At 62.8% G+C, this 56,915-nt stretch carries 49 protein-coding genes, 2 tRNA genes, 1 other RNA gene and 2 pseudogenes (1 of these 54 running past the window's edge); 26 read left to right on the top strand and 28 right to left on the bottom strand.

From position 1 onward, the window contains the following. Positions 1–3,098 carry the 3' portion of a transcription-repair coupling factor gene (gene mfd, locus ACN2XU_RS15330; protein WP_419411325.1) on the top strand. The gene continues 373 nt to the left of window position 1, outside the view, so 3,098 of the gene's 3,471 nt are visible here — the last part of the coding sequence; the start codon falls outside the window, past its left edge; it ends in the stop codon at positions 3,096–3,098. 351 nt (positions 3,099–3,449) lie between these two features. Here mfd and ACN2XU_RS15325 read toward each other — a convergent pair whose 3' ends face one another. Both ACN2XU_RS15325 and edd read right to left on the bottom strand, forming a co-directional pair. Further along, positions 3,450–4,094: a bifunctional 4-hydroxy-2-oxoglutarate aldolase/2-dehydro-3-deoxy-phosphogluconate aldolase gene (locus tag ACN2XU_RS15325; protein WP_419411324.1), complete on the bottom strand. Its 645-nt coding sequence runs from the start codon at positions 4,092–4,094 to the stop codon at positions 3,450–3,452. A gap of 75 nt (positions 4,095–4,169) precedes the next feature. Next, positions 4,170–5,975 (bottom strand): phosphogluconate dehydratase, encoded by a 1,806-nt coding sequence (gene edd / locus ACN2XU_RS15320; protein WP_419411323.1) that lies wholly within the window; start codon positions 5,973–5,975, stop codon positions 4,170–4,172. A 159-nt stretch (positions 5,976–6,134) separates the two neighbouring features. On the opposite strand from edd, the gene ACN2XU_RS15315 reads away from it, so the two are divergent. The 4 genes from ACN2XU_RS15315 to ACN2XU_RS15300 all read left to right on the top strand — a co-directional run bounded on the left by ACN2XU_RS15315 (position 6,135) and on the right by ACN2XU_RS15300 (position 10,518). Continuing rightward, the gene (locus ACN2XU_RS15315) at positions 6,135–7,334 is read left to right on the top strand and encodes an RSP_2647 family RNA methyltransferase (RefSeq protein WP_419411322.1); all 1,200 of its coding nucleotides are present in this window, start codon (positions 6,135–6,137) and stop codon (positions 7,332–7,334) included. Then, positions 7,331–7,870: an RSP_2648 family PIN domain-containing protein gene (locus tag ACN2XU_RS15310; protein WP_419411321.1), complete on the top strand. Its 540-nt coding sequence runs from the start codon at positions 7,331–7,333 to the stop codon at positions 7,868–7,870. Before ACN2XU_RS15315 ends, ACN2XU_RS15310 begins: the two co-directional genes overlap by 4 nt. Before the next feature lie 130 nt (positions 7,871–8,000). After that, on the top strand, positions 8,001–9,371 hold the full coding sequence (locus ACN2XU_RS15305) for a sodium:proline symporter (protein ID WP_419411320.1): 1,371 nt from the start codon (positions 8,001–8,003) through the stop codon (positions 9,369–9,371). A 22-nt stretch (positions 9,372–9,393) separates the two neighbouring features. Continuing rightward, positions 9,394–10,518: an ABC transporter ATP-binding protein gene (locus tag ACN2XU_RS15300; protein WP_419411319.1), complete on the top strand. Its 1,125-nt coding sequence runs from the start codon at positions 9,394–9,396 to the stop codon at positions 10,516–10,518. Here ACN2XU_RS15300 and ACN2XU_RS15295 read toward each other — a convergent pair. From ACN2XU_RS15295 to ssrA, 8 genes are all read right to left on the bottom strand, one after another. Then, positions 10,513–10,755: a ribbon-helix-helix domain-containing protein gene (locus ACN2XU_RS15295; RefSeq protein ID WP_419411318.1), complete on the bottom strand. Its 243-nt coding sequence runs from the start codon at positions 10,753–10,755 to the stop codon at positions 10,513–10,515. The two genes, ACN2XU_RS15300 and ACN2XU_RS15295, sit on opposite strands and share 6 nt — an antisense overlap. Further along, positions 10,752–10,925 (bottom strand): DUF4169 family protein, encoded by a 174-nt coding sequence (locus tag ACN2XU_RS15290; protein WP_419411317.1) that lies wholly within the window; start codon positions 10,923–10,925, stop codon positions 10,752–10,754. The genes ACN2XU_RS15295 and ACN2XU_RS15290 overlap by 4 nt, the downstream gene beginning before the upstream one ends. Before the next feature lie 114 nt (positions 10,926–11,039). Next, positions 11,040–12,434 carry a class II fumarate hydratase gene (gene fumC, locus ACN2XU_RS15285; protein ID WP_419411316.1) on the bottom strand — a complete coding sequence of 465 codons (1,395 nt, stop codon included), beginning with the start codon at positions 12,432–12,434 and terminating at the stop codon, positions 11,040–11,042. A gap of 138 nt (positions 12,435–12,572) precedes the next feature. Beyond that, positions 12,573–13,043, bottom strand: a complete 471-nt coding sequence (locus ACN2XU_RS15280; protein WP_419411315.1) for an SspB family protein — start codon at positions 13,041–13,043, stop codon at positions 12,573–12,575. A gap of 62 nt (positions 13,044–13,105) precedes the next feature. Further along, positions 13,106–14,335 (bottom strand): chromate efflux transporter, encoded by a 1,230-nt coding sequence (gene chrA, locus ACN2XU_RS15275; RefSeq protein WP_419411314.1) that lies wholly within the window; start codon positions 14,333–14,335, stop codon positions 13,106–13,108. Positions 14,336–14,381: 46 nt separating this feature from the next. Next, positions 14,382–15,026 carry a DUF1194 domain-containing protein gene (locus ACN2XU_RS15270; RefSeq protein ID WP_419411313.1) on the bottom strand — a complete coding sequence of 215 codons (645 nt, stop codon included), beginning with the start codon at positions 15,024–15,026 and terminating at the stop codon, positions 14,382–14,384. Positions 15,027–15,057: 31 nt separating this feature from the next. Next, positions 15,058–15,420: a DUF4345 family protein gene (locus ACN2XU_RS15265; RefSeq protein WP_419411312.1), complete on the bottom strand. Its 363-nt coding sequence runs from the start codon at positions 15,418–15,420 to the stop codon at positions 15,058–15,060. A gap of 92 nt (positions 15,421–15,512) precedes the next feature. Further along, positions 15,513–15,860, bottom strand: a transfer-messenger RNA (tmRNA) gene (ssrA, locus tag ACN2XU_RS15260). Between the two features lie 170 nt (positions 15,861–16,030). On the opposite strand from ssrA, the gene ACN2XU_RS15255 reads away from it, so the two are divergent. Next, on the top strand, positions 16,031–17,005 hold the full coding sequence (locus ACN2XU_RS15255; RefSeq protein ID WP_419411311.1) for a VPLPA-CTERM sorting domain-containing protein: 975 nt from the start codon (positions 16,031–16,033) through the stop codon (positions 17,003–17,005). Between the two features lie 84 nt (positions 17,006–17,089). On the opposite strand, the gene xth is transcribed toward ACN2XU_RS15255, so the two are convergent. Further along, positions 17,090–17,899, bottom strand: a complete 810-nt coding sequence (gene xth, locus ACN2XU_RS15250) for an exodeoxyribonuclease III (protein WP_419411310.1) — start codon at positions 17,897–17,899, stop codon at positions 17,090–17,092. Positions 17,900–18,284: 385 nt separating this feature from the next. On the opposite strand from xth, the gene ACN2XU_RS15245 reads away from it, so the two are divergent. The 3 genes from ACN2XU_RS15245 to ACN2XU_RS15235 all read left to right on the top strand — a co-directional run bounded on the left by ACN2XU_RS15245 (position 18,285) and on the right by ACN2XU_RS15235 (position 20,943). Further along, complete coding sequence (locus tag ACN2XU_RS15245; protein ID WP_419411309.1) at positions 18,285–18,947, top strand: hypothetical protein; 663 nt, start codon at positions 18,285–18,287, stop codon at positions 18,945–18,947. Positions 18,948–19,012: 65 nt separating this feature from the next. Further along, entirely contained in the window at positions 19,013–20,074 is a 1,062-nt protein-coding gene (locus ACN2XU_RS15240; RefSeq protein WP_419411308.1) for a DUF6902 family protein, read from the top strand. Continuing rightward, positions 20,071–20,943 carry a DMT family transporter gene (locus ACN2XU_RS15235; protein ID WP_419411307.1) on the top strand — a complete coding sequence of 291 codons (873 nt, stop codon included), beginning with the start codon at positions 20,071–20,073 and terminating at the stop codon, positions 20,941–20,943. The genes ACN2XU_RS15240 and ACN2XU_RS15235 overlap by 4 nt, the downstream gene beginning before the upstream one ends. A 79-nt stretch (positions 20,944–21,022) precedes the next feature. Here the strand turns inward: ACN2XU_RS15235 and ACN2XU_RS15230 are convergent, their stop codons facing one another. Beyond that, positions 21,023–21,346 (bottom strand): HesB/IscA family protein, encoded by a 324-nt coding sequence (locus ACN2XU_RS15230; protein WP_419411306.1) that lies wholly within the window; start codon positions 21,344–21,346, stop codon positions 21,023–21,025. Positions 21,347–21,424: 78 nt separating this feature from the next. Here ACN2XU_RS15230 and ACN2XU_RS15225 point away from each other — a divergent pair, with 78 nt between their 5' ends. The 8 genes from ACN2XU_RS15225 (at position 21,425) to scpB (ending at position 30,719) form a co-directional block, all read left to right on the top strand. Next, positions 21,425–22,585, top strand: coding sequence for a deoxyguanosinetriphosphate triphosphohydrolase (locus tag ACN2XU_RS15225; RefSeq protein ID WP_419411305.1), 1,161 nt, complete (start codon positions 21,425–21,427; stop codon positions 22,583–22,585). Positions 22,586–22,708: 123 nt separating this feature from the next. Beyond that, the gene (locus ACN2XU_RS15220) at positions 22,709–23,332 is read left to right on the top strand and encodes an SDR family oxidoreductase (RefSeq protein ID WP_419411304.1); all 624 of its coding nucleotides are present in this window, start codon (positions 22,709–22,711) and stop codon (positions 23,330–23,332) included. An 87-nt stretch (positions 23,333–23,419) separates the two neighbouring features. Then, positions 23,420–25,279 (top strand): cation:proton antiporter, encoded by a 1,860-nt coding sequence (locus tag ACN2XU_RS15215; RefSeq protein ID WP_419411303.1) that lies wholly within the window; start codon positions 23,420–23,422, stop codon positions 25,277–25,279. Positions 25,280–25,429: 150 nt separating this feature from the next. Then, positions 25,430–27,172: an arginine--tRNA ligase gene (gene argS, locus ACN2XU_RS15210; protein ID WP_419411302.1), complete on the top strand. Its 1,743-nt coding sequence runs from the start codon at positions 25,430–25,432 to the stop codon at positions 27,170–27,172. 83 nt (positions 27,173–27,255) lie between these two features. Continuing rightward, positions 27,256–28,251: an SPOR domain-containing protein gene (locus tag ACN2XU_RS15205; protein ID WP_419411301.1), complete on the top strand. Its 996-nt coding sequence runs from the start codon at positions 27,256–27,258 to the stop codon at positions 28,249–28,251. Further along, positions 28,227–29,252 carry a glycoside hydrolase family 3 N-terminal domain-containing protein gene (locus ACN2XU_RS15200; protein ID WP_419411300.1) on the top strand — a complete coding sequence of 342 codons (1,026 nt, stop codon included), beginning with the start codon at positions 28,227–28,229 and terminating at the stop codon, positions 29,250–29,252. Before ACN2XU_RS15205 ends, ACN2XU_RS15200 begins: the two co-directional genes overlap by 25 nt. Then, positions 29,249–30,046, top strand: a complete 798-nt coding sequence (locus tag ACN2XU_RS15195; protein WP_419411299.1) for a segregation and condensation protein A — start codon at positions 29,249–29,251, stop codon at positions 30,044–30,046. The genes ACN2XU_RS15200 and ACN2XU_RS15195 overlap by 4 nt, the downstream gene beginning before the upstream one ends. Continuing rightward, complete coding sequence (gene scpB / locus ACN2XU_RS15190) at positions 30,039–30,719, top strand: SMC-Scp complex subunit ScpB (protein WP_419411298.1); 681 nt, start codon at positions 30,039–30,041, stop codon at positions 30,717–30,719. Before ACN2XU_RS15195 ends, scpB begins: the two co-directional genes overlap by 8 nt. Before the next feature lie 14 nt (positions 30,720–30,733). Here scpB and ACN2XU_RS15185 read toward each other — a convergent pair whose 3' ends face one another. The 9 genes from ACN2XU_RS15185 to ACN2XU_RS15145 form a co-directional block, all read right to left on the bottom strand. After that, positions 30,734–31,819: a 2'-deoxycytidine 5'-triphosphate deaminase gene (locus ACN2XU_RS15185; RefSeq protein WP_419411297.1), complete on the bottom strand. Its 1,086-nt coding sequence runs from the start codon at positions 31,817–31,819 to the stop codon at positions 30,734–30,736. Between the two features lie 122 nt (positions 31,820–31,941). After that, positions 31,942–33,585: a PA14 domain-containing protein gene (locus ACN2XU_RS15180; RefSeq protein WP_419411296.1), complete on the bottom strand. Its 1,644-nt coding sequence runs from the start codon at positions 33,583–33,585 to the stop codon at positions 31,942–31,944. A gap of 285 nt (positions 33,586–33,870) precedes the next feature. Beyond that, a tRNA-Pro gene (locus ACN2XU_RS15175) sits at positions 33,871–33,947 on the bottom strand. Between the two features lie 169 nt (positions 33,948–34,116). Continuing rightward, positions 34,117–35,877 (bottom strand): MerR family transcriptional regulator, encoded by a 1,761-nt coding sequence (locus ACN2XU_RS15170; RefSeq protein WP_419411295.1) that lies wholly within the window; start codon positions 35,875–35,877, stop codon positions 34,117–34,119. A 10-nt stretch (positions 35,878–35,887) separates the two neighbouring features. Further along, positions 35,888–36,190, bottom strand: a complete 303-nt coding sequence (gene ihfA, locus ACN2XU_RS15165) for an integration host factor subunit alpha (RefSeq protein WP_136441587.1) — start codon at positions 36,188–36,190, stop codon at positions 35,888–35,890. Positions 36,191–36,289: 99 nt separating this feature from the next. Further along, positions 36,290–37,261, bottom strand: coding sequence for a beta-ketoacyl-ACP synthase III (locus ACN2XU_RS15160; protein ID WP_419411294.1), 972 nt, complete (start codon positions 37,259–37,261; stop codon positions 36,290–36,292). After that, positions 37,258–38,370 carry a phosphate acyltransferase PlsX gene (gene plsX / locus ACN2XU_RS15155; RefSeq protein ID WP_419411293.1) on the bottom strand — a complete coding sequence of 371 codons (1,113 nt, stop codon included), beginning with the start codon at positions 38,368–38,370 and terminating at the stop codon, positions 37,258–37,260. The genes ACN2XU_RS15160 and plsX overlap by 4 nt, the downstream gene beginning before the upstream one ends. A 27-nt stretch (positions 38,371–38,397) precedes the next feature. After that, a complete protein-coding gene (gene rpmF, locus ACN2XU_RS15150; RefSeq protein ID WP_386801804.1) occupies positions 38,398–38,604 on the bottom strand; it encodes a 50S ribosomal protein L32 in 207 nt (68 codons plus the stop codon). A 170-nt stretch (positions 38,605–38,774) separates the two neighbouring features. Next, positions 38,775–39,338, bottom strand: a complete 564-nt coding sequence (locus ACN2XU_RS15145; protein WP_419411292.1) for a YceD family protein — start codon at positions 39,336–39,338, stop codon at positions 38,775–38,777. A gap of 88 nt (positions 39,339–39,426) precedes the next feature. Between ACN2XU_RS15145 and ACN2XU_RS15140 the strand changes: the two genes are divergently transcribed. The 3 genes from ACN2XU_RS15140 (at position 39,427) to ACN2XU_RS15130 (ending at position 42,707) form a co-directional block, all read left to right on the top strand. Continuing rightward, positions 39,427–39,900: an outer membrane protein assembly factor BamE gene (locus ACN2XU_RS15140; protein ID WP_419411291.1), complete on the top strand. Its 474-nt coding sequence runs from the start codon at positions 39,427–39,429 to the stop codon at positions 39,898–39,900. 78 nt (positions 39,901–39,978) lie between these two features. After that, positions 39,979–40,713: a GNAT family N-acetyltransferase gene (locus tag ACN2XU_RS15135; protein WP_419411290.1), complete on the top strand. Its 735-nt coding sequence runs from the start codon at positions 39,979–39,981 to the stop codon at positions 40,711–40,713. 164 nt (positions 40,714–40,877) lie between these two features. Continuing rightward, a complete protein-coding gene (locus ACN2XU_RS15130) occupies positions 40,878–42,707 on the top strand; it encodes an ABC-F family ATP-binding cassette domain-containing protein (protein WP_419411289.1) in 1,830 nt (609 codons plus the stop codon). 3 nt (positions 42,708–42,710) lie between these two features. Here the strand turns inward: ACN2XU_RS15130 and ACN2XU_RS15125 are convergent, their stop codons facing one another. The 3 genes from ACN2XU_RS15125 to ACN2XU_RS15115 are packed head-to-tail and all read right to left on the bottom strand — an operon-like array spanning position 42,711 to position 44,882. Then, positions 42,711–43,793: an AbrB family transcriptional regulator gene (locus ACN2XU_RS15125; RefSeq protein WP_419411288.1), complete on the bottom strand. Its 1,083-nt coding sequence runs from the start codon at positions 43,791–43,793 to the stop codon at positions 42,711–42,713. A gap of 52 nt (positions 43,794–43,845) precedes the next feature. Beyond that, positions 43,846–44,307, bottom strand: a complete 462-nt coding sequence (locus ACN2XU_RS15120; RefSeq protein WP_419411287.1) for a disulfide bond formation protein B — start codon at positions 44,305–44,307, stop codon at positions 43,846–43,848. Further along, positions 44,304–44,882: a YqaA family protein gene (locus ACN2XU_RS15115; protein WP_419411286.1), complete on the bottom strand. Its 579-nt coding sequence runs from the start codon at positions 44,880–44,882 to the stop codon at positions 44,304–44,306. Before ACN2XU_RS15115 ends, ACN2XU_RS15120 begins: the two co-directional genes overlap by 4 nt. 98 nt (positions 44,883–44,980) lie before the next feature. Between ACN2XU_RS15115 and ACN2XU_RS15110 the strand changes: the two genes are divergently transcribed. The 3 genes and pseudogenes from ACN2XU_RS15110 to ACN2XU_RS15100 all read left to right on the top strand — a co-directional run bounded on the left by ACN2XU_RS15110 (position 44,981) and on the right by ACN2XU_RS15100 (position 47,140). Continuing rightward, positions 44,981–45,066 (top strand) — tRNA-Leu (locus tag ACN2XU_RS15110). 565 nt (positions 45,067–45,631) lie between these two features. After that, a pseudogene (locus ACN2XU_RS15105) lies at positions 45,632–45,922 on the top strand (integrase core domain-containing protein); the annotation flags it as partial. A gap of 180 nt (positions 45,923–46,102) precedes the next feature. Then, positions 46,103–47,140 (top strand): annotated as a pseudogene (locus ACN2XU_RS15100) (IS5 family transposase). A 364-nt stretch (positions 47,141–47,504) separates the two neighbouring features. On the opposite strand, the gene ACN2XU_RS15095 reads toward ACN2XU_RS15100, so the two are convergent. The 4 genes from ACN2XU_RS15095 to ACN2XU_RS15080 form a co-directional block, all read right to left on the bottom strand. Then, positions 47,505–49,589: an alpha-galactosidase gene (locus ACN2XU_RS15095; protein ID WP_419411285.1), complete on the bottom strand. Its 2,085-nt coding sequence runs from the start codon at positions 49,587–49,589 to the stop codon at positions 47,505–47,507. Further along, positions 49,586–50,434 carry a carbohydrate ABC transporter permease gene (locus tag ACN2XU_RS15090; RefSeq protein ID WP_419411284.1) on the bottom strand — a complete coding sequence of 283 codons (849 nt, stop codon included), beginning with the start codon at positions 50,432–50,434 and terminating at the stop codon, positions 49,586–49,588. The genes ACN2XU_RS15095 and ACN2XU_RS15090 overlap by 4 nt, the downstream gene beginning before the upstream one ends. Before the next feature lies 1 nt (position 50,435). After that, positions 50,436–51,383 (bottom strand): carbohydrate ABC transporter permease, encoded by a 948-nt coding sequence (locus tag ACN2XU_RS15085; RefSeq protein WP_419411283.1) that lies wholly within the window; start codon positions 51,381–51,383, stop codon positions 50,436–50,438. Between the two features lie 105 nt (positions 51,384–51,488). After that, a complete protein-coding gene (locus ACN2XU_RS15080) occupies positions 51,489–52,670 on the bottom strand; it encodes an ABC transporter substrate-binding protein (RefSeq protein WP_419411413.1) in 1,182 nt (393 codons plus the stop codon). Between the two features lie 219 nt (positions 52,671–52,889). On the opposite strand from ACN2XU_RS15080, the gene ACN2XU_RS15075 reads away from it, so the two are divergent. The 3 genes from ACN2XU_RS15075 to ACN2XU_RS15065 all read left to right on the top strand — a co-directional run bounded on the left by ACN2XU_RS15075 (position 52,890) and on the right by ACN2XU_RS15065 (position 56,770). Continuing rightward, a complete protein-coding gene (locus tag ACN2XU_RS15075; protein ID WP_419411282.1) occupies positions 52,890–53,699 on the top strand; it encodes an IclR family transcriptional regulator in 810 nt (269 codons plus the stop codon). Positions 53,700–53,721: 22 nt separating this feature from the next. After that, positions 53,722–54,780: an ABC transporter ATP-binding protein gene (locus ACN2XU_RS15070; RefSeq protein WP_419411281.1), complete on the top strand. Its 1,059-nt coding sequence runs from the start codon at positions 53,722–53,724 to the stop codon at positions 54,778–54,780. Positions 54,781–54,847: 67 nt separating this feature from the next. Further along, positions 54,848–56,770 carry a beta-galactosidase gene (locus tag ACN2XU_RS15065; protein WP_419411280.1) on the top strand — a complete coding sequence of 641 codons (1,923 nt, stop codon included), beginning with the start codon at positions 54,848–54,850 and terminating at the stop codon, positions 56,768–56,770. The last annotated feature ends 145 nt before the right edge of the window (positions 56,771–56,915 follow it).

The following is a 56,915-nucleotide window of genomic DNA, read 5'->3' as shown; positions in this document are numbered from 1 at the left end:
GCGACCGGGTCAACGAAAGCGATTTGCGCAACTTCCTCGTGCGCATGGGGTTTTCACAGGCGCCCACGGTGATGGAACCGGGCGATTATGCCATCCGCGGCGGTATTATCGACATCTTCCCGCCGGGCAGTGGCGGTCCCGTCCGGCTCGACTTCTTCGGTGATATTCTGGATGGCGCGCGGCGCTTCGATCCCGCGACCCAGCGCACGACGGAAACGCTTGATTTCATTGAATTGGCTCCGGTTTCGGAGGTGATCCTCGACGAGGCCGCGATCACGCGCTTCCGGCAAAACTACCGCATCGAATTTGGCGCGGCAGGCACCGACGATCCGCTCTATGAGGCGGTCAGCGCGGGGCGCAAACATCAGGGGATCGAGCATTGGCTGCCGTTCTTCCACGCGCGGCTGGAGACGCTGTTCGACTATCTGCCCGGTACGCCGGTGGTGATGGATGATCAGCTGACCCCGGCGCGGTTGTCGCGGTGGGATAGTATTGTTGACCAATACGAGACGCGCCGTCTTGCCATGTCCCAGAAAAAGACAATGGGCAGCAGCGTTTACAAGCCGATCCCGCCGGATCAGCTGTACCTGGACGATGCGGCGTGGATGACGGCCCTGGGGGATCGGCGCTCTGTTCAGTTGCATCCGTTGCCGCAGGCCAGCGGGCCGGGTGTCGTGGACGCGGGCGGGCGCATCGGGCGGTCGTTCTCGCCAGAGCGGCAACAGGAAACAGTGAGCCTTTTCGGTGCTTTGGCGGCGCATATTAAGGCAAAGATGCAAGACGGGCCGGTGCTGATCGCATCCTATTCGGAAGGCGCGCGGGAGCGGTTGACCGGGTTGATCGAGGACGAGGGCCTGGCCGAGGCGATCCCGATCCGGGATGGCACGCGCATCGGAAAACGCGGGCTTCATCTGGCGATCTGGGCGCTGGAGGCGGGGTTCGAGGCGCCGTTTGAGAAAGGGCGCCTGACGGTCATCTCCGAGCAGGACGTGCTCGGCGACCGACTTATTCGCCAGCCTAGGAAAAAGCGGCGCGCGGAGAACTTCCTGACCGAAACCCAGAGCCTGACGCCCGGCGATCTGGTGGTGCATGTGGACCACGGGATCGGGCGTTATCAGGGGCTGGAGGTGATCACGGCAGCGGGCGCGGCACATGAGTGCATCGCGCTGGAATATGCCGAGAACGCAAAGCTTTACCTGCCGGTCGAGAACATCGAACTGCTGTCGAAATACGGCCACGAAGAGGGGCTTCTGGACCGGCTGGGGGGCGGCGCGTGGCAGGCGAAAAAGGCCAAGCTCAAGGAGCGCATCCGCGAGATGGCGGACAAGCTCATCCGGATTGCAGCCGAGCGGGCATTGCGCAAGGCGCCGATCATGGACCCGCCGCCGGGGGCCTACGAGAGCTTCTCGGCGCGGTTTCCCTATCAGGAAACCGACGATCAGTTGACGGCGATTTCGGATGTGATGACCGATATGCATTCGGGCCAGCCAATGGATCGGCTGATCTGTGGCGACGTCGGGTTCGGCAAGACCGAGGTGGCGATGCGCGCGGCCTTTGTCGCGGCAATGAGCGGCGTTCAGGTGGCGGTGATCGCGCCAACGACGCTGCTGGCGCGGCAGCACTACAAGTCATTTGCTGAACGATTCCGGGGGTTTCCACTGCAGGTTTCACCCTTGTCGCGGTTTGTCGGCAGCAAGCAGGCGGGGCTGACGCGGGAGGGGATCTCGCGCGGAACGGTGGATATTGCCGTGGGCACCCACGCGCTGTTGGCCAAGGGGATCCGGTTTCAGAATCTGGGTCTGTTGATCATCGACGAGGAGCAGCACTTTGGCGTGCAGCACAAGGAACGGCTGAAACAGCTTCGCAGCGATATTCACGTTCTGACGCTGACCGCGACGCCGATTCCACGCACGCTGCAGCTGAGCCTGACCGGGGTGCGGGACCTGTCGATCATCGGCACGCCGCCGGTGGATCGCCTGGCGATCCGGACCTATGTAAGCGAGTTTGACCCGGTCACCATACGCGAGGCTCTGTTAAGGGAACATTACCGGGGCGGGCAGTCTTTCTATGTTGTCCCGCGCATTAGCGATCTGCCTGAAATCGAAGAGTTTTTGCGCGAGCAGATGCCGGAGATCACCTATGTGATCGCGCATGGGCAGATGGCGGCGGGGGAGCTGGATGAACGGATGAATGCCTTTTACGATGGTAAATATGACGTGCTTCTGGCGACGACCATCGTGGAATCCGGGCTCGATATTCCGACCGCCAACACCATGGTGGTGCACCGTGCGGACATGTTCGGCCTGAGCCAGCTTTACCAGATCCGGGGACGGGTAGGCCGTTCGAAAACAAGGGCTTATGCCTACCTGACCACCAAGCCGCGCACCAAGCTGACGACCACGGCGGAAAAGCGGCTGCGGGTCCTGGGCAGCCTCGACACGCTGGGTGCGGGGTTTAACCTTGCCAGTCAGGATCTCGACATTCGTGGGGCGGGCAATCTGCTTGGAGAAGAGCAGTCCGGGCAGATGCGGGATGTGGGCTATGAGCTTTACCAGTCGATGCTGGAGGAGGCGATTGCCAAGATCCGCAGCGGCCAGATGGAGGGGCTTTCGGAGCCGGACGAGCAATGGGCGCCGCAGATCAATCTTGGCGTTCCTGTATTGATTCCAGAGGATTACGTGCCGGACCTCGATGTGCGTCTGGGGCTGTATCGCAGGCTGTCGGGCTTGACCACGAAGGTCGAGCTGGAAGGCTTTGCCGCCGAATTGATCGACCGGTTTGGCAAACTGCCTCGGGAGGTGAATACGCTGCTTTTGGTGGTGCGGATCAAGGCGATGTGCAAGCGCGCCAGCATTGCGAAACTCGATGGCGGACCGAAGGGAGCGACGATCCAGTTCCACAATGACAAATTCCCGAAGCCCGAAGGCCTTGTCGATTTTATCAAGAAACAGAATGGCTTGGCCAAGATCAAGGACAACAAGATCGTGGTGCGGCGGGATTGGACGAGCGAGAAAGCGAAAATCCAGGGCGCCTTTGCCATTGCCCGCGATCTCGCCGAGGCGGCGGGAACGGTTAAGCGCCGCACGGAGAAGACCTGAGCCCGGGGCGGTTAACGCAGCGTGCGCTCAGGTTAAGGCAACGACCGGTGTCGTTGCCGGGGTCTATCTTGTGTGTTGGGCGCGGCCAAGCACAGCGGGTTAAGAGAAATTAACCGCGCGAGGCATGTCGTTAACCGGCGAATGGTACGATTCGGGTCGAGTTTTGTACCAATTCCAGAAGATGAATGTTTCGTGGTCCCGGTACCATCGCCCTTTCCGGCCCGATCGACAAAAAACCTGGTTAATGCCGCAATAAAAAGCCCCGGCTTGCGAGCCGGGGCTGTGTTTCGATCCGAACGGATGGCGATGTTCTTGAAAGACACCGGTCCGGACATCTTCAAAGTGGTTCGATCAGCGCGGCAGCGCAGCGGCCTCGCGCGCGAGCTCTTCGATGGCTTTCCAGTCGCCTTTCAGAACGAGGTCCTTCGGCGCGACCCAGCTGCCGCCGCAGCACAGCACGTTGGAGAGCGACAGGTAATCGCCGACGTTTTTCATTGATACGCCGCCGGTGGGGCAGAATTTCACCTGCGGGATCGGCGCGCCGATGGCGCCGAGCGCCTTCGACCCGCCATTGGCCTCCGCCGGGAAGAACTTCTGCACGGTGTAGCCGCGTTCGAGCAGGCGCATGACCTCGGAGGAGGTGGCCGCGCCGGGCAGGAGCGGCAGGTCGGCCTCTTCGCAGGCACTCAGGATCGTGTCCGTGGCGCCGGGGGAGACGCCGAATTTCGCACCGGCCTCGACCGCCTTTCGCACGTCCGTCGGGGTCAGGAGCGTGCCCGCGCCGACAACCCCGCCTTCGACCTTGGACATTTCGGCGATGACGTCGAGCGCGGCCGGGGTGCGCAGGGTGACTTCGAGCACCGGCAAGCCGCCCGCGACCAGCGCTTCGGCGAGCGGGCGGGCGTGTGATGCGTCATCGACCACGAGGACCGGGATGACCGGGGCGAGCTTGCAGAGTTTTTCGGATTGGATGCTGGCGTCTGCGGCAGTGATCATGACGGTACCTTTGTGCTTGTCCCGGAGGACGGATGCCTCCGGCGGGAGTATTTGTCAAAGAGAAGAAACGGGGGACTAGACCACCACGGCGGCGCCATTCGAGGACAGGCCGACGTTTTCGCGGAAGGCGGCGAAAAGCTCGCGTCCGACACCGTGACCGTTGCCGGTGAGGTCCGCTGTCACGGGCGTGCGGCTGTCGAAGTCTTCGGCGAGACAGTCGATGGTGCCTTTTACAGCGTCGACGCGCAGGATGTCGCCGTCCCTGAGGCGGGCGAGCGGACCGCCCTTGGAGGCTTCGGGCGAGATGTGGATGGCGGCGGGCACCTTTCCGCTCGCGCCGGACATGCGGCCATCGGTGACGAGGGCGACCTTGAGGCCGCGATCCTGCAGCACGGCAAGGGTGGGCGTGAGGCCGTGCAATTCGGGCATGCCGTTGGAGCTTGGCCCCTGGAAGCGGACGACGACGACGGTGTCGCCGGTGAATTCGCCGTTCTTGAAGGCGGTCTTGACGCTGTCCTGATCCTGGAAAATGCGGGCCGGGGCTTCGATGACCTGGCGTTCGGGTGCGACGGCGGAGACTTTCATCATGCCGTGGCCGAGATTCCCATCGAGTTGCTTGAGGCCGCCGGTGGGCTGGAACGGATCGGACACCGGGCGCAGGATCTTGTCATTTTCCGTGACGCGCGGGCCATCGACCCATGTGGCGCGGCCCTCGGTCAGGCGCGGTTCCTGCCGGTAGTGCGTCAGGCCGTCGCCCATGACGGTGCTGACGTCCTCGTGCAGCAGGCCGTTGTCGAGCAGTTCGGAGATCATGTACTGCAGGCCGCCCGCGGCGTGGAAGTGGTTCACGTCGGCGAGGCCGTTGGGGTAGACCTTGGCCATCAGGGGCGTCGCGTTGGAGATCTCGTCGAAGTCTTCGAGTTCGAGCACGATGCCAGCGGCGCGGGCCATGGCGGGCAGGTGCAGGACGAGGTTGGTCGAGCCGCCGGTGGCCATGAGGCCGACCATGCCGTTGACGAAGGCTTTTGCGTTCAGGATTTCGCTCACCGGGCGGTAGTCGTTGCCGAGGTTGGTGATTTCCAGCGCGCGTTTTGCCCCCGCCGTCGTGAGCGCGTCGCGCAGGGGGGTATTTGGGTTGACGAAGGAGGCGCCGGGCAGATGCAGGCCCATGAATTCCATCAACATCTGGTTGGTGTTGGCGGTGCCGTAGAAGGTGCAGGTGCCGGGGCTGTGGTAGGAGGCCATTTCGGCCTTCATCAGCTCATCGCGGCCGATCTCTCCGGTTGCAAACTGTTGGCGAACCTTGGATTTTTCGTCGTTCGGGATGCCGGATGGCATGGGGCCGGCAGGCAGGAAGATACCGGGTATATAGCCGAAGGTTGCGGCGCCGATGATCAGTCCGGGAACGATCTTGTCACAAACACCGAGGTAGATGGCGGCGTCGAAGACGTTGTGCGAGAGCGCGACGCCGGTGGCAAGAGCGATCACGTCGCGGGAGAAGAGCGAGAGTTCCATGCCGACCTGGCCTTGGGTGATGCCGTCGCACATGGCGGGCACGCCGCCGGCGACCTGTGCGGTGCCGCCGTTTTCGCGGGCAGTCTGACGGATCAGCTCCGGGAAGCGCTCGAACGGCTGGTGGGCGGAGAGCATGTCATTGTAGGCTGTGACGATACCGAGGTTCGGGGCCTGGCTGGTGGCCAGGGTGTCCTGATCCTGCGTCATCGCCGCGTAGGCGTGGGCCTGATTGCCACAGGTGAGGTGCGCGCGGCGGGGGCCTTCCTCTGCGGCGCGGCGCATGCGGTCGAGATAGGTGCTGCGAAGCGGCTCGGAGCGCTCTTCGATGCGGGATGTGACGCGGGCGATGGTGTCGTTCAGCGGCATGATGGGCCTCCTTGCGGGCGTGGGCGGGCGCCGTTGCGTGGCATTTGTCTTCACTTAGCGCAGTTAGCGCTAACGGTAAAGGGTGTGTTGCGCTTTGGTGCGCAGGCTTGCGCCGCTTTGCCCCTTCTCAAGTCAGGCAAAGCAGGGTAACCCACCGCCATGAGCGATACCCCTGAACGCCCCGTCCTCCGCCTGAAACCCAAAGCCAACGCCCGCGCGATCCGCCGTGGCGCGCCATGGGTGTTTGATAACGAATTGGTCATGGACCGGCGCTCGCGCGGGATTGCCCCCGGAACGATTGCCCGGCTGGAGGACAATGAGCGCGAGCCTTTGGGCGTTGTCGCGGTCAATCCGGTGTCGAAGATCGTGGCGCGGATGCTGGATCGCGACGCGGAGGCGGTGATCGACCGTGCCTGGCTGGAGCGCAAGTTGCACAAGGCGCTGGAGATGCGCGAACGGGTCTATGCTGCGCCCTTCTACCGCCTGATCCATGCGGAGGCGGATGGGATGCCCGGCGTGATCATCGACCGTTTCGGGGATGTCGCGGTGGTGCAGCCGAACGCGGCCTGGGCCGAGGTTTTTCTCGATGATCTGACCGAAGCCCTGATGGCGGTGACCGGTGTGCGCTGTGTGATGAAGAACGCGGGCGGGCGCGGGCGTACGCTCGAAGGGCTTGATGATGTGGACGTCGTGCTGCGTGGGACCGCGCCGGATGCTGCGGTGCCTGTCGAGATGAACGGCGCGACCTATATGGCGGATCTGACCGGCGGGCAGAAAACCGGTCTGTTTTTTGACCAGCGCGAGAACCATGCCTTTGCGGCGCGGCTGGCGGCGGATTCGCGGGTGCTGGATGTGTTCAGCCATGTGGGCGGCTTTGCGCTGGCCGCGCTGGCGGGCGGGGCGGCGCAGGCTCTGGCGGTGGATGGCTCCGCGCCCGCGCTGGCGTTGGCCGAAGAGGGCGCGCGGCGCATGGGGGCGTCCGAGCGTTTCGCCACGCGGCAGGGCGATGCCTTCGATGTGCTGACGGCCATGCAGGACGAGGGCGAGACCTTCGGGCTCGTGGTCTGTGATCCGCCCGCCTTTGCACCGAACAAACCGGCGCTAGACCGGGGCTTGCGGGCCTATGAGCGGGTGGCGCGGCTGGCGGCGCCGCTGGTGGCCGAGGATGGCTACCTGGTGCTGTGTTCCTGCTCGCATGCGGCGGATTTGTCAGCCTTTACCGGGGCTTGCCTGCGCGGCATCGGGCGGGCCGGCCGGCGCGCGCAGCTGATCCATACCGGACAGGCGGGGCCGGATCATCCGCTGCTGCCGCAACTGGCCGAAAGCGGCTATCTCAAGGCGCTGTTCTTCCGGCTGTGAAGGTCCTGCTCGACACCTGCGTCCTGTTTCCCACGGTGATGCGGGAGATGTTGCTGGGCGCGGCCCGGCAGGGTCTCTACGAGCCGCTTTGGTCGGCACGCATTCTGGAGGAATGGGCGCGGGCGGCGCGCAAGCTTGGCCCCGGCGGCGAGGCGCAGGCGCGGGGCGAGATCGCGCTGGTGTCCTCGGCCTGGCCGAAGGCGGTAGTGACGTGGAAACCCTCGCTTGAGGACCGGCTCTGGCTGCCGGACCCGGCGGACACGCATGTGCTGGCGGCAGCGATCTCAGGCTCAGCTGACCTGCTTATCACGTTGAACAATAAAGATTTCCCCGGTCAGATCCTGGCCGAAGAAGGGCTGAGCCGGGCCGATCCGGATGGATTCCTGCACGGGCTTTGGCAAGGCGCGCCAGAGGCGCTGGAGCATGTGGGGGACGCGGTTCTGGCCGAGGCGCGGCGGCTGTCCGGCGAGGATTGGCACATGCGGCCCTTGCTTAAAAAGGCACGGCTGCCGCGGTTGGCCAAAGCGCTCGGGTAAGTCTGTGCCGCTGGCTCTGCGCGGCCCGTAACGACCGTTCACGCTTGTGAAATCGGGGTGTAACGCGGCTATGCCGGTGCGGCGCTGACTGCTAAGCGAGAGGATGTTCGTCCTTCCGGAGCTGCTGCAAATGCCTGTCATTCTTATTCTTTTTGGTCTGATCCTTGCCGCGAGCTTTGCCTTTGCGCCGCGCCGCGCCAGTCTTGACGGTTTTTTCGGAGGCCGGAGCGCGGATGGGGCTGCGCCGGGGCTGTGGACGCTGGCGCTGAGCCAGGTGACGACCTGGATTTTCGCGCGGTCGCTGATGAATTCGGCCATCCTTGGCTATTTCTACGGGATCGCGGGCGTGCTGGCCTATACCGCGTATTACGCGTCGTTCCTGACTGGCGCTTTCGTCGTGGCACGGCTTCGGCGCGCGGGCGCGCGGAGCGTTCAGGACTGGCTGGGCGCGCAGTTCGGGGGCGCCGGGCAGGGCGCTTACAACCTTGTGATCTCGCTTCGGCTGTTGTCGGAGGTCTTTGCAAACCTGCTGGTTGTCGGGCTGATTTTCGGCGCGCTGTATGAGGGCAGCGGCCCGGCGGCGATCGTCATCGTGGCTGTGCTGGCGCTGGCCTATTCTGCCTGGGGTGGGTTGAGCGCGGCGCTGCGCACGGATGTGCTGCAAATGGCGCTGTTCCTCGTGGTGTTTGGCGCGGCCTTTGTTGCCCTGCTGCTGAGTCCGGGTTTTTCTCTTGGCGCGGCGTTGAGCGCGCCGGGGACATCGGGGGGCTACACCGGCTGGGTGCTGCTCGCGGTGGCGGCGCTGCAGGTGTTTTCCTACCCGGTGCACGACCCGGTGATGATGGATCGCGGCTTTCTGGCGGATGAGAAAACCACGCAGGCGTCCTTCCTGCATGCATTCTGGATCTCTGTGATGTGTATTTTCGGCTTTGGGCTTTTCGGTATCGAAGCCAGCTTGCGCGGCGCGGCTTACGAAGGCGAATTGATCGGAACATGGGCACAGATGTTCCCCGGCTGGCTATTTGCGGCGTTGATGCTGTCGCTGCTGGTTTCGGCTTTGTCGACGCTTGATTCGGCGCTGGCCTCGGCGGCGCGGCTGGTGGTCGAGGAATTGCGGCTCGCACCGCGCAGCTTGATGGGCGGGCGGCTGGTGATGGTGGTTTTCGCCCTGGCAGGAACGGCGCTGACGCTTTGGGGCAATCAAAGCCTGTTTGACGCGGTGGCGGTGAGCGGCACTGCGAGCCTGTTCCTGACGCCGGTGTTGATCGTCGGGTTGGTGTTGCGGCGCAGGGTGGCGCGCTGGTCCTACATGCTGGCCTGGGGGGCGGCGATGCTCGGGGCGGCGGCCTATTTCGCGCGGTCCGCGCCCGTCGTGGCGGCGCTGCTGCCGGAGGGTCACAAATACGAACAGCTGCTGGTCATCTGCGTGGCGGTTCTGTTGGTCGGTTTTGCCGCGGTTCTCGCAGGCGCGCGCAGGGTTGCGGTGGCTTCGCGCGGCTGATAGCTGTTCTGCGCAAAACCCGATGGTTTCTCTCGGGAAGGCTGCGAGGACAGGTTTGACAGCGCCCAATATCCCCCCACGTCTGGAAATTCGCAATCTTGTCCGCAACTTCGAGGGCAGAGCGGTTGTGGATAACGTTTCTCTGGCGATCGAGCCGGGCAATGTCATGTGTTTGCTGGGGCCATCCGGCTGCGGTAAATCCACGACGCTGCGGATGATCGCCGGGGTTGATATGCAGGACAGCGGCAGCATTTATCTCGACGGCAAACTGGTGTGCGACACGGTTTTTCGGGTTCCGCCGGAGCGGCGCTCCATCGGGCTGATGTTTCAGGACTTCGCGCTCTTCCCGCATTTGACGGTCGGGCAGAACGTGGCGTTTGGCCTGAAGGGGTCCGGATCGGAAAAACGCCGCAGGGCCAAGGCCTTACTGGACAGAGTTGGTCTGGCGCATTTCATCGACGAATACCCGCATCAGCTATCTGGTGGGGAGCAGCAACGGGTTGCTCTGGCGCGGGCGCTGGCGCCGAAACCACGGGTGATGCTGATGGACGAGCCGTTCTCCGGCCTCGACAATCGCCTGCGCGATGGCATTCGGGATGAGACCCTTGACCTGCTCAAGGAGGAGGGCGCGAGCGTTCTTCTGGTCACCCATGAGCCGGAAGAGGCCATGCGTATGGCGGATGAGATCGCATTGATGCGCGATGGAAAGATCGTCCAGCAAGGGGCGCCCTACAACATCTACAACGCCCCGGCGGACCGCGAAGCGGTTGCATTTTTCAGTGATATCAATGTTCTACGCGGCAAAGTTAAAGGCGCGCTGGTGGCGACGCCCTTTGGGGCCTTTCTGGCTCCGGGCGTGGCCGATGGCACCGAGGTGGAAATCGTCTTCCGCCCGCAGCATGTGAGCATCGACTTTGACCGCAGCGGCAAAGGACCAAACCCGACGGTCCTGGCCGGAACGCCGGCGCGGGGCCTGGTCGAGCGGGCCCGTTTCATGGGCTCCGAAAGCCTTGTCGAGTTTCGCATGGATCACGATCAGGAGGTGCTGCGCGCAACCGTTCCGAACGTCTTCCTGCCCAAGCCCGGAACCCCGATGTGGCTCACGGTGCGTCGCGACAGGTGCTTTATTTATCCTTTTAAGTCATAGACTTTTGTCGGCTTCTTGAAGCTTTGCATGAAGGTTGTCGAGGATCGCAACGCGGATTGACGAGGCCAGTCCGATATCGGGATCCCGCGCTTCGTCAATGCGGGCGGCAAGCTCGTTCAGAGCGAGGCCTTCCGCCTTTGCCATAGCGCGGAACGCCTTCCAGAAGGCATCTTCCAAAGAGACAGAGGTCCGGTGTCCACGCAGCGTCAAGGACCGTTTCACCGGCCGACCGCTCATTCCTTTTCGTGCCCGTCAAGATCACGTTTTGTCTTTTTAATCAGAGCCTTGGACAGCGTTTTTTGCGCTTTGCTTAAACCGTATTTCGCGGCATTCGCATCCGCTGCGCGGCGTTTGTCGTCGCGGGATTTCTGCTTGCGGACTTGGTTCAGGTTCACGACTTTGCTCATGCCGCGATCTTACAACAAAACAGGCCCGGTGGAAGACCGGACCTGCTGTTTCTTCTCGTCAGAACGACGTCGGGGGAGCGCGGTGGGCCGGCCTACCGCGCCCGTGCCGACAATTCAGTCCTTCGGGCCGATCATATCCTCAGGGCGCACAACACGGTCAAAGGTCTCCGCATCGACAAACCCGAGGGCGATGGCTTCTTCCTTGAGGGTGGTGCCGTTCTTGTGCGCGGTCTTGGCAACCTTCGTCGCGTTGTCGTAGCCGATGGTGGGTGCGAGGGCGGTGACCAGCATGAGCGATTCCTGCATGAGCTTCTGGATGCGCGGCTTGTTGGCCTCGATCCCCATGAGCATCCGCTCGGTGAAGCTGTCCGCCACGTCGCCCAAGAGCTGGATTGACTGGAGCAGGTTGTAGCTCATCATCGGGTTGTAGACGTTCAGCTCGAAGTGGCCCTGCGATCCGGCGAATTTGATCGCGGCGTCGTTGCCCATGACGTGGGCGGCGACCTGGGTCATGGCTTCGGCCTGGGTCGGATTGACCTTGCCCGGCATGATCGAGGAGCCCGGTTCATTCTCCGGCAGGATGAGCTCGCCAAGGCCGGAGCGCGGGCCGGAGCCAAGGAAGCGGATGTCATTGGCGATCTTGTACATCGCGCCCGCGACGGTGGCCAAGGCGCCGGACATGAAGACCATGGCGTCATGCGCGGCGAGCGATTCGAACTTGTTCGGCGCGGTGATGAAGGGCAGGTCGGTGATCTCGGCCATATTGGCCGCCACGGTCTCGCCCCAGCCTTTCCTGGTGTTCAGGCCGGTGCCGACGGCGGTGCCGCCCTGGGCCAGCTCGTAGATGCCGGGCAGGGCCATCTCGACGCGCTTGATGCCGTTGCGGATCTGCGCGGCATAGCCGCCGAATTCCTGGCCGAGCGTCAGGGGCGTGGCGTCCTGCGTGTGGGTGCGGCCGATCTTGATAATGTCCTTGAACTCTTCGGACTTGGCTTCCAGCCCCTCGGCCAGTTTGGTCAGGCCGGGCATCAGGATGTCCCGCACGGTCATCGCGGTGGCGATGTGCATGGCGGTGGGGAAGGTGTCGTTGGACGACTGACCCATGTTGCAATGGTCGTTCGGGTGGACCGGGGACTTGGAGCCGATCTCGCCGCCGAGGATTTCAATCGCGCGGTTGGCGATGACCTCGTTGGCGTTCATGTTGCTCTGTGTGCCCGAGCCGGTTTGCCAGACGACCAGAGGGAAATTGTCGTCGAACTTGCCGTCGATGACTTCGCCTGCGGCCTCGACGATGGCCTCGCCGAGCTTGGCGTCGAGGGCGCCGGAGGCCATGTTGGCCTGGGCGCAGGCCTTCTTGATCACGCCGAGTGCGCGGACGATGGCGACCGGTTGCTTTTCCCAGCCGATGGGGAAATTCATGATCGAGCGCTGCGTCTGCGCGCCCCAGTATTTCTCGGAAGGCACCTCAAGGGGGCCAAAGCTGTCGGTCTCGGTACGGGTTGCGGTCACGGGGGATCCTCCTCGCCAAAGTCGCAAAAGATGGGCTTGGTTTCTCTTAGCGACTGCGGCGGGAAAAACAAGGCGGTATACCGTGGGATACCGTTAACATTGACCGTAAGACCGGGCAATTGGACGCAGCAGGCGCGATTACTTGCGGAATCGGTCGAGGCTGACCACTTCGGCGTCACGCTGCTTTGGCTCGTCCGGGGCCTCATCGCCACCGCCGTCGGGATCGTCCGGGGGCGTGTCGTCCTCGTCTTCGCTTTCCTGGCTCTCGAAGCGCAGGCCGAACTCCACGGAGGGATCGACGAATGTCTTGATGGCATCATAGGGGATGTAAAGCCGCTCGGGCGCGTCGCCGAAATTAAGCGACACGGCAAAGCCCTCGTCCGAGACGTCGAGATCGTCGAACCAGTGTTGCATCACCACGGTCATCTCTCCGGGATAGCGGTCCGACAACCAATCGGCCAGCTCCGCATCGGGGTGCGCGGTGTCGAAGGTGATGAAGAAATGATGATCTCCGGGCAGGCCTTTCTCGCGCACGCCTTCCAGAACTTCCTGGATCAGGCCGCGCATGGCGCGGTGCATGAGCCTTCCGTAATCAATTCCGCCGGACATTCTGTAGCCTCTTTCCGTTTGGCCTCAGCATATTGAATATGACGGCGAGTAAAAGAGCAAGTTTACACCAATGCGCCCAAAGTGGCTGCAGTGGCGCAGCCTGCCAATGCAAGGGGCACATTTCCGCGTTTGTGTGACAGGATCAGCCCGGCGAGGGCGATCAGCGGGAGCGGTGCGAGATGGAGTGTCTGAAGGACGGGCAGGGCGCCGAAGCCGGTTTGAATCAGGCGGCCAAAGAGCACGTTCAGCGCGAACCACAGGGACAGATTGGCAATCACGCCGACGACGGCGGCGGTGATGGCGTGCAGCGCGCCGCGCAGGCGGGGCCGGGCAAGCAGGGCTTCGAGGTGCGGCGCCCCGGCGAAGATCCACAAGAAGCATGGCAGGAAAGTCATCCATAGCGTCAGCCCTCCGGCGATCACCGCCACGGCGGGCCCACCCGCGCCATGGCCGGTGAGCATGCCAACGAATTGCGTCACGAGGGTCAGCGGGCCGGGCGTCGTTTCGGCCATGCCGAGCGCGTCGATCATCTGCGGCGCGGTGAGCCAGTGGCGGGTGAGGGTGACCTCCTGGGTCATGTAGGCCAGCACCGCGTAGGCCCCGCCAAAGGTGACAACGGCAAGCTTGGCAAAGAACAGCGACAGGCTGAGCAGCAGGTCTTGGCCAAGGGCATGGAGGATCGGCACTGGCGCGAGCCAGAGGGCGGCGATCGTGGCGAGCGTACGCCAGGGGGTCTGTTGGCTTTGGTCCGGCGGCTCCTCTGCCATGGGTTTGGCGGTGAGCGCCCCCCAAAGCGCCGCCAGCGCGATGATCAGCGGAAAGGGGAGCGCAAAACAATAGAGCGCGACAAAGGCCAGAACCGCCAGCAGCCGGTCGGCGCCGTTCGTGAGCGCCTTTTTAGACAGGCGGATGAGGGCCTGTGCGACGATCACCAGGACGCAGGCCTTGACCCCGAGCAACAGCGTTTGCGCCTGCGGGGCGCTGCCGTACTCCGCGTAGAGCAGGGCGAGCACGGCAATGACCATCGCACCGGGCAGGACAAACAGCGTGCCTGCGATGAGTCCGCCTGCCACACCGCGCAGCCGCCATCCGGCATAGGTGGCCAGTTGCATGGCCTCCGGTCCCGGCAACATCATGCAAAAGGAGAGGGCACGCAGGAATTGCGCCTCGCTGAGCCATTTCTGCTCGTCGACCAGCGTGCGATGCATGAGCGCGATTTGCGCCGCCGGTCCTCCGAAGGACAGGATGCCGATGCGGGCAAAGGTGCGGCTGAGGGTGGCGAGGCTGGTCATGTCACCGTGGTAGGCGTGGCCTGTGACGGTGGCAAGACAGTCCGGCTCAGCCGAGGATTCGGCTGATTTCGCGCAGTATCTTTTCGCGGATGGCGCGGGCGTAATCGCGGTGCCCGCGCGCGGTTTCGACAAAGCCGTCGCGGGTGATCAGCTGCCGTTCGTAAAAATTGGTGACGGCGAGGCCCATGCCTTCGATGGCGAGGCCGTTGATGGTGACCCCGGCACGCTGCGCCCGCTGTCGCATCAGGCTGACCTCGGTGCCCGCGTTCGGGGTGCCATCGCCCGAGACGTCGATGACCCGGCGTTTGCAGTCGGGGGCGGTGTCGAAATGGCGCAGCGCCTGGTTGATGGCCTCGGCCGGGGCGGTATCGGACAGGATGAAAGCGCGTTCCAAGGCGCGGACCTGTGCCGCAAAACCAGCCACGTGCAGGGTGCTGCGCATACTGGTCCAATCGATGCTGACGTGCTGACGATCGACGCCGGACCATTGCATGACGCTGAGCGCGACCTCGTCCCGGACGAGGGTCTCAACGATCTCGGGATCCTGAAGCGCCAGCGCGAGCCCGTCGATCTGCAACCGGTATTCACCGACGTCGACGGAATTCGACACATCCATGGCGAGGATCAGCGCGGTCTGGCAGGCTTGGGCCTGTGGTGTGAGAAAAAGACTGAGGAGCGCCGCGCGGATCATTCGCGCAGCGTGGGGCGTCGAGTCTGGCCGGTCAAGCCCAAGGGCCGGGATTGGCATAGAGCAGCCATGCGGCAGGCACCGCTTCGAACAAGAACCAGAGCGTTGCCTTCGGTTGCGGCGGTTTGTCGACGATCATCGAGATCAGACGACCGCAGGCCGCGCCGACGTAAGCAACGCCAAGCATGGCATAGGCACCGGGCGCCGCCGTGATCAGGCAGACGAGCCCGACCGCAACAAACAGGCCGCCCGCAGAGGCGCGCAATTCACTCAGGCCCATGGTGCTGTCTGTCGGGGTGAAATCCAGCATCCTGGCCGTGTAGCGCGGCGCAAGAAACCCGAATAGGCCAAAGGCCACCGTCACCAGCGCGATTGCGATATTGAGAATGTCGGTCATGGCCCACTCCGTTGTCCGCGACACAAGCTAGCGCACCGACGCAAAAGTCCAGAGCGGAGGATCCGCGCGCGTTTCTGGGAGGGAGGGGGTAAAGTGCAGGTTTCTGTTGCCAGGTACCTGCGAACCCCGCCTTACGCTGCTAGGCGCAAGGGCTTAATTTTCGGTCTTGCTACTGCTTACGCAGCAACTGCAACCGGAGCACGATTGTCATTTGCAATTGTACAGTTTGAACCGATAACGGTGGTATCTCACCGAAGCAAAGCTACATCTTTACGCGTTCGTCGATCCTATTTCGTCCCCATGATCCCCAAATGAAGGATTTTGGTGGAGACGCCGGGTACCGCCCCCGGGTCCGATCCGTTTATTACATGCGCGTTTATGCCCATAGTCCCCGAAGGGACAGATCACATATAGGCCGGGCCTCGCGCGGTTTCAAGCGGATCTGTTCCGTTTGGTATGACTTGCGCGTCAAGGCTGTGTTCATGCAGGAATCCTATCCGCATGATCCGGGCGCGGGGTGGTCATTCGCGTGCTGCCTGTGATCTAGATCACACCTCTGGCGACGAAACCGCCGGATAACCACGAGAGGTTTGTTTTCACGGGGAAATCGATGAAAAAGTCTTTTGTTTGCGCCGCAATCACGGCCATCGCGTTCGTTGGCTTGCCAGCCGCCAGCTTTGCTGCAACGTTTCACAGTCCGGGTTATACCAACGTGTCTGTCGGAACCGTTCCGGATACAGCCAACGGCTTTGGCAACATGGCCTTTGGCAGTGACGGTACCGGGTATATTGTGGGCGGCTACGGAACGAACCAGGGGGATATCTATAGCCTCGACAACGGGGGGTCTTTTGCCTTGCTCGCGTCGAATGGCAGTATCGGGCTTGGCATCGCTGTACACGGCGGGTTTGCCTACACAACCGACGAGAACAAGAATATCGTCAAAACCGACATCGCAACCGGGGCGCAAACCACCCTCATGAACCTCGGCGGCGACTCCCCGAACGGGCTGGAGATCATCGCCGGACTCGATGGGGCCAGCTTTACTCTGGCAGTGGCCCAGTACAACGGAACCGTCACATTTGTGAATGGCGACACGGGCGCGGTGCAGTACACCGTCGCGACGGGCGCCACCGGGCTCTCTAATATCGAACAGGGGCTGGATGGGTCGCTTTATGCCACCAACCATGGTCAGCAGTCCGTGGTCAGGCTGGATCACACAGGCGTTCTGTCCACTGTGAGCTTTGGCATTGCCTACGATGGCATCGCCGTCCACAAAGGCACGGGGGCACTGTATGGCTTTGGCCCCGGTGTCACCGGAATCGATCTTTTGGACATTTCGACTGGGGTCGCGACTGATTTTGTTTCAGGCCTCGCTGGCGATGGCGGCTACTATCCGGGCCTTCTGGAGTTCTCCAACGATGGCACACGCTTGTACTACGGTGAAAGAGATAACGGCTTGGCCATTTCCTACATCGACGGCTTTGATGCGATCACCACGGCAGCGGTGCCGCTGCCTGCGGGGGCAACCTTGATGCTGATCGCGCTCGGTGGTCTCGGCGCTGCACGCCGTCGTCGCGAGAGCTGACCCTACCGGTCATGCAAGACAACTGCGGCACGCGTCCCGTTCGGGCGCGTGCCGTTCTGCTGTCTTGGGCCGATCCGCCGGGTGTCAGAGTGCCAGATCGAGCATGACGGGAACATGGTCCGAGGGCTTCTCGCGCCCGCGCACGTCCTTTTGGATCTCACAGGAGACCATGAGGTCCGCCGCCTGCGGGGTCAGCAGGAAATGGTCGATCCGGATGCCATTGTTGCGCTGCCACGCGCCCGCCTGATAGTCCCAGAAACTGTAGTGGCCGGGCCCTTGGGTCTGGGCCCGGAAGGCTTCGGTGAAGCCGAGGTTGACGATGCGGCGGAAGGCATCGCGGCTCTCCGGGCGAAACAGTGCGTCCTCGCGCCAGGCTTCGGGTTTGGCCGCGTCTTCGGCCTGCGGAATGATGTTGTAGTCCCCGCCCATCAGGGCAGGCATCTCATCGGCCAGCAGATCGCGCGCCCGTGCCTCCAGCCGCTTCATCCAATCGAGTTTGTAGGCGTATTTCCCGCCCGCGACGGGCCGCCCTGTCTCGTCGAGTTCCACCGGGTTGCCGTTCGGCAGGTAAAGGCCGCAAAGGCGGCAGGCATGGGTATCGCCAACAACGGTCGCCTCGATCCAGCGCGCCTGTTCATCGTCATCGTCACCGGGCAGGCCAAAGCTGACGTCCTCCAGCGGCAGCTTGGACAGAATTGCAACACCGTTGAAGCTCTTTTGGCCATGCGTTTCCACATTATAGCCGCGCTCTTCGAACACCTCGCCCGGAAAGGCCTCGTCGACCGATTTTATCTCCTGACATAAAATGACGTCGGGCTGCGCCTCATCGATCCACGCGGTGAGCGCGTTCAGGCGGGCCTTGATTCCGTTGATGTTGAAGGTGGCGATTTTCACGTCGGGCGTCTCCTGCTTCGAAGCCCGAAGGTCTCGGGTTTCGGCGGGGGACACAAGCCTGAAATCGCATCAATGGGGTCGGTCAGCGGTCGGTGGTGATGAAAATCCAAGGGCTCTATGCCCCCTGATTTCACCGATTCCGGGGTCGATTCGAGCCTTTGCAACTTTGCAAACCCCCGTTGCGTTGCAAATTCTGAAACAATCCACAGAAAAAATTCTGCTGGGGATAAATCAGATCGTGCAGCCGAATAGCGTCAGTGTGACACGAATTTCATGTGAATACTTTCGGTATTAATCAACCTTAACAAGAATTAACTTTTTTGCAAACGCGTTTTCCGTGCAACTCGAAAGGGCATACCACGCAACTCCTTCGAGGAACACGAAAATGACTGCACACAAGAAGCACAGCTTTGCTGAAGAAATCCTTTCCAACCACCAGCTGCACAGCGCATTTGACGGCGATGCCGTGGAGAGCTGCATGTCCTGGTCGGGGCCTTCTGGCCACGAAATGGCGTCGGGTGACGCTGTTGAGAGTCTGATGTCCTGGTCGACCCCTCGTGACAGTCGTGCAGAAAACGGCGACGCAGTCGAGGCCTTCATGTCCTGGTCCGGTCCGAAAGCCACCCGCGCCGAAACCGGCGATGCGGTCGAGAGCTTCATGAGCTGGTCCGCACCCGAAGGCACCCGCGCCGAGACCGGCGACAACGTCGAGGCGTTCATGTCCTGGTCCGGTCCGAAGGCCACCCGCGCCGAAACCGGCGATGCGGTCGAGAGCTTCATGAGCTGGTCCGCACCCGAAGGCACCCGCGCCGAGACCGGCGACAACGTCGAGGCGTTCATGTCCTGGTCCGGCCCGAAGGCCACCCGCGCCGAAACCGGCGATGCGGTCGAGAGCTTCATGAGCTGGTCCGCACCCGAAGGCACCCGCGCCGAGACCGGCGACAACGTCGAGGCCTTCATGAGCTGGTCCGGCCCGAAGGCTTCCAAGACTGAATCCGGCGATGCTGTCGAAGCGTTCATGTCCTGGTCGCAGCCGACCAAGGCCTGAAGACGCAGATACCCGGGCGGGGCGGAAGGCCGCCTTGCTGGTCCACCAACAGGAGAGCCATACCCATGAGCAATATTATCCAACTGGCCGTCCCGTCCCGGATCCTGTCGCTCGAAGCGCGGATCACCGCGCTTCTGGGCCTCTTTGCCACGGAGCGTCGCATCGGTGACGATGTGTTCTGGCTGAAAGAAAACGGGGAAATGTTGAACATCCTGCAGAGCACGGGGCTTCCGGTCGCCCCCGAGGCGCTGGCCGTGCATGCAGGGTTTTACACGCAGGCCGCCAAACGGCTGCAGTTTTTCCCGCAGTATTACCGCTTCCTGCTCTCGCTTGCCCTTGATCTGGAGGATTTGGGCATGCCGGGGCACGAAGCCGAGAAAATGGTGCAATTTGCCGCCCGCGAAGGGCTGGCCGAGGCGGAGATGTCCGATCTGCAACGCGCGGAAGCGCGTCGGTTGATGACGCGACGCGGCGTCGATCCTGTCCGGGAACAGGGTCTCGACGATCGCCTGCGCGCCTTTGTAAGCAGGACCAAGACCTTTTCCCTGCCCAACAAGAAGGCGGCCTATGAGCTGACGCACATCGTGTTTTACCTGACCCAATACGGCCATCGCTCTGCCGATCTCGGACCCGAGGCCGTGACCAGCCTGCATTTCGCCGGGCTGACCGCGTTCCTCGACCAGAACGCCGACCTGCTCGCGGAGATCTGCATCGCGATGCGGTTCCTTGGCGAGGTGCCGCCGCCGGTCTGGACCGCGTGGCTGCGCCATCAAACGGCAGGGTTTACCGTCGAGGAGGGCGAGCACGTCTCGATCAATGACGATTACCACGATTTCCTGATCTGCAACTGGCACGAGGCCATCGAGGGAGGCGACGTCTTCCGCAAGCCGCTGGGCACCGGAAAGATGCGCTTTGACAAAGCGCCAGGCCATACCGCCGCGCTGCGCGAGATCAGCCAGGCCATGCTGGCGCTGGATGAGGCGCGGGTGGGCGACTGGTCGGTGATGCGCCGCCGGATGGCCAGCACGGTGTCCGAGGAGGCGCTCGACATGCTGGAGGTCGCCGCCAGCACCAGCGCGCATTTCGAGGCGTATTTCGAAGGCTTTGCCCGGGCGGGTGCACAATGAACCCCTCTGTCGTCGGCGCAGCCCTTGCGGTGCTGTTCACCGGAATGATCGCGGCCGCCGATGGCATCACCAAGCTGGTATCCGGCAGCTATGACGCGCCGCAGCTCTATGCGTTGGCCGCAGCGCTGGTGGCGCTGATGTCGCTGGGCGCGGCGCGGGTGAGCAAGGGCGAGAGCCTGCGCATCCGGTCGGTCAAGCCGATGATCGTGCGAACCATTCTGACCGTTGTGGCGGCGGTCGCCTTCTTTCAGGCGTTTCGCCTGCTGCCTTTTGCCGATGTTTTCCTGTTTATCGGGCTGATCCCGTTGATCGCGGCCTCGCTTTCCGGTCCGCTGCTTGGCGAGACACCGCGGCCGGTGGCATGGTTTGCACTCAGCATTGGTGCGGGCGGGGTCATCTTCCTGATGCCTGGCGGCGTCTCCGGCGCGCAGGCCGGCCATCTCTGGGCGCTGATCGCGGCGCTGAGCGGGGCGGTGTCGATGCTGCTGGCGCGGGTGATTGCCAAGGTCGAACGCGCGCCGCTGGCGCAGGTTTTCTGGCCCAATCTGGGCCTTGCCGTGGCCATGGCGTTGGCGCTGCCTTTCGTATGGAAGCCGATGGGGCTCATGGACGGGGTCTGGATTCTGGCCTACGCCGTGTTCCTGTTCGGCGCGCGCTATGTCTCGGCAGAGGCGATGCGGTTCCTGCCGGCCTATGTCGCCATGCCGGTGATGAACGTGCAATTCGTCTGGATGGTGGCGATCGGCATCTACGCCTTCGGCGAGGTCCCGAGCTTTGGCACCATCATGGGTGTGATGCTGGTGATTGCTTCCGGGCTCTATCTGGTGGCGGAAGAAAGCATGACCAAGGCGCAGTCACAAGAGGTCTGAACCGTATCAGACATCTTAAGGTGAAACATGAGCCGCCCCGCGCAAGGGGCGGTATTTATTTTCTTTTATGTAAGTCGCCTTACATCGAGAACGATGTGCCGCAGCCGCAGGAGCTGGTGGCATTCGGGTTTTCGATAACAAAGCGTGCGCCGATGAGTTCTTCGGTGAAGTCGATCACGGCACCGGACAGAAACGGCAGCGAGACCGGATCGACAACAACGCGCTGGCCGTGGCCTTCGAGCACCGTATCCTCGCCATCGGCCTCATCAAGGCGGATGTCATACTGAAAACCGGAACAGCCGCCGCCTTCGACCGCCACGCGCAGGGCCTTGCCTTCGTCGCCTGCGCCAATTTCGGCCAGGCGCTCAAAGGCACGATCCGTCACTTTCGGGGGGAGCTGCATGTCAGGCATCCTCTTGCTTTAACTTGGGTTCACCGTGGAATATATGGACGCAAAGGACAGGCGACAAGGATGGTATGAATGCGAGCGAGTTTTGCCTGTGATCCCGCGCTGGCACGTGGACGGTTGGTCGAAGAGGAAGAGAGCGCTTTTCGCTCGTGTTTTCAACGGGATCGCGATCGTATCATCCATGCGTCGAGTTTTCGTCGCCTGAAACACAAGACCCAGGTCTTCGTGGAGCATGAGGGCGATTTTTACCGCACCCGTCTGACCCACTCCATCGAGGTGGCGCAGGTCGCAAGAACCATCGCCAATGCCTTGAATTTGAACACGGATCTGACGGAGGCCGTGGCGCTGGCCCATGACCTTGGCCACACGCCCTTCGGCCATACCGGAGAGGACGCGCTGCATGCATTGATGGCGCCCTATGGCGGCTTCGATCACAATGCCCAGACGCTGCGGATCGTGACCAAGTTGGAATGCCACTACGCGGAATTCGACGGGCTGAACCTGACGTGGGACACGCTGGAGGGCATCGCCAAGCACAACGGTCCGGTGAGCGAACCGATTCCCTATGCGTTGGCTGAGTACAACGCGCTGCACGATCTGGAGCTGCACACGCATGCCAGCGCCGAGGCGCAGGTTGCCGCGCTGTCCGACGATGTCGCCTACAACAACCACGACCTGCACGACGGGCTGCGGGCCGGGCTGTTTTCCGAGCGTGAAATCAGTGAGTTGCCCATCATTGGCGCGGCCTATGCGGAGGTGGACCGGCTTTATCCGAACACCGACGCCTACAGGCGGCGCCATGAGGGGCTGCGGCGGGTGTTCGGGGTGATGGTCTCTGACATCATTGACACTTCGGCGGCTCGGCTGGCCGACAGCGGGTGCCGCTCGGCGCAGGAGATCCGCGAGCTGGGCCGTCCGGTGATCGCCTTTTCCGACGCGATGTGGGCTGACCTGAAGGACATTCGCGCCTTCCTGTTCAAGAACATGTACCGTGCACCGAGCGTCATGGAGCAGCGCGCGCGCGTCACAAAGGTCGTCGAGGCGCTGTTCCCCATCTACATGGCAGATCTGACGCTGTTGCCGCGCCGTTGGCATGGGGAGGCGCAGGCGGCCGAGGATGACACCGCGCGCGCGCGCCTCGTGGCCGATTACATCGCGGGGATGACGGACCGGTTTGCCCTGCAGCAACATGCGGAATTTACCGGGACCGATATCCTGCACGACGGGATCTGAACCGTGCGGCGGCTTTGCCGCTTTCCTTTTGCGAGCGCCTCACTATAACGGACGCGCCCGGCAGACACGCCCGAATGCGCGCCGCCGGGGTTTCAGAAGTCCGAAAAGCGAGCAGCCCCCTTCGTGTTCAGCGTGTCGAGGTTCAAGGACAGGATCGCGGTGATCGCGGGTGCGGACCATCCGCTGGGGGCGTCTCTGGTCCGGCGCCTGGCGGGATTTGGCGCGACGGTCGTGGCGCTCGGCTCTGACGAAGAGGCGATGCTGGAATTGGCGCGGGAGTTTCCCGGCGCGGTCGAACCGCTTGTCCTCCGGCGCGGATGGCGCGAGGTCGTGCGGCGTTTGCAGCAGGCCTGGGAAGACGAGCCGGTGCATCTCTACATTGATCTTTTTCCGCTGGGCGAGGCGCAGAGCCTGAGCGCGACGAGGGATCTGATGCAAAAAAGCGCGGCTCTGGCGGCGGCGTTCGCGACCGGCCTGCGAAGCGGGGAAGCGCGGGCGGTTCTGGGCTTTGCGCAGGGGCAGAGCGGCGCGCCGAACCGGGGCACGCGGGCGGCGGGTTATGCCGGGTTGGTGCGCCATCTGGACAAGGCTTGCCGCCCCGGCCGGTTTCTCGGGCTGAGCCTTGATGATCGCACCTGTTCCTGGACGCCCGATCAGTGCCTGTCAGCGGGCGATACACTGCTGATGTTGTGCCACCCGGTGTCGCGCGGCGTGATGCCCGGCACCGTGGTCGCCTGGCGCGCGTGAGGGTCTGACCCAAGGTATCTGTTTGCAATCCTGAGCAATGGGCTATCTTGATCGGAACGCTTTGAAAATCCGAACGGGGACAGTGGCATGGCAATAGAGGCAGCGGGCGGCGGGCTTGACCCGGTCCTGGCATTTTCGCTGGTCGGCGTTCTGGGCGTGGGTAGCCAGTGGCTGGCATGGAAGCTGAGGCTGCCGGCCATCGTGCTGATGCTGCTGGCCGGGCTGATCGTGGGTCCGGTGCTGGGTATTCTGAATCCGTCGGAACAATTTGGCGACATGCTCTCGCCCATGGTTGCGGTCGCGGTGGCGATCATCCTTTTCGAGGGCGGGCTGACACTCAACCTGCATTCGCTGCGCGATGCGGCGGTCGGGGTGCGCCGGCTGGTGATGATCGGTGCGCCGCTTGGCTGGCTCGCCTCGGCGGCGGCCTTGCACTACGTCGCGGGGCTGAGCTGGGAGAGCGCGGCGGTTTTTGGCGGGATCATGATCGTGACAGGCCCGACGGTGATCGCGCCCTTGCTGCGGCAGGCAAAGCTGTCCAAACGTCCCGCCGCGCTGCTACAGTGGGAGGCCATCGTCAACGATCCCGTTGGGGCGCTGGCGGCGGTTCTGGCTTTCGAAGTGGTCGTGGTGTTGCAGACGGCGACCGGCGTAGGCCACGCGGTATGGCAGTTGTCCATGGGTATCCTGGTCGCGACTGTTCTGGGGGTCGCGGCGGGCTGGGGCCTCGTGCGGGCGTTCCGGCTTGCCTATGTGCCAGAGTACATGAAGATCCCGGTGTTATTCGTTCTTTTGATTGGTGTTTTCGCTCTGGCGGATTCCGTTTTGCATGAAAGCGGCCTGCTGGCGGTGACCATCATGGGGCTGTGGATCGCCAATGCCGACCTGCCGAGTTTCGCCGAGCTGCGCCGGTTCAAGGAGCATGCGACGGTGTTGCTTGTCTCCGGGGTGTTCATCCTGCTGGCGGCGGGCATGAGTTTCGAGGTGCTGAGCACGCTGGACCTGCGGGCGCTGCTGTTTGTCGTGGTGGTGATCGTGCTGGCCCGGCCTTTGCCTGTGCTCATCGCACTGGCGTTTTCCAACGTGCCTTGGAAGGAGCGCGCGCTTGTTGCGATGACCGGGCCGCGCGGTGTCGTGCTTGTCGCAGTGGCGGGGTTGTTCGGTGAGCGGCTGGTCAGCCTCGGCGTCGAGGACGCGAGCCGGATCGGCCCTCTGGCCTTTGCTTTGGTGGCGGCGACGGTTGTGCTGCATGGCTTTACGCTGACGCCGTTGGCGCGGGCACTTGGCCTGACCGCAAGCAGCGCGCCGGGGGTGATCATCCTTGGCGGCTCGCGCTGGTCGGTGGCGCTGGCGGCGGCGCTCAAGAAGATGGACCTGCCGGTGATCATTGCCGATCCCAACCACGCCCATCTGCGCGCCGCGCGGGAGGCGGGAATCGACACGTGGTTCGGCGATATTCTGTCGGAGGCGGCCGAGCACCGGCTGGAGCTGGCGGCGTATGAAAAGCTGATCTGCGCCACCGACAACGACGCCTACAACACGCTGGCGGCCACGGACCTTGCGCCGGAGTTCGGCCGCGAGCATGTGTTTCAATTGCGCCGCGTGAAACAGTCCAGCACGCGCCACGCCTTGCCCTCGACGCTTGGCGGGCAGTTGATCGGCGCGAACGCGACGTTCTTTGAGGTCAACGCGCAGATCGCGCAGGGCTGGGAGTTCCGGGTGACGGGGCTGACCGAGGAATTCACCCTGGACGACTGGCGCGAGAAGAACCCCGAAGCGATCATTATCGCGCGGCTGGGGCCGAATGGCACGTTGCGCATGTTCGGCCCGGAGGATGAGGTCAAGCGCAAGGAAGAAGGGAAGCTGCTGGCCTTCATGCCCGCCCGCGAGGAGCGCAAGGACGATCGCCGTGACGAAAACGGCAACGACACCTTGAAGATCGACTGATCGAAAATCGCGGCGCCGGGTGTCGGGGAGACGACGCACTGCAGGAGATTGACGTCCGGCCCCGATGATTGATTGGGGCCGGCTGCGTTCACGCCATTTGACCCCGCGCGGCAAAGTGGTAGAGGAGGCCCCAAGACCTTGGAGCCTGACATGAACCTCTTTACCGATATCCGTACCCTTGTGATTGCTTCGATCGAGGCAATGCAGGCGGCGGGCGATCTGCCCGGCGATCTGAACACCGCTGCCGTAACGGTGGAGCCGCCGCGCGATCCGTTGCATGGCGATATGGCGACCAATGCCGCGATGGTTCTGGCCAAGCCTGCGGGCCGCAAGCCGCGCGACATTGCCGAAGCGCTTGTCGCGCGTCTGGCTGAGGATGATCGCGTTTCGAGCGCCGAAGTGGCCGGACCGGGGTTCATCAACCTGCGGCTTGCGCATGGCGTCTGGCAGAGCCTGCCGGCCGCGATCCTGACGGCGGGCGGCCAGTATGGCCGGTCCGACATGGGCAGCGGCAAATCGGTCAACGTCGAATACGTCAGTGCCAACCCCACCGGCCCGATGCATGTCGGTCACGCGCGGGGCGCAGTGGTGGGCGATGCGATTGCGAGCCTTCTGGATTTCGCCGGTTGGGACGTGACCCGCGAATATTACATCAACGATGGCGGGGCGCAGGTCGATGTGCTCGCGCGGTCCGTGTACCTGCGGTATCAAGAAGCGCATGATCTCAGCGTTGACTGGCCCGAGGGCAGCTATCCGGGCGATTACCTGATCCCGGTCGGCGAGGCGCTGAAGGACAAGGTGGGCGACATCTGGCTCGACGCGCCGGAGGAGGAGTGGCTTGTCGAGGTGCGCGAGTTCGCCACGGCGGCGATGATGGAGCTGATCCGGGCCGATCTCAAGGCGCTTGGCGTGGTCATGGATCACTTCTTCTCGGAGAAATCGCTTTATGGCACCGGCAAGATCGAGGCGGCCATCGACTCTCTCAAGGCCAAGGGGCTGATCTATCGCGGCGTTCTGGAGCCGCCGAAAGGCAAGAAGCCTGAGGATTGGGAGCCGCGCGAGCAAACCCTGTTCAAAAGCACCGAGCACGGCGACGATGTGGACCGGCCGATCATGAAATCGGACGGATCATGGACCTACTTCGCCCCGGATATTGCCTATCACTACGACAAGGTGACGCGGGGCTATGATCTGCTGATCGACATTTTCGGCGCCGATCACGGTGGCTATGTCAAGCGGATGAAAGCGGCGGTTTCGGCCTTGTCCGATGGCAAGACGCCGCTGGATATCAAGCTGATCCAGTTGGTGAAACTGTTCAAGAACGGCGAGCCGTTCAAGATGTCCAAGCGGGCAGGGACCTTTGTTACGCTGCGCGACGTCGTCGATTTGGTTGGCGCGGATGTGGCGCGCTTCCACATGCTGACCCGCAAGAACGACGCGGCGCTTGATTTCGATTTCGACAAGGTGGTCGAGCAATCCAAGGAAAACCCGGTGTTCTATGTGCAATATGCGCACGCCCGCATTTGTTCGGTGATGCGCAAGGCAGCAGAGCAGGGGATTGACGTCTCCGATGCGACGCTGTCCGGCGTTGATCTGTCCGGCATGAGCCACGCGAGCGAGCTGGAGCTGGCGCGCAAGCTGGCCGAGTTCCCGCGCCTGATCGAAATTGCCGCGAAGGGCAATGAGCCGCACCGGGTGGCAACCTACCTGTCGGAGGTGGCGTCGGACCTGCATGGACTGTGGAACCGGGGCAATGATGAACCTCAACTGCGCTTCTTGCAGGACGATCCTGCAACAACCCAGGCGAAGATCGCGCTTGCCCGTGCCACGGCGGTTGTCATTTCCTCGGGCTTGGGTATTTTGGGCGTCACTCCGGCCGAGGAGATGCGCTGATCCACAAGGCGCACCATCGGTCAGGGCAGACGCAGAGCAGATGATCCGGGTGGCAGCGTATCGCCCGGGCGAGACGAGGCAAAATGACCGATTACACCTATCAAGGGGCCGCAAACGCGGCACCGGCCGGGCGCAGTGCAGGCTCAATCGCCAATATCGCCGGGGCCATGGTCTCGCTTGCGCTTGTCGCGGGCGTCGGGGTCTGGGGCTACAAGACGATATCGCGCGATGTGTCCGGCATTCCCGTAGTGCGGGCAACGGCGGATCCGATGCGCGTGGCGCCGGACAATCCCGGCGGCGAGCTCGCTGATCATCAGGGGCTTGCGGTCAATCGCGTAGCAGGCAGCGGCAAGGCAGAGGGTCCGGCAGAGCGTCTGGTGCTTGCGCCGCGCCCGGCGGGGCTCAGCGAAGAGGATGTGGCGCAGGGGCTTTTGGCAACGGTGGCACCGCGCAAGGATGCGCCGCGCCCGGTTGCGGTGCAGCCCGCGCCGGAGTTGAGTGCGCCGGAGCCAGTGACCGCGCTCAACCAACCGAAAGAGACAGACCCGGTTGCCGCTCTGGTTGATCAGCTCTCCGCCGGCGCCGCGCCGCTCAGCGCGCTCGCGCCGGGCGAGGACAAGCCGGTGCAGGCCGAAGTGGTCGAGGAAACAGCCGCCGTGGAAGAAGCGGACGCGCCGAAGCCCGGTCCCGGCCTGGCCCGCTCCCTGCGGCCGAAACAGCGCCCGTCAGGCATTCAGACCGCGTCGCTGAGCGCGGTTGCGCCGGAGACCATCGCGGCGGCTGTGGCGGCTGCGGAAGCCACCGAGCTTGACGCCGCCAGCCTGCCGACGGGAACGCGCCTCGTGCAGATCGGCGCCTTTGACAGCCCCGAGACCGCCCGCGCCGAATGGACCCGTCTGGAATCCCGGTTCGGCGATTACCTCGACGGCAAGGACCGCGTGATCCAGAAGGCCAGCTCTGGCGGGCGTGTGTTCTATCGCCTCAGGGCGCACGGCTTCGAGGATCTGTCGGACGCGCGGCGCTTTTGTGCGGCCTTCGTGGCGCAGAATGTCGATTGCATTCCGGTGGTGACGCGGTGACGCAATACGGCGCGGCAATCCTTGGCTGCGCAGGGGAACGGCTGAGCGCGGCGGAGAGACGCCTCTTTGCCGAGACGCAGCCGTTCGGCTTTATCCTGTTCACGCGCAATTTGACGGGGGTGGAGCAGATCCGCGCCCTGACCGCGGAGCTGCGCGACAGCGTGGGCCGCAACGCCCCGATTTTCATTGATCAGGAAGGTGGCCGGGTGCAGCGCTTGCGCGCGCCGCTGGTGCGGGACTGGTTACCGCCCCTGGACGATGTCGCACGGTTTGGCGCGGATGCGGAGCAGGCAATGCGCCTGCGCTACCGGATCATTTCGGCGGAGCTCCTGAACCTCGGGATCGACGGGAATTGCTCGCCGGCGCTGGATGTTGCGCGGCCCGAGACGCATGCGATCCTGCGCAACCGGCTGCTTGGAGACAGCGTCGAGACGGTGGCGCGGCTCGGCCGGGTGGTGGCACAGGCGCATTTGGACATGGGCGTTCTGCCGGTGATCAAGCACATGCCGGGGCACGGGCTTGGCACGCTCGACAGCCATCTGGCGCTGCCGCGTGTGGGAGCGGATCGCGATACGCTGGACCGGGTTGATTTCGCCGCCTTCCGGGCGTTGAACGACATGCCGCTTGGCATGACCTGCCATCTGGTTTTCGAGCAGATCGACCCACGCCCTTCCACGGTTTCGCCGGTTATGATTGAGCTGATCCGCGATCGGATCGGTTTTGATGGCTTCCTGATGACGGATGACATCGGCATGGAAGCGCTCGACGGCACGGTGCCGGAACGCGGCGCGGCGGCGCTGGCGGCGGGCTGTGACGCGGTGCTTCATTGCAATGGCGATCTTGCCGAAATGACAGCACTGATGGCGCGCGTCGGGACCATGCCGCTTGTGGCGATCGACCGCGCAGAGCGGGCGCTGGCGGCGCGTCGCGCCCCTGCATCGGTTGACATGGGGGCGCTCGGAGCGGAATTTGAGGCTTTGAGCCTGAAGCATCCAGCATGACTGACGAGCCAAGCCTTTTCGATCAGCCCCAGACCGTGGAGGCCCGCCTCGCGGCTGAGGCCCTTGTCGTTGATGTCGACGGCTTTGAAGGGCCGCTGGATTTGTTGCTCAATCTGGCGCGGGTGCAAAAGGTCGACCTGCGCAAGATTTCGGTGCTGGCGTTGTCCAGGCAATACCTCGCCTTTGTCGAGAAGGCGAAGGAGCTGCGCATCGAACTGGCAGCCGATTATCTGGTGATGGCGGCTTGGCTGGCCTTTCTTAAATCGCGGCTTTTGCTGCCGCCTGACCCGACAGAAGAGGGCCCGAGCGGCGAGGACCTTGCCGCGCATCTGGCCTTCCAGCTGGAACGGCTGCAAGCGATGCGGCAGGCGGCGGCGCAGCTCATGGCGCGCGATCAGCTGGGCAAGGATTTCTTTGCCCGTGGCCTGCCCGAAGAGATGCAGCGGGTGCGCAAGGTGACCTATACCGCGACGCTGATTGACCTGATGCAGGGCTATGCACGCATTCGCACCCGCGATGAATTCCGCCCCTTCGTCATGGACCGCGACAATGTCTATACCATGGAAGAGGCGCTGGACCGGCTGCGCGGCATGATAGGCTTTGCCGGGCAATGGACGGATATTCAAAGCTATTTGCCCGACGGGTGGGATGGAGATCCGGTGCGTTGGCGCTCCGCGACGGCGGCAACCTTTGCCGCCTCGCTGCAGTTGGTCAAGGAAGGTCAGGCAGAGCTTCAACAATCCGAGCTGTTCGCTCCGATCCAGATGCGCAGACGGGAGAAGCCACGTGAGTGACGCGTTCGAGCCGCAACCAGAGGAACAGCCTCCCCGTGAGAGCCTGTTCGAAGCGCCGCCGATTGCCGAGCAGGAGCGGATGGTCGAGGCGATCCTCTTTGCCAGCGCAGAGGCGCTGACGGTAAAGGAGCTCAACGACCGGATGCCCCATGGCAGCGACGCGGCGGAGGCGCTTGTCTACCTGCGCAAACGCTATGAGGGGCGCGGCGTGCAGGTTGTGCGCGTGGGCGATGCCTGGGCGATCCGCACGGCGGCGGACCTCGGTTTCCTGATGCAGCGTGAGACGGTGGAGCAGCGCAAACTCAGCCGCGCCGCCATCGAAACCCTTGCGATCATTGCCTATCATCAGCCGGTCACCCGGGCGGAAATCGAAGAAATCCGCGGCGTGAGCGTCTCGCGCGGGACGGTGGATCAGCTCTTGGAGATGGAGTGGATTCGCTTCGGACGGCGGCGCATGACGCCGGGACGGCCGGTGACTTTTGTGGTGACGCAGAGCTTTCTGGATCACTTCGGTTTGGAATCGGCGCGCGATTTGCCGGGACTGGCCGAACTGCGAGCCGCGGGCCTGCTCGAAAGCCGTCCCTTGCCTGGCGGCGCGCCGAAGATGGGCGAGGGCGATCTGGATCTCGACGAGGAAACCGACGAAGGGCAGAGCGAGCTGTTCGAGGACTGAGGCGCGTGGGCTGTTCAGTCTTCGGGGGCGGCGAAATGTTTGGACAGTTTCAGGCCTTGCCCTTGATAATTCGACGCGATTCCCGATCCGTAGAGCTGCTCTGGCACCTGTGACATGCGCTCGTAAACGAGCCGCCCGACGATTTGCCCGTGTTCGAGCACAAACGGCGCCTCGTGGCAGCGGACTTCGAGCACGCCGCGCGCGCCGCTTCCACCTGCGGGCTCGTGGCCAAAGCCGGGATCGAAGAATCCGGCGTAATGCACACGGAATTCTCCGACCATGGCAAGATAGGGCGCCATTTCAGCGGCATAGCCGGGCGGGATGTGCACGGCCTCGCGGCTGACCAGGATATAGAACGCGCCGGGATCAAGCACCAGTTGCCCGTTTGCGGCGTGTAGCGGGTCCCAGAAATCCGCCGGGTTGTAATGGCCGATGCGATCGAGATCGATCACCCCGGTATGCGGCTTGGCGCGGTATCCGACGAGCGTGCCGGGTTCGGGCTGCAGGTCGACGGAAAAGCCCAGACCCTCGCCTATGACCGCAGGGCCGCCCGAGACAAGCGTTTCGGCGGCATGCAGATCGGCCAGATCGGTATCGCTCAGCACGGCGCGGCCATCGCGGAAGCGAATCTGATTGAGGCGCATCCCCGGACGCACCAGCACGGAAAAGGAGCGTGGGCAGATTTCGGCATAAAGCGGCCCGGTGTAGCCCGGCGCGATACGGTCGAATTCGGTGCCACCGTCGGTGATGACACGGGTCAGCAGGTCAAGCCGTCCGGTGGAGCTTTTGGCGTTGGCGATGGCCTGAATGTCGTCGGGCAGGGCGAGTCGCTCCATCAGCGGCACGACGTAAACACAGCCCTTCTCCAGCACCGCCCCGTTGGTGAGGTCGATCCGGTGCATTTCGAACTCGTCGATACGTGCCGAAACGCTCCGACCATGTCCGGCAAGGAATGACGCACGCACCCGGTATGCGACGCGGCCAAGGCGCAGATCAAGACTGGCGGGCTGAACCTGCCCCTCGACGAACTCCGCTTCGGCGCCAAGGGCCCCGCGGGTGATCAGCGCTTCGATCTGCTGGCTTGCCAGTACCCCGGTCATATCGGCGTCTCCCCTTTGCTTGACCGTCTCTGTATCAAGGCTTTGACGTCAATGGAAAGACATCCGGCGGCGCCAAGGGGCCGGTGGCGGCGTTTTTTCCAGGATTTGGGGCGCTTTGGGACTCAGGCGCCCAAGGCACCACTGCTTTCTGCCGGGTCCTCCTCTTCCAGCCGGTTGACCATCTCCGCCTCGGCCTCCATGGCGCTCCAGCTTCGATCCAGCAGCGCCAAGATCGCGGTGACATCGTCCGCGTCCTCCACCGCCTCGCGCAGCCCGGTGCCGGGATCGGGCAGGTCATTGGCCCGTGTGAGGCCAAGCTGCAAGCTCGCCTCGCCGGTCTGCTCCAGATAGAGCACTTCGATCAGATGATTGCCCGGCTGCAAGGTCACGGTGCTCTCCTGCATCTCCTCGAACCCAGCGTCACGCGTGTCGAGGATCAACGCGCCATCGACATACAGCTGCGCCTGATCATCGGCGAGCAGGCTCATGGTGTAAATGCCGCCATCGGGGCTTTCGAGTGTCTGGCTGTAATGGGCGGCCACGTGATCCGCTGGCCCGTCGTCCCAGAGTGCGCCGGGATTGCCGAAGAAATCCAGGTCGTCCTGCGAGCCGGTGGCATCCGGCGGCGCAGTGAAATCTATCTCTTCAAGGGACTGTGTTGCCGGAAGGACAGTGAAGAAGTTCGCGGCAAAGGTGCCGACCGGCGCGGGCGGGGCCGGGGGGAATTCGCCGGGTTCGTCCTGATCCGAACCGACAGGCTCCGGTTCGGGTTCGGGCGGTTCGGGCTCGGGCGGCGGGCCGGGCTGCTCGCGATCGCCGTTGTCTCCGACCGGGGGCTGTGGCTCGGGCGTTGGGCTGATCACCGGGGCGTCGGGATCATCTGCATCCGAGCCATCCGGTTCGGGCTCCGGCTCTGGATCACCGGGCCCCTCGGACAAGTCATCACCGAGTATGCCCTCTTCGATCAGCGCGTCGGAAATGACGGTGTTGATTTCGTCGTAGCTGGCAAAAACGGAGGGGTGGACCGTGTCGGGCAGGGTATCGGGCAACGGCGCAGGGGCACCATAGGCGGCTTGATACGTGATCATTGAAGCGAGGTAATAGAGCGTCTCTGTTCCGTGGGGTGCGTCATCGACATACAGATCTTCGGCGGGTATGTCGGAAAGCGTTGTGGTCAGAAGGTCGGCGAGGATCGTGTTGACCGGGAGCAGCTGAACCTCGGCCTCCGGGAAGGCGGCGTTGACCTCGTCGATCAGCGTGTCGTACCAGTCGTGATACTCGCCGAGCGCATAGTCGTAATAGGCCTGCACGCTCGCTGCGTCCGGCGGCATGGCGTCGGTAAACTGCGCCATATCCGGCCATCCTTCGTAGATCAGGATCTGGGCAGTCGGCTGGCTGGCGTTGATCGTTTCGACGATGTCGATCACCGCATCAACCGGGCTTCGGCTGTCGCCGACGTAATCGGAGCCAGGGGCAACGTCCTGAATGAAATTCGCCGGTGTAATCACCACGGAGTCGAGCGCGGCGGTGGAGAACACCGCATCCTCGGCGATGGCCGGATCGACCCCCGCGATGCCCCAGGCCGAGACCGGCTCGGGACTGTCCGCGAATTGACGAAGGAATCCATAGCCTCCTGAAAAGGCATAGGTATTGCCAGCGGTTTCGGCCAATACATCCATCCAGTAGGGCACCATCGCCTGGACCCCGCCGGCATCATAGGCAACCAGGGAATTGCCGAAGAAGTATTGCGAAATGGTTTCGGGCATGGGCCGATACTCCGTGGCAAAGGCGATGCAAAGCGCAGTCAGGGCAAACTCTTGCGGCGCGGTAATAGACCGCGCCTGCACTGGATCGCGTCGCCTTCCCGATCCGAAATTACAGTAGGTACGTCAGTTTGTTGGCAGGTCAACGAAGGGTTGAATTTCGGCAAAAGTTTCGGCGGAATAGCACCGATGCAGCGTCGCTTCGTGCCGGAGAATTCAAAGATCAGAACAGAGCCGCACAACCCGTATTGCCGGGGCCGCAGTCATGTCGAATGCTGGTGGTGGAATTGGTCGGGCTAGCAGGACTCGAACCTGCGACCTTCCGTCCCCCAGACGGACGCGCTACCAGACTGCGCCATAGCCCGACGACAGTGTTTCGACAGGACCGCAATGGTCCAAAGCTCTGATCGGCGCGGTTGGATGGGGGTCCGATGGGCCGAGGCAGAAGCGTATCGAAACGCTTGAGTGAGGCCGTATTACTAGTTTTCCGGGCAGGGGCAACCCCCGATCTGAAAAAAAACCGTGGCCCGAGGATCAGTTCGTTTGCGACGGCCTTTCCGCTATGGCGCGGAGGCGCGGAAGCAGTGCGGTGAGCGCGATCTTGTGCGCCTCCGGCAGCGCGGTGGCACCGTCGATATACGCCAGTGGACCGGGTTGAGCCGGCGCCGGGACAACGTCCGGAATGTCGATCTCTTCGAAGTCGGGCAATGTCAGCGGGCGAGTCGTGACACCCTTCGGCAACAAAGAGGCCAGATCTGACTCCGCCGCAATCGGCTCGGAGACGTCTTCCGCTTCGGTTTCGATCGGTTCAGAGGGTGGCGTGACGTCGGCAGGGTCTGCCTCCGGTTCCGACTGTTGTTCCGGCTCTGGGTCGGCGCTCGCGGTCTGATCCGCCGTGGCGTGGTCCGGGCCAGATTCGGGCGCAGCGTCGAACGCCCTAGGCTCCGGTTCCTGTGCGGCTTGCGCGCCTTGGGTGGGGGCCTCCGGGTCCGGCGCGGCTTCGACCGGATCATCTGCAATGGCGTCCGGCGATTCTGCGACGGGCGTCTCTTCGAGTGAAAGCGGCCCGTCCGGCGCGGCTTCAACCGGCGCATCGCTCTGCGTGATCTCCGGCTCGACCGTTGTTTCGATGGGTGCGTCGATCTGCTCAGCCGAGGGGCGCTGCGCAGGATGCTGCGAAACCGGCGTAGCGGGGGTCGCCTCGCGCTGTGAATTCGGCGGCGCGACAGGATCCTCTCCCACCTCGGGTTCCGAGGGACCGGACGACGGTGCCAGCGCAGCGGGTTCAGGCGAGGCCGGAGTCGGATCGTCGACCGTCGGCTGTGGAGCGGGGCGATCAGCAGGTGCCGGCGTATCGACCTCCGGCGCGGCTTGCGCTGGCGCGGGCTGCGTCGGCTGTGCGGGCGCGGGCGCGCTGTCGGCTGCGGGCTGTGACGCCGCGGCAGGCCCGGCTGTGATCTCGTCTTGCGCCGGACGATCCGTCTGGATTTTCTCCGGTTCCGCGGTTTCTTCGAGCGCATAGTCTTGCTCAGGCACCGTTGGAGCGGTTTCGACAGCCGCTTCGTCCGGCATCTCTGGCTCCGGCGATTCGCTCGTCGCGACAGGGGCGCTTTCAACCTCAGGCTGTACCAGCTCGCTGTGGTCGGGTTCAGAAGGCGCGGACGGTGCGTCGGGCGCCGCGTCACTTGCCGTGGTCGGCTGCTCTGCGGGCGCGTCCTGCGCCGCCTCCTGGTCTGCTTCGGCGGCGATCTCCGCCTCTGCGGCGTCGGAGGCTTTTTCCATAGCGTCCAATGCGCGTTCAACCTCCGCCTCGGCGGCGGCGTTGTATTCCGGGATCGGGTCCGCTGATGGCGGCGCCTGGTCAGCAGGTGTTGCCGGCGTGCCATCGGAGGCTTGCCCGTCGAACAGATCACTCGGCTTTTCGCGGTTGAAAGCGACAACCGTGTCGGCGAGGGGTTCGGATTCAACCTCGATGTAGGGGGCGTCCTCGATCAGGTCCGCGCCATCGTCGACCATGTCCGCGCGCTTTTCCGAGAGTGAGGAAACATGACGAACCCCTTGCTCCCGAAGGACTTTCTGCACGCCCTTGATGGTCAGGCCATCGTCGTGCAACAGCTTTTTGATCCCGCCGAGCAACTCCATGTCAGCGGGACGGTAATAGCGTCGCCCGCCGGCGCGCTTGACCGGTTTTACCTGCGTGAACTTGCTTTCCCAGAACCGCAGAACATGGGCCGGCGTGTCCAGCCAATCCGCCACTTCCGAAATGGTCCGGAAGGCGTCGCGGGATTTCGCCATGCGTTCGTCCTCAGCGCTTGTTACCGGCGGCGACCTGTTCTTTCATCAGATGCGAGGGCCGGAAGGTCAGCACGCGGCGCGGCTGAATCGGCACCTCTTCGCCGGTTTTCGGATTACGCCCGATGCGCGCTGCCTTCTCGCGGACCGAGAAGGTCCCGAAAGAGGAAATCTTCACCTGCTCGCCGGCTACAAGCGCATCGGACATCATTTGCAGGACCGACTCGACCAGTTCCGAACTCTCGTTACGCGAGAGCCCCACTTCCTGGAACACGGCTTCGCTCAGATCCATTCGGGTCAGCGTCTTGTCACTCATCTTGGTCCCTCCCGAGGTTTGAAGCAGGATAGGCGCATGGCAAAACACAAGTCAATATCAACGACTTGCATTAACGTTTTCAGGCAGCCTGAAAACGGATTACCAGCGCAGAACCACCGCACCCCAGGCCAATCCACCGCCGATTGCCTCTGTGACGAGCACATCCCCTTCGCGAATCTGTCCGCGCTGGCGGCCCACGGAGAGCGCGAGGGGAATCGATGCTGCGGAGGTATTGCCGTGGTCCTGAACCGTCACGATGACGTTGTCCATCGACAGCCCGAGCTTCTTGGCGGTGCCTTTGATAATCCGGATGTTGGCCTGATGGGGCACAATCCAGTCGATTTCCTCGGACGGCATCGCGATCTTTTCGAGCGCCGCCGTGGCCGTTGCGGCGAGCTTTTCCACCGCATGACGGAAGACTTCCTTGCCTTGCATCCGCAGGAAGCCGGTCGTTTGGGTGGAGACGCCGCCGTCGACATAAAGAATGTCCCGGTAGCGCCCGTCGCTGTTGAGATCAGTCGACAGAATCCCGCGATCGGCGTTGGTGCCGTCTCCGTCCTGTGCTTCGAGGATGATCGCCCCGGCGCCATCGCCGAAAAGGACACAGGTGCCGCGGTCGGTCCAGTCCATGATCCGGCTGAAGGTTTCGGCGCCGATGACCAGAACCCGCCTGGCCTGACCGGAGACAATCAGGGCGTTGGCGTTGGTCAGGGCATAGATGAACCCGGCACAGACCGCCTGAACGTCGAAGGCAAACCCTTTCGTCATGCCAAGCTCGGCTTGCACCATGGTGGCGGCGGAGGGGAAGGTGAAATCGGCGGTGGAGGTGGCGAGCACGATGGCGTCGATATCATTGGCCTCAAGCCCGGCATCGGCAATCGCGGCGCGCGCCGCCCGGCAGGCCAGATCAGAGGTGGTCTGACCTTCGGCGGCGAAATGGCGGCGTTCGATGCCGGAGCGCGAGCGGATCCATTCGTCGGAGGTGTCGAGCGATTTTTCGAATTCCGCGTTCTCGACGACTCGTTCGGGCAGGTAGTGGCCTGCGCCAATGACAACGGCACGGGTGGTCATGATGCTTTGCTGTCCTTTTGTCCGTCGCCTTCTGTGTCGCCATCCTGCGCACGCTTTGCCGTAGAGGCAACCCGTGCAGCCAGCCGATCGCTGAAGCCGCTGTCGGCAAGTTCGAAGGCCAGTTTCACAGCCGCCGATACGCCGGTCTCATCGGCGCCGCCGTGGGATTTCACGACTGTCCCGTTGAGACCAAGAAACACGCCGCCATTCACGCGGCGCGGGTCGATCCGCTTTTTCAGGCGGCGCAGCGAGGTCAGGGCCAGAAGCGACGCAAGCCGTGACAGCGGCGAGTAGGCAAAGGCTTCGCGCAGCAATTCGCCGATCAGGCTCGCCGTGCCTTCGCCTGTCTTGAGGGCGATGTTTCCGGTAAAGCCGTCCGTGACGATCACATCGCAGCGGTTGCCCGGAATGTCGCCGCCTTCGACAAAGCCAACGAAGTCGAACCCCCCGGATTCGGCGTGGTTCTGGATCAGCTCGAAGGCTTCCTTGAGCTCGGCGCCGCCCTTGTGCGTTTCGGTGCCGACATTCAGCAAACCGATGCGCGGGCGCGTGAGTTCAAGCCCGTTGCGGGCGTAGGAAGCGCCCATCAGCGCATATTGCAGAAGATCACGCGCATCGGCACGCACGTCGGCGCCAACGTCGAGCATGACGTTGAACCCCTGCGGGTTGCGCGATGGCCACAGAATGGCAATCGCCGGACGGTCGACGCCCGGCAGCTTGCGCAGCCGGACCATCGACAAAGCCATGAGCGCGCCGGTGTTGCCGCAGGATACGGCGACCTCGGCTTCCTTGTTGCGCACGGCTTCAAGGGTGGACCACATGGACGTGCCCTTGCCATGGCGCATGACCTGGCTGGGCTTATCTTCCATGCTGACGATTCCGTCGGCGTCCCGGATTTCGCACCGCCCGGCAAGCACCTGGCGCTTGGCGACGAGCTTTTCCAACTCGGCTTTCGGTCCGTGCAACAGGAAATGCAGACGCGGGTTCTTTTCCGCAGAATGCGAAATGCCGGCAACCACGGTTGCCGGTCCGCTGTCTCCGCCCATCGCGTCGACCGAAATAACGACCCGTTCAGACCCTGCCTGCGTGTGATCCTTCAAGGAGCTCATGGAGGAAGGGCCTTGAGTCGTTATGATTTACGCCGCGTCTTCGTCCAGCTCGATTTCGTCGGCCATTGCGACGACTTCGCGCTCTGCATAGTGACCGCAGGACGGGCAGACGTGGTGCGGGCGCTTGAGCTCGCCGCAGTTGTCACATTCGTTGGGGTTCGCAGCGGTCAGAGCATCGTGGGCGCGGCGGTTGTTGCGGCGCGATTTCGATACCTTGTTCTGTTGGACGGCCATGTCTCAACCTCTATCTGGTAGCGGGGCAGACAAGCTGCCCGGTGATTTGCATTCGTGTCCGGCCTCTTAAAGCGAAGCTGCAGGCCAGCACAAGGAACATTTGTCGTGAAGGCGCGAAAATACGCACAAAGCTCAAAAGAGCAAGGCGATTCTGGATCGCACAGCGCGAATTATTCGTCGGTGCCCTGCATTTTGTCGCGCAAGGCTGCGAGACCGGCAAACGGCTTGAGATCCGCGTCTTTCAACGGCTCGGTGCCATCTTCGGTAAAGACCGCCTCGCCGAGGTCGGCATCGTCCTTGCGCGGATAGCTGGGCAGGGCGAGCGAGAGCGCCTCTGTCATCACCGCGTCGAGGTCGATGACATCGCCAAGCGGCTCCAGGCTGTCGTCCTCGGGCATTTCGGTTTCTTCCCCGGCCTCGACGGTGGCGGCCATCTGATCTTCGGGCACGAAACGGCGCAGCACCTCTGTGTCGATCCGGGTGGTGACCGGCTCCAGGGTGACGATGCAGGGCTGAACGGCGGTCGCGCCGAGGGTCGCCCGCAGCTCCCAGCCATATTTGCCGCGCGGGGCAAGGGTGCCTTCGAACCGAAGTTTCTTGACGGCTTCGGCGCCGATGGTCCCGGCAATTGCGGCGCGGGTGTCCGCGCCCGGCTCAAGCAGGAATGGCGTTTCGCGACGCTGGCGCAGCTCGGATACGCGCAAACGGAGGGTCTCGGTGACGGATTTGCTCATAAGGTCGGGATTTCCTTGGCTTGAATGCAGAGGCGTCCTTCTGTAATCGGAATTAGGTGGCCTTAACGGGCAAGGCAAGAGGTGTGGGATGCGACGCGATTTTGGGCGAGTGACAAAGGCAAGGGCAAGAGTCGCCGTTGCCGTTCTGGCAATCGCGGCGATGAGTGCCTGTACGGCGCAGTATCGTTTGCACGGGTTTGTTCCGCCGGAAGACGAGTTGCAGCAAATCGTGCCCGGCGTGGATACCCGCGCCTCGGTCGAGGATCTGATCGGTGTCCCAACCACCTCCGGCGTACAGCGCGACACGGGTTACTATTATATTCAGAGCGAAGTGAAGCATCTGGCATGGAAACGCCCCGAAGTCATCGACCGGACGATTCTCGAAATTTCCTTCGATGAGGCCGGCGTGGTGAATAATATCACCACCTATGGTCTCGAAGACGGGCGGGTCGTGCCGTTGTCGCGGCGTGTGACACGCACCAGCGATGGCGATATCAGCTTCGTGCGCAAGCTCTTTGGCAACATCGGCGCGCTGAACCTCGGCGATCTCGGCAACTCCTGAAACGCGTCATCTTGACGTCATGATGATTTGCGACCTCCATGAGCGCCTGTGCCGGGTGTGGCGTGGAGGATGGATCGCATGATCGAGATCAAGAAGGGCCGCTACCGGGCACGTCTTGCGTCCACGCCGGAGGATGTGCGGGCGGCGCAGGCGCTGCGCGGGCTTGCGTTTCGGCGCGCGCGGCCCGGCGTGGATCGTGATTCCTTTGACGCGCTGTGCGATCACATGCTGATCGAAGATACCCGCAGCGGCGCGCTTGTCTGCTGTTTCCGCTTTTTGCCGATCGCCAATGGCCGGGAAATCTCGCGCAGTTATTCAGCGCAATTCTACGAGTTGTCGAGCCTAGAGGGATTCGAGGGACGGATGGTCGAGATGGGCCGCTTCTGTCTGCATCCCGATTGCACGGAACCCGATATCCTGCGTGTGGCCTGGGGCGCGATGACGGCCTATGTGGATGACACCTGCGTCGAGATGCTTTTTGGCTGCACCTCCTTTGCCGGAACCGATGCGCGGGAGTATTACGACGCATTCGCGGTGCTCAGGGATCGCCATCTTGGGCCCCGCCGATGGCTGCCGCGGGTCAAGGCGCCGAGAGTGTTCCGCTTTGCAGAGCGGCTGCGGCGCAAGCCCGATCTGCGGGCAGCCATGAGCCGGATGCCGCCGCTTCTGCGCACCTATCTGATGATGGGGGGATGGGTGTCGGATCATGCGGTGGTGGATGATCAGATGAACACGCTGCATGTCTTTACCGGTGTCGAGATCGCCGCCATCCCGCCCGCGCGCAAGAAATTGCTGCGGGCGGTGGTTGGGTAGGGACGGATTTGATGGGATGCAAAAGGTTTCGGCCTGCTTCGCAGCCCGACCGGCGCGCCCTTCGGGCGCGATGTCTGGATATTTATACAGAGAAGAAGCAGGGGAGCGGCGCGTTGCCACCAAGGGGGATTGACCTTGTCACGCGCCTTGCCTAGCTGGCGCATATGGCTATTGCACCGCTTCTCCAACTCACCGACATCTCTCTGACTTTTGGCGGAGAGCCTGTTTTCCATGATTTGTCTCTCAATGTGCAACCGGGCGACCGCGTGGCGCTGGTCGGACGCAACGGATCGGGCAAGTCCACGCTGATGAAGGTCATGGCTGGATTCGTGGAGGCCGATAAAGGCGAGCGGGTGGTGCCGACGGGGACCTCTGTTGGATATATGGAGCAGGAGCCGGACCTGTCGGGATTCGAGACGCTTGGCGATTTTGCCATGTCGGCGCTTGAGCCGTCTGAGCTTTACCGGGTGGAGCGGGCGAGCGAGGGGCTGAAATTCGATCCGAACAGATTGGTGGCAACCGCTTCGGGGGGAGAGCGGCGGCGCGCGGCGCTGGCCAAGCTGATGGCTGAAGAGCCGGAATTGATGCTGCTCGACGAGCCGACAAACCATCTCGATATCGAGGCGATCCAGTGGCTGGAGGATGAGCTCAAGACGACGCGATCCGCATTTGTGCTGATCTCGCACGACCGGCGCTTTCTGACTGAGCTGACGCGAGCGACGCTCTGGATCGATCGTGGGGCGGTGCGGCGGCAGGAGACCGGCTTTGGCACCTTCGAAGCCTGGCGAGACAAGATCTGGGAAGACGAGGACACGCAGCGTCACAAGCTGGATCGCAAGATCAAGTCGGAGGCACGATGGGCCGTGGAGGGCATCAGTGCGCGACGCAAGCGCAACCAGGGCCGGGTGCGCCGTTTGCAGGATATGCGTGGCGAACGCGCCAGTCAGATCCGGCGCCAGGGGCAGGCGGCGATGGATCTGGCCAGTGGGCCGAAGTCTGGCAAGAAGGTCGTCGAGGCCCGGGACATCACCCATGCCTTTGGCGACAAAACCATTGTCAAAGGGCTGGAGCTGACAGTGCAGCGCGGCGACCGTGTTGCCTTTGTCGGGCCGAACGGTGTGGGCAAGACGACCTTGCTCAAGATTTTGATGGGGGAGATCGCGCCGGATTCAGGGCAAATCAAGCTCGGAACCAATCTTGTTCCGGCAGTATTCGACCAGAATCGTGCGCGATTGGACCTCGATGCCTCGCTCTGGGATAACATGACTACCGATCCGGACATGCGGGTTTCGGGACAGTCCGATCAGGTCATGGTGCGCGGTGTGCCCAAGCACGTCGTGGGTTATCTCAAGGAGTTTCTGTTCGACGAGCGGCAGATGCGCGCGCCGGTGCGGTCGCTGTCTGGCGGGGAGAAGGCGCGGCTCTTGCTGGCCAAGATCATGGCGCGCGAATCCAACCTGCTGGTACTGGACGAGCCGACGAACGATCTTGATGTCGAGACGCTGGATTTGTTGCAGGAATTGCTGGACGATTACGATGGCACCGTTCTGTTGGTGAGCCACGATCGGGATTTCCTGGACCGTGTGGCAACGCAGACCATCGCCATGGAAGGCGCGGGGCGCGTTGTTGTTTATGCGGGTGGCTGGAGCGACTATCAGACACAGAAGCGTGCGGCCGAAGCGCCGGAGGTCAAGGCGCGCCCCACCAAGGGGCAGGGCGCAGCGGACGCCAAGGCAAAAGCGCCGGCAGAGGCACCGTCGAAGTCCGGTCTGAGCTACACCGAGAAGCACCGTCTGGACGCGCTGCCGGCGCAGATCGACCGTCTAAGCGCCGAGATCGCCAAGCTCGAAACCTTCATGGCCGATCCGGAGCTTTTCGCCAAGGAACCGGTGAAATTCCAGAAGGCGACCGAAGCGTTGGTTGAACGGCAGGCGGCCTTGGCCAAGGCCGAGGAAGACTGGCTTGATCTGGCGGCGCGGGACGAAGAGGGCTGAGGATCAGGCTCTGAGCCCGAGCAGCCGTGACAGTGTCGTCAGTTCGATCACCGTCATCAGGATGCGCACCACGTGGTGCAGGCTGACGAAGGCCGGATTGGCCGCCAGGCTGAGCGCGATCACCGACATTTCGGTCACCCCGCCGGGGGCGTAGCTGATGAAAAGGTGCAGGAACGGCAAATCCGTCGCCAGATGCAGGACCATGGCAAAGGTGCTGCCCAGGGTCAGCATGAACAACACGGAAAGCAGCGACAGCCCCGCGCAATTGCGCAGAAGCCTGGCGCTCATGCCGTTGAACCGCAGGCCAAGGCTCACGCCAATCACCACCTGTGCCGCAGAGATCATCCAATAGGGCACATGCACGTCGAGAAGGCCCGCCACGGAGAGCGCCGCGGCGAGCAGAAGCGGACCGGTGAGATGCCCCGCAGGCAAGCGGGTGACCGCGGCGATGCCGAGGCCGGCGAGACCGGTTGCGGCGATCAGAGCCAGTTCCGACAGGGAGAGCGGCGTGTCCGGTGCACCGCCAAGGCTCAGCCCCGCCGCGCTGCCCACAGGGTGCCCGAGCCAAAGCGACAGACCAAGCGGCAGCAGGGTGATGACAAAGATGATCCGCAGGAACTGCTGTGCGGTGAGCACCTTGATATCAGCGCCGGAGCTTTCGCCCAGCAAAATGCTCTCCATCAGGCCGCCGGGCGTTGCCGCATAGAAAGCCGTGGCGCGGTCATAGCCGCCGACGCGGCGGAAAATCAGCGCATTGCCGCTGTGCGCCATCACGACGAACACCGCCAGCATGCTGATGGTCAGCGTCAGATCGGAGGCAAGCTCGATAAAGCTCGGTTCAAGCTGCGAGCCGATCATAACGCCGATCATCGCGATAAACATGGTGCGGAAGCGCAGCGGGAAACTGTAGGTTTCCAATCCCTTGGGCTTGATCAGCAGAACGAGGCTGCCGGCTGTCAGCAAGCTTCCGAGCATCCACGGCATCGGAAACTGCGCCATCGCAGCGAGCCAGCCGCCGCAGGCACCGTATCCCAGCAATAGCGCGGTGATGAGAACGGTGCGCGGCGCACCCTCGGAAAAATGCATGACATCGTCATACATGTGGTCCGAGCATGGATCAATCGCGGATTGACAAAGCTCAGGCTTTTGTCCGGGCCGCCATGATCCAAAGAAGGCCAAGCGCGAGGGAAATCAGCGCGTTCCAACCGGCCATCGACAGGCCCAGCATCTCCCACGGGATTTCATCACAGCGCACCAGCGGCGCATCGGTGATCTTCTGCAGGAGCTCTTCGGGCGTCAGCCCGGCGATGGAGCCGGAGGTGCAGCTGTTCGGGCCTTCCCACCATTTTTGCTCGACGCCGGCATGGTAGAGGCCAATGGCGGAGGAGCTGAGCGCGCCGAGCGCCCCGAGTCCGATCAGCGGCATGACCGGACGCCAGAGCGCAAGGCCACCGGCGACGATGGCGAGGACGTGGCCGTAGCGTTGCCAATAGCACAGCTTGCACGGGGGCATCTCGCCAATGAACTGGAAGCCAAGGGCGCCGAGCATCAAGGCGGCTGAGCCACCGGCGGCGAGCAGGATCAGCAGTTTGCGGCTCATAGATACCTCACAAGGAAAAAGCCCCCGAGAAGGACCACGACAAAGGCAATGAAGACAAGCCCCAGATACCGTTCGATGAAATCACGAATTGGTGCGCCGAATTTGCGCAGCAGCGCGGCGATCAGGAAGAACCGCAGCGCCCGGGCGATGATCGATGTGGTCACAAAGGTGGCCAGCGGCATGGCGGTCCATCCGGACATGATCGTGATGACCTTGTACGGGAAGGGCGTGATGCCCGCGATCAACACAGCCCAGAAGCCGACACCGTTAAAGCGTGTGTTGAACTCCGCCATGGCGTCGGCCTTGCCCATCGCGGACAGGAGCGGCTGGCCGATGGTTTCGAAGAAGAAGAAGCCGATGGCATAGCCGAGCATCCCGCCGAGCACCGAGAACAGCGTCGCCACCCCGGCATAGAGCCAGGCTTTGCGCGGTGCCGCGAGAATCATCGGGATCAGGATGATGTCCGGCGGGATCGGAAAGACCGAGGATTCGATGAAAGCGATAAAGGCCAGGAACCAAAGCGCCTTCGGGTGTTCGGCCTTGGCCATGGTCCAATCGTATAATCCACGCAGCATGGGCATTCCTTAATACGTTGGGTGTGTCAAACCATGCAGGTCGGGGCTGTGCAATCCCTCTTTACGCGGGAAGAGAGGGACGCTAAACCACCGCCCATGCCCAAGTGGCGGAATGGTAGACGCAGGGGATTCAAAATCCCCCGTCCTAACGGACGTGCCGGTTCGAGTCCGGCCTTGGGTACCAATGACTTGACCGATGTTCGGTGGTCATTCTCCGCAGTGATTACCCCATGTGAATCCCTGCATCTTGCTCCGTTCATGTTCTATTTCCGGCGCGTTTGTCCCGCTCGGCTCAATACCTTCCGGTTTGCCTTGGTCCGATAATTGGCCACCGTTTACGCAGACTACCCGTTGACAGACCGCATTTCCGCGTCTGTCGCCCCGGCCTCGGCCAGCTTGATAATCGCCAACTTCCGCAGACCGTGCAGGACGTAGGGCTTGGCTGTAGCGCCAAGACCGGAAAGCCTTCTTCAAAGCGTCGTAGCCCTTGGGGGCGGTAAGGTGCTTTGCCAGAAGGTCTTCGCCACGGTGGGGCAGGGGTTTGACGTAGGAGCGCAGGAAGTCAGGCGCGTAGGTCTCAAACGTCTGCACTCCCTTCTCATCCTCATAGCCGGTCTTCTTAGCAGTGTGGTTCAGCAAATCCACTTTTGAGACCTGAGACTGAGACCGTTTATGGCCACACGCTGGGCCATTTGGTTGCTGCGCGCGTGGCCATAACCTCAAAACAGCTCTTCTTTGAGACGTGCTCTGGCAGCGAATCCATCTCCCGCGAGCGCGATCTGTGGGTCTATGCCAACGATGGCACTCTCGATTTCTCACGCCCGGGAAAATCCATCGACAACGGCTTCATTCAGGCGTTCAACAGCAAGCTTCGGTATGAGTGCCTGAATGCGCACTGGTTCATGAGCCGTGCGGATGCGCAAGAAAAACTGAAGACTTGGCGTAGGCACTACAACCAAGACCGACCTCACAGCGCAATCGGATATCACGTCCCGATCGCCCTGCATTATCCCGGCGGCCCAACCAGCCCGTCGCCATGACCGAGCCGGTAAACTCCAGCATCCGGTGGTCCGAGGTGCGGGAGCAGAGCACAGACCCACAGACTCGTGTTACGAATGAGGAGCCTCGGGGTGCAGGTCAATGATAGCGAGGAGAGGCCTTCTTGCGCAAAGGCTGGGTGAAGGATTCACGTCGTGAATCCAGCTTGGTCGCTGCTCTGCATGAGCAGACCCATCCCGCCGAGCTACAAGACCAGGAACTGGCCGGCCTACAACGAAGCGCTGAAGCAGCGTGGCTCCCTCACCATCTGGTTCGATCCGGACATGGCGTGGGTGCCGGAGACCGGCAAGCGAGGCCGACAGACGCAGTATAGCGACGCCGCGATCCAGACATGCCTGACGATGAAGGTCCTCTTCGGCATGGCGCTCCGGCAGTCGAACGGATTCGTGAAGAGCCTGTTGCGCCTGGTCGGCCTCGACTGAACGGTGCGAGATTTCAGCACTCTGAGCCGTCGGCAGAAGACCCTGGACATGACCATTCCTTACCGCGGCTCGAAGGGGCCGCTGAACTTGCTGATCCCCTCTCGGGCATTGCTGCGCAATACCCTGCCGGGCAGTGGACAGCACCGGCATCAAGGCCGCGAACGAAGGCGAGTGGCATGCGCGCAAGCATGGTGGCACCAAACGCCGCCTGTTGCGCAAGATCCACATCCCGTGCCCGGCAGGGTCATGCGTAGCATGATCCCCGGAGGAGCGTCGACGAGCAGACACTGGAGATCCGAGCCATCGAAATCACCGGCAACAACATCGGTGACGCGCCCATGCTGCCCGAGCTTCTTGACCAGATCCCCACTCGGCTCGGTCACCGCGGGCGGGGCCTATGACACGCGCAAATGCCATCACGCCGTCGCCGACCGCGGCGCCCATGCCGTCATGCCACCGCGCAGGAACGCCAAGCCGTGGAAGCCTTAAACGGCCGGTGCAATCGCCCGGAACGAGGCCCTTCGCGCATCGAGGTACCTCGCCGTGCCATTTGGCGAAAGTGGAGCGGATACCACCGCCGAAACCGCGCCGAGACGACCCCTCTCGGGACATTGCTGCGCAATGCCCTGCCGGGCAGTGATGCACTGCGTGAAGACGTTGGGGCAGAGCCTCATGGCATGCGACTTCGATCGTCAGGTCGCAGAACTCCAGATCCGCGCCGCCGTCCTGAACGGCTACACCGCGCTCGGCATACCGGTCACGGAGCCCATGGGATAAGTGCGTCCGGGAAAGGACCAGTTTCGGCTTTACGTCCTTTGCGCAACAAAGCCACCGCACGGGTAAACCCCGACATCCGTATCATGAATCACAAGAAGGACGGGCAGGCCCTTCTTGCCCGGGTCGAGCATCATGATGCTGCCCACCGCTGGGCCAAGACACGCCAGATGAAAGGCGTCGGAGCGGCATTCCGAACAACCCGGGGCTTGGCCCGTTCAGGGCTGAAACGATACCCCAGGATCTTTTCCCGGCCGCCCCTCGCCCTTCACTCTACAGCGTGAGGCACGCCTGGATCGGAGCATCACTGAAGCTCTACTGCCGGCCGCGCTTGCCGCTCGGTGGCGGCCCCCAAAGCATCTCAGGATCAAACCAGTTCGCCTTCGAGCACCCACATCGTTTCGGGAAAGCTCCAGGGCAGGGTCAGGCCGTGACTCATCAGATAGCCTCCACTGACGGTCATGCTGTCGGATTTCAAATGCGGATTGCCGCGCGAAAGCGTTGGCGCATCGGCACGGTTCCGCAAGGTGACGCGATACATGGCGTCTCGCGTCAGCCGGGTCAGGCGCAATGGCCGGGGCGCAATCTGCTTCGAAGTATCCTGTTTGCCTGCGAACACGACAAATCGTCCGCCGCCCTGCGCCAGGTGCTGTTCGGCGATCACCGCCGGATCCGGGCTGTCCAAGCGCAGGATATCGGCCTGGACCATCCAGTCCCGGTTGTCCTTCCACCACCCTGTGACCTCTTTCAGGATCCGGGCCTCGTCCTGCGTCAGTTCGCGGGGGTCCATCTCGAAACCCATATGTCGCTGCGCCGCGACCCAGGCACGAAAGCGGATATCAACGGTGCGACCGGACGTGTGGCAAATGCGCGGCCCGACATGTGAGCCGGTGACGGCCATCGGCAGAAAGATCGCGGCATTGTGCTGCATCCTGAGCCGTTCGATGGCGTCGTTGCTGTCTGACAGCCAGACCCGATGGGTGCGTTTCAGGATACCGAAATCGATCCGGCCACCGCCCGAGGCACAACTTTCGATCTCGGTCGCGGGGAAGGCGGCGCGCAAACGGTCGATCAGGTCATAGGAGCCCCGTGTCTGGGCCGCGTCGGGCAGAGGCAGCACACGGTTATGATCCCATTTGACGTAGTCGATCTCGTACTCCCCGAGTATCCTGCCAACGCGGTCAAACAGGAAATCCCGCACCTCCGGCAGGGCCATGTTGAGCGCCTTCTGGTGACGGCCGAGGATCTGGTCTTCACTGCCAAGCGCCCATTCCGGATGCTTGCGGTGAATGTCGCTGTCCGGGTTGATCATTTCCGGCTCAAACCAAAGGCCGAAGGTCATGCCCAACGCATGAACATGGTCGATCAGTGGGGCCAGACCGTCGGGATACTTGCGCGGATCGACCTCCCAGTCCGACAGGGCGCGGGTGTCGTCGTCGCGGTTTCCGAACCAGCCATCGTCCAGAACGAACCGCTCGGCGCCAAGCTCGGCTGCGAGCGCTGCGATTTCCTTCAGTTCGGGCAAGTTGTGATCGAAGTAGACCGCTTCCCAACAATTGTAGTGGACAGGGCGGGGCCGGTCGGGGAAGGGAAAATCCACGACCTCGTCGCGCAAATGGCGCTGGAAGGCCACCGCGCAGCCATTGATCCCGTCATCGGAATAGACGGCGTACAGCACGCCGGTCTCGAAGCGTTGCTTGGCATTGTTCTCGACACGCGCGGCATGGCCGAACTGAATCTGGCGCCGACCGTCGGGCAATTCCTCGGCAACCATGCGGTGCCCGCCCGACCATCCATAGTGGAACGCAAATACGTCGCCCGCCGCGTTGGTCGCCCCCCGACACGGCAAGATCAGGCCCGGGAAGTGTTCGTGCCCGGTGCGACCGGTGCGGTTCTCGCGGTAGCGCATGCCCGGCGACCAGGGGACGCGGTTCATCTGGAACTCGCCGCACCAACGCCCGGAAAAGTCGATCATCTCGTCCGACAGTTGCGGCGCGGGAAAAACCGGCGCGGACAGCCAGTGCAGGTGGATGGGACTGTCGCATTCCAGCTCGGCCTTGGCCTCGACGACATGCGTGGCCGGGTTGATGCGGAACGAGGCAACGTAGGTCAGCCCATGTGTCGCGTCGCGAAAGGTCAGCCGCAGCGCGTTCTCGCCCTGATCCGCGCTGTCAAACCTGAACTTGGGCAGGAACGGCATCCCCGATCCGTCGCGCAGGATCAGCCCGGGTTGGCCGGGAAAGCTGCGCGCGGCTTCCGGGCAGACCGAAAGCTCGGGATTGACGTCTAGCATGCCACCGGTGACATCAATCTCGTTTGCCCGGTAAATTGTCACGAGGTCTTCTGCGTCAGGAAGCCTTGATCCCCAATAGACCACCTCGGCGAGACGGTCGTTGCCGGAACCAAGGACGAGCGACTGCCGACCGTCATCGAGGCGCCAACATCGGATCACTTGACTGCCCCAAGCGTCAGGCCGGCGATGAAGTGCTTCTGCATCAGGAAGAACATCGCCACCGGCGGCAGCGCCGCCACGATGGAGCCCGCGCTCATCAGGTGATAGGCGGCGCGGAACTGGCTGTTGAACTCGGTAATGCCCGCAGTGACCGGCTGTGCGTCAGGCCCCTGGGTCAGCACCACGGCCCAGAAATAGTCGTTCCATATGAAGGTGAAGATCAGTACGGCCAGGGCGGCCAGCGCGGGTTTCATCAAGGGCAGGACCACGTACCAGAATATTTTCCATTCCGCGACTCCTTCCACCCGCGCCGCTTCGATCAGCGGAAAGGGCAGGGCGCGGATGAAATTGCGCATGAACAGCGTGCAGAACCCGGTCTGAAACGCGATGTGGAACAGGATCAATCCGGTCTTGGTGTCATAGAGGTTCATGTCGATCGTCAGATCGCGCACCGGCACCATCAAGATCTGGAAGGGAACGAAGTTGCCCGCAATGAACATGAAGAAGATCAAAAGGTTGCCTTTGAATCTGTAGACCCCCAGCGCAAAGCCGGCCATTGCCGACAGGGCCACCGCGCCGATCACCGTGGGTATCGTGATCAGCAGCGAGTTCAGCAGGTAGCGGGGCATGTTCGATTCAAAGAACACCCGGCCGTAATTGGCGAACAGGTCGAAAGAGGACGGCAGCCCCCAATAGTTGCCGTTCACGAAGTCCGACTCGGGTTTGATCGAGAAATTGGCAACCGCGAGCAGCGGCAGGAGCCACAGGATCAGGGCCAGCGGCAGGAGCGACTGATAGCTGACCTGCGCCGAGCGAGAGCGCTTTTCGATCGGTGTCGGGAACATGTCAGCGGCCGCCTTTCTCGTCCTGGTACATCGACCAGAGGAAGTAGGCGATGAAACCGAGCATGATGAAGAAAAGGATCACGGCGATGGCTGCGCCATACCCCATGCGGAACCCGAATTCAGAGAGGGATTCCTCGAACATGTAAAAGCTGAGGACACGCGTCGATCCGAAGGGGCCGCCATTGGTCATGACGGAGATCAGGTCAAAGGATCGAAGCGCGCCGATGATCGTCACGACGAAGGCGATGAAGGTCGCGGGGCGCAATTGCGGCAGGATGACGTACCACAGCATGCGCCAGCCCTTGGCACCATCGAGGCGCGCGGCTTCGACCTGCTCGGGGTCGACGGCGTTCAGGCCGGTCAGGTAGAGGATCATGCAATAGGCCGTCTGAGGCCACAGGCCCGCAGCGATGATGCCGTAGGTCGCCAAGGAGGGATCGCCCAGAATGTTCACCGGCCCAAAGCCAAAAACGCCGATCAAGGCGTTCAACAGACCCTCGCGCGGCAGGTAGAACCACGAAAACACCAGCCCCACGACGACCTGGCTGATGACAAAGGGAAAGAAGAACAGCGACTTGTAGATTCGGATGCCCCGAACAGTCTGGTTCAGGAAAAGGGCGATGAACAAACCGGCGGGGATCGCCAGCAGGTAGAGGAACAGCCATTTGATGTTGTTCCAGAACGAAGTCTCGAACTTGCGATCCATGTTCTGGTCACCGATGCCCAGCAGGCGCTCGTAATTGGCGGTGCCGACCCAGGTTGCCTCGCCCAGGCCGTCCCATTCGTGCAGGCTGATCCAGAAGCTCTGCACGATCGGGATGATGACGTAGACCGCAAAGAACAGGATCGCGGGCGCCAGGAACAGCAACGGCGTGACCGCGATTTCGTTGCGCTTGTACCATCCGCGTTTCGCTGGCGGATGCGTATCGGGGACGGTGACGTGGGACATCGGGCTTCCCTAAATGCAGATCAGACCTTCGTGAAGAACGGCGGCGGTTCGGCGTTCAAAGGGGAGAGCCGGGGGCAGCCGAATACTGCCCCCGTCCGGAATAGATCACTCGTAGATGCGCTGACGGGCGTCTTCGAGACGCGCCAGGATGTCGTCCAGATTGTCCGGAATGACCATGAACTCCTGCAGGCCTTCCATGCCGAAGCTGGCCATTTCCGCTGGGAAGTCGCGGTCGAAGAACTGCATGATCCCGCCGCCTGCATTGTTCGACAGCATGTCGAAACCTTGCTGCAGGAACTTGTCGTCGCCGATTTCTGCATTTGCGTTCACCGGCAGTTGTCCGAGGGCGTCGCCGGCATTGATCTTGGTCTGGTTCTCGGCCGACACGACAAACCGCAGGAACTCCTTGGCAGCGTCCATGTTCTGCGCGCCCGATGCGATATGGAAGGTGTCCGTCGGCGCGTCCTCGGCATAGTCGACATCCGCGATCTTGGGGAACTGATAGAAGTCCAGCTGATCGTCGGTCAGGCCGCCGTCACGCATCGCCGCCACGGCGAAGTTGCCCATCAGGTAGGAGGCAGCCTCACCGTTGACCATGAAGGGCAGCGCCTCCTGCCAGGAATAGGTCTGGTGATCGTCGATGAAGGCGCCCATGTCGATCAGCTCGCGCCAGTTGGCAAAGGTCTGCCGGACACGGTCATCGGTCCACGGGATCTCGCCGCGGGCCAGTTGCATGTGGAAATCATAACCGTTTGTGCGGCTGTTGATGTAATCGAACCATCCGCCGGCGGTCCAAAGGAACTTGGTCCCGATGGTGTAGCACTTGCGACCGGAATCGAGGATGGCCTGACAGTTGGCCTTTTCTTCTTCCCAGGTCGTGGGCTCGCTCAGCCCCAGCTCGTCAAAGATGTCCTTACGGTAGTAGATGCCCCACTGATAATAGGTGTAGGGTACGCCCCATTGTGCGTCGTCAATGGTCATCGCGCCCTTGGTCGAGGCCAGCGCCTCGAATTCGGGTTCCGCCCAAAGTTCCGAGACATCGGCAAAGAGTCCGGCATTGACGTAGGGAAGCATCCGGTTTGCGGCGTACCAGTTCACCACGTCCGGCGGGTTCGCGCCAAGGGCGTTGCGGATCTGGGTCTTCCAGGCTTCGCGGTCGACGATGGTCAGTTCGATGTTCAGGTCGGGATGCATTTCTCCGAAATCGGCGACCATGCCCTCCATCACGGCGCGCGGCGCCGGGTTCGACATGTCCGAGATGATCCTGAGATCCCCCGACAAAGCCATGCCATGAGACTCGGCCAAGGCCGTTCCGGCCAGCAAGGTGGATGCGCAAAGCGCAATCCAAGCGGTTGTTTTCCTTGATTTCACGGTATCCTCCCAGTCTTTGTTCGAGATGGTCCATTTATTGAGTTTGACATCCCATTTATTGAGACGTATGCCGAAAGATAACATGAGTCAATCGCGCAATTTTCGAGCAAATGGACAGGGGGGAAGGTCACGGAGATGGCAGACAGCAAAAAGCCGCAGCGTGAGGCCGATGGCTCTGGCACTGTCGTCAAGGCGCTGGACGTTCTCGACAGCGTGGCGCGGTTTGGTCGGCCGGTGCGGGCTTCGGAAATCCAGGCCGCCAGCAGTCTCCCGAAGGGTACGCTATACCGATTTCTCCAAACCCTGACCGACCAGAACATGCTCAGCTATGACGCCGACCGGCGGGTCTATTTCCTCGGCGTGCGCCTGGTGCGGCTTGCACAGGTGGCGTGGCGCAACTTTCAAATCGCTCCGGTGGCGCGTCCGCATCTGGATGCCCTGGCCCGAAAGATCGGGCTGGCGACCTATTTGTCGAAACTGGATGGCGGCCAGTGTGTCTCGCTCGAACGCGGGACGCCGGATGTCATTGCCGGGGTCTATCAGGATGTCGACCGGGTCTATCCCGCCTATTGCACCGCAGTCGGCAAGGCCATGCTGGCCAGCCTGCCGGAACAGGCACGCGAGAACGCCTTGACGATGCAAAGTTTTCATCCGTTGACCAAATCGACCATCACCGACGCGCAGACGCTGCGAACCGAACTGAGCCGGGCACGCGAACAGGGCTACGCCGTCGAAGACGACGAGCATGTCGCCGGTGTCATCGCGGTGGCCGTACCAATCCTGTCTCCCGGCGGGATGCTTCTTGGCGGGATCGGTGTCTTTTCCGGCGACCGGCGGACGGATCTCGCCCAGCTCAAGACGCATATCCCGGACATGCAGCAGGCCGCAGCGGACATTGCCCGCGATGCCGCCGATTGGCGTTTCCCGGATCGAAATACGAGATAGAACGCAAAAAGGGGGGATTTCGATGTCCGGTGTAACTCTAAACAAGGTCGTCAAGAGATACGGCAATGTGCAGGTCATCCACGGGATCGACCTGAAGATCGAGGATGGCGAGTTCTGCGTCTTCGTCGGGCCGTCGGGCTGCGGCAAGTCCACGCTGATGCGTATGGTCGCCGGGCTCGAGGAAACCACCGAAGGGCGTATCGGGATCGGCAAGCGCGACGTGACCCACATGGACCCGTCAGAGCGCGGCGTGGCCATGGTCTTTCAGACCTACGCGCTCTATCCCCACATGACAGTCGAAGAGAACATGGGGTTTGGCCTGAAGATGACCGGTCACCCGAAGGCCGAGATCGCCTCGAAGGTCGCCGAGGCAAGCCGCATCCTGAAGCTGGATGATTTCCTCAAGCGCAAGCCTGCCGCCCTGTCCGGGGGACAGCGCCAGCGCGTGGCCATCGGGCGGGCCATCGTGCGGGGGCCCGAGGTTTTCCTGTTCGATGAACCGCTGTCAAACCTCGACGCCGAGCTGCGCGTCGAGATGCGGGTCGAGATCGCGCGGCTGCACAAGGATATCGGCGCAACGATGATCTATGTGACCCACGATCAAGTCGAGGCCATGACCATGGCCGACAAGATCGTGGTCCTGCGGCTGGGCAGGATCGAACAAGTCGGGGCGCCCCTTGACCTGTATCGCGACCCGGACAACAAGTTCGTCGCGGGTTTCATCGGATCGCCCGCAATGAACTTTCTGGATGCCACCGTCACAGGCGACGGCAAGGTCGACGTTCCTGCGCTCAAGACCACGGTCGCGCTGCCGGTCAAGCTGCCACCAGAGGGCACCAAGGTGATCCTCGGCATCCGGCCTGAACATCTCGACGTCACCGAGGGCGACGGCATGTCGATCGAACTGACAGAGGCCCTTGGCGGCGTTTCCTACGACTACATCCACGCCGATACAGGCGAGCGATTGATCGTCGAGGAACGCGGCGATCACCGCTCGGCCCCCGGAAGCCGGGTATCGCTCAGCTTCGATCCCGGTCGTGCATTCGTTTTCGACAAGGACACCGAAGCCCGTATTCGCTGACAGGGCAAGACCACGGCGCCATGGCAAACAGGGCAAAACGCGGTATTCGGAAATCGGAGCAAACGACATGAAACGCACCCTCGGAACCTGCTATTACCCCGAACATTGGCCACGCGACATCTGGGCAGACGACGCGCGCCGCATGGCCGAAGCCGGCCTCACCTGGGTCCGGATCGGAGAGTTTGCGTGGTCGCGGATCGAACCCGAACCCGGACGGTATGAATTCGAATGGCTCGACGAGGCCATCGCCGTGCTTGGCGCGGCCGGGCTCCGGGTCGTGCTGGGCACGCCCACCGCGACGCCGCCACGCTGGATGATCAACCGGTATCCCGACATGCTGGCAGTGGATGCCGATGGGCGCCCGCGCAAATTCGGGTCGCGACGCCACTATTGTTTCAGCCACGAAGACTACAGGGCAGAGTGTGCCAGGATCGTCACCCGACTGGCCGAACGGTATGGCCGGAACCCACACGTCGCAGCCTGGCAGACGGACAACGAATACGGCTGCCACGACACAACGATCTCGTACAGCGATGCGGCGCGCAAAGCCTTTCAAGGCTGGCTGCGCGCGCGCTATGCCGGGGCTTCGAACGATGGCGACATCCACGCCTTGAACGAGGCTTGGGGCAATGTCTTCTGGTCCATGGACTACGGCAGTTTCGACGACATCGACCTGCCCAACATGACCGTGACCGAACCGAACCCGAGCCATGTGCTCGATTTCCGGCGCTTCTCGTCGGATCAGGTCGTCTCGTTCAATCGCCTGCAGGTCGAGATCATCCGGGCCCATTCAAGCGCACCGATTGCGCACAACTACATGGGACGGGTTACCGATTTCGACCATTACAAGGTCGGCGCCGACCTCGATATCGCGTCCTGGGACAGCTACCCGCTTGGCTTTCTCGAAGACCGTGTTCCGGCGACCGTCGAACAGCAGCGCGCCTATGCCCGTCAGGGTGACCCGGATTTTCAGGCGTTCCATCACGATCTCTATCGCGCTGTCGGGCGGGGCCGTTGGTGGATCATGGAACAACAGCCGGGGCCGGTGAACTGGGCGCCGCATAACCCTGCGCCGCTGCCCGGCATGGTCCGGCTCTGGTCTTGGGAAGCGTTTGCCCATGGTGCAGAGGCCGTATGCTATTTTCGCTGGCGGCAGGCGCCCATGGCGCAGGAGCAGATGCATGCCGGGTTGCTGCGCCCGGACAGTGCAGAGGCGCCGGGCCTTGCCGAGGTGCGGCAGGTCGCGGACGAACTGGCCGCTGCCCCGCAGGTGAGCCCTTCGCGCGCGCCCGTCGCGCTGATTTTCGACTATGACGCAGAGTGGGCCTGGGCGATCCAGCCGCATTGCGCAGGGCTTAGCTATTTCGAACTGGTCTTCGAGACGTATCGCGCGCTTCGCAGGGCGGGTCATTCCGTGGATGTCCTGCCGCCTGATCCCGCTGCGCTGGACGGCTACAAACTGATTGTCGCGCCCGGTTTGGTGCATATGCCGGACGAGTTGAAAGCCGCATTGTCGGCAAGCGGCGCGATCGCGCTGGTTGGCCCGCGGGCGGCCGCGCGGGATGTCAGCATGCGCATCCCCGTGCCTTTGCCACCGAATTTGCCGGGTCTTGATGTCACTGTCACCCACGTCGAGAGCCTGCGACCTGATACGCCCGTCGCACTGCAACTCGGTGGCGCCATTCGAAGCTACCGAGAGGTGCTGGAAACAAGTGCCGAGATCTTGGAGACCACAACAGACGGACAGGCCGTGGTGGTTGCCCAAGGCAGCCTGATCTATGTTGCGGGCTTCCTTGATCGCGATGCAATGCGGCGGCTCATCACAATGGCCTCCGACCGCGCCGGGCTTGAGACGCTCGATTTGCCCGAAAGCGTGCGGTGCCGCGACACTGGCGTCCACCGGTTCTGGTTCAATTATGGAACCCACACCCAGCAAGCACATGGCAAGACTTTACCGCCCCTTTCCGTCACCCCCGAAGTCCGCACGTAGGTGCCGACACCCCACGAGGCGCATCGTAAAGGCAGCCGAAATACTAGGGTCAGGATGCATTGATTTTCGAAGCGCTGCGTGATTCACGGCTCTAAAAACGGAGCGGTGACATGAGCGACCTTTACTGGCTGACCGACGAGCAGAT

Source organism: Pacificoceanicola niger (assembly GCF_048553275.1).
Classification (GTDB): Bacteria; Pseudomonadota; Alphaproteobacteria; order Rhodobacterales; family Rhodobacteraceae; genus Pacificoceanicola.
This window is presented reverse-complemented; position numbering and strand designations above follow the sequence as displayed.

Coding starts and splice junctions, on each gene's coding strand:
- ACN2XU_RS15325 (WP_419411324.1), bottom strand. CDS start 4,094: ATGATCACTGCCGCAGACGCCAGCATCCAATCCGAAAAACTCTGCAAG.
- edd (WP_419411323.1), bottom strand. CDS start 5,975: ATGCCGCTGAACGACACCATCGCCCGCGTCACATCCCGCATCGAAGAG.
- ACN2XU_RS15315 (WP_419411322.1), top strand. CDS start 6,135: ATGAGCGATACCCCTGAACGCCCCGTCCTCCGCCTGAAACCCAAAGCC.
- ACN2XU_RS15305 (WP_419411320.1), top strand. CDS start 8,001: ATGCCTGTCATTCTTATTCTTTTTGGTCTGATCCTTGCCGCGAGCTTT.
- ACN2XU_RS15300 (WP_419411319.1), top strand. CDS start 9,394: ATGGTTTCTCTCGGGAAGGCTGCGAGGACAGGTTTGACAGCGCCCAAT.
- ACN2XU_RS15295 (WP_419411318.1), bottom strand. CDS start 10,755: ATGAGCGGTCGGCCGGTGAAACGGTCCTTGACGCTGCGTGGACACCGG.
- ACN2XU_RS15290 (WP_419411317.1), bottom strand. CDS start 10,925: ATGAGCAAAGTCGTGAACCTGAACCAAGTCCGCAAGCAGAAATCCCGC.
- ACN2XU_RS15280 (WP_419411315.1), bottom strand. CDS start 13,043: ATGTCCGGCGGAATTGATTACGGAAGGCTCATGCACCGCGCCATGCGC.
- chrA (WP_419411314.1), bottom strand. CDS start 14,335: ATGACCAGCCTCGCCACCCTCAGCCGCACCTTTGCCCGCATCGGCATC.
- ACN2XU_RS15270 (WP_419411313.1), bottom strand. CDS start 15,026: ATGATCCGCGCGGCGCTCCTCAGTCTTTTTCTCACACCACAGGCCCAA.
- ACN2XU_RS15265 (WP_419411312.1), bottom strand. CDS start 15,420: ATGACCGACATTCTCAATATCGCAATCGCGCTGGTGACGGTGGCCTTT.
- ACN2XU_RS15255 (WP_419411311.1), top strand. CDS start 16,031: ATGAAAAAGTCTTTTGTTTGCGCCGCAATCACGGCCATCGCGTTCGTT.
- ACN2XU_RS15245 (WP_419411309.1), top strand. CDS start 18,285: ATGACTGCACACAAGAAGCACAGCTTTGCTGAAGAAATCCTTTCCAAC.
- ACN2XU_RS15240 (WP_419411308.1), top strand. CDS start 19,013: ATGAGCAATATTATCCAACTGGCCGTCCCGTCCCGGATCCTGTCGCTC.
- ACN2XU_RS15235 (WP_419411307.1), top strand. CDS start 20,071: ATGAACCCCTCTGTCGTCGGCGCAGCCCTTGCGGTGCTGTTCACCGGA.
- ACN2XU_RS15230 (WP_419411306.1), bottom strand. CDS start 21,346: ATGCAGCTCCCCCCGAAAGTGACGGATCGTGCCTTTGAGCGCCTGGCC.
- ACN2XU_RS15225 (WP_419411305.1), top strand. CDS start 21,425: ATGCGAGCGAGTTTTGCCTGTGATCCCGCGCTGGCACGTGGACGGTTG.
- ACN2XU_RS15215 (WP_419411303.1), top strand. CDS start 23,420: ATGGCAATAGAGGCAGCGGGCGGCGGGCTTGACCCGGTCCTGGCATTT.
- argS (WP_419411302.1), top strand. CDS start 25,430: ATGAACCTCTTTACCGATATCCGTACCCTTGTGATTGCTTCGATCGAG.
- ACN2XU_RS15205 (WP_419411301.1), top strand. CDS start 27,256: ATGACCGATTACACCTATCAAGGGGCCGCAAACGCGGCACCGGCCGGG.
- ACN2XU_RS15195 (WP_419411299.1), top strand. CDS start 29,249: ATGACTGACGAGCCAAGCCTTTTCGATCAGCCCCAGACCGTGGAGGCC.
- ACN2XU_RS15185 (WP_419411297.1), bottom strand. CDS start 31,819: ATGACCGGGGTACTGGCAAGCCAGCAGATCGAAGCGCTGATCACCCGC.
- ACN2XU_RS15180 (WP_419411296.1), bottom strand. CDS start 33,585: ATGCCCGAAACCATTTCGCAATACTTCTTCGGCAATTCCCTGGTTGCC.
- ACN2XU_RS15170 (WP_419411295.1), bottom strand. CDS start 35,877: ATGGCGAAATCCCGCGACGCCTTCCGGACCATTTCGGAAGTGGCGGAT.
- ihfA (WP_136441587.1), bottom strand. CDS start 36,190: ATGAGTGACAAGACGCTGACCCGAATGGATCTGAGCGAAGCCGTGTTC.
- ACN2XU_RS15160 (WP_419411294.1), bottom strand. CDS start 37,261: ATGACCACCCGTGCCGTTGTCATTGGCGCAGGCCACTACCTGCCCGAA.
- plsX (WP_419411293.1), bottom strand. CDS start 38,370: ATGAGCTCCTTGAAGGATCACACGCAGGCAGGGTCTGAACGGGTCGTT.
- rpmF (WP_386801804.1), bottom strand. CDS start 38,604: ATGGCCGTCCAACAGAACAAGGTATCGAAATCGCGCCGCAACAACCGC.
- ACN2XU_RS15145 (WP_419411292.1), bottom strand. CDS start 39,338: ATGAGCAAATCCGTCACCGAGACCCTCCGTTTGCGCGTATCCGAGCTG.
- ACN2XU_RS15140 (WP_419411291.1), top strand. CDS start 39,427: ATGCGACGCGATTTTGGGCGAGTGACAAAGGCAAGGGCAAGAGTCGCC.
- ACN2XU_RS15135 (WP_419411290.1), top strand. CDS start 39,979: ATGATCGAGATCAAGAAGGGCCGCTACCGGGCACGTCTTGCGTCCACG.
- ACN2XU_RS15130 (WP_419411289.1), top strand. CDS start 40,878: ATGGCTATTGCACCGCTTCTCCAACTCACCGACATCTCTCTGACTTTT.
- ACN2XU_RS15125 (WP_419411288.1), bottom strand. CDS start 43,793: ATGCATTTTTCCGAGGGTGCGCCGCGCACCGTTCTCATCACCGCGCTA.
- ACN2XU_RS15120 (WP_419411287.1), bottom strand. CDS start 44,307: ATGAGCCGCAAACTGCTGATCCTGCTCGCCGCCGGTGGCTCAGCCGCC.
- ACN2XU_RS15115 (WP_419411286.1), bottom strand. CDS start 44,882: ATGCTGCGTGGATTATACGATTGGACCATGGCCAAGGCCGAACACCCG.
- ACN2XU_RS15090 (WP_419411284.1), bottom strand. CDS start 50,434: ATGTTCCCGACACCGATCGAAAAGCGCTCTCGCTCGGCGCAGGTCAGC.
- ACN2XU_RS15085 (WP_419411283.1), bottom strand. CDS start 51,383: ATGTCCCACGTCACCGTCCCCGATACGCATCCGCCAGCGAAACGCGGA.
- ACN2XU_RS15080 (WP_419411413.1), bottom strand. CDS start 52,670: ATGGCTTTGTCGGGGGATCTCAGGATCATCTCGGACATGTCGAACCCG.
- ACN2XU_RS15075 (WP_419411282.1), top strand. CDS start 52,890: ATGGCAGACAGCAAAAAGCCGCAGCGTGAGGCCGATGGCTCTGGCACT.
- ACN2XU_RS15070 (WP_419411281.1), top strand. CDS start 53,722: ATGTCCGGTGTAACTCTAAACAAGGTCGTCAAGAGATACGGCAATGTG.
- ACN2XU_RS15065 (WP_419411280.1), top strand. CDS start 54,848: ATGAAACGCACCCTCGGAACCTGCTATTACCCCGAACATTGGCCACGC.